The organism is Pseudomonas sp. NPDC087614, assembly GCF_044743485.1.
GTDB lineage: Bacteria > Pseudomonadota > Gammaproteobacteria > Pseudomonadales > Pseudomonadaceae > Aquipseudomonas > Aquipseudomonas baetica_A.
Map to the genome: position 1 here is coordinate 11,936 of NZ_JBIUWN010000033.1, position 45,452 is coordinate 57,387.

Below are 45,452 nucleotides of genomic sequence, written 5' to 3' on the forward strand. Positions count from 1 at the left end.
CACCTCACCAACGGTTTGACCGTCGGCTCCAATGGCTTCGCCGCGAAAAATGCTGCCATCAGCAAGGGCAAGTATGGCTGGCTTAGTCAAGAAGACCTCCCGTAAATAACGCATGAAAGGGCGATCGCAGGTTGTAAAAAAGCGGAGTGACGTATGGACACGTCACCCCGCTTCTTCACTGAATTATTCTGCTCGCTTTTAGTGGACACACTAAAGCTGTAGCTTACAGAAAAAGGCTTTTTGGGTCCACCGCTAATGAGCCTAAAAGGCCGGAGAATGCGACAGGACGTCGCTCGGCGGAGAAAATCCAGCGCAAACAGGGCGTTTGCGCCGGGTTCAAACGGTCAATCAACGCAGGTCGAGCACGTCTTGCATGTCGTACAGGCCCGGCTCGCGACCGTCCAGCCACAACGCCGCACGCACCGCGCCCTTGGCGAACGTCATGCGGCTCGATGCCTTATGGGTGATCTCCAGACGCTCACCCTCACAGGCGAACAGCACCGTGTGATCACCCACCACATCCCCACCACGAACCGTGGCAAAACCGATGGTTTCGCGCTCGCGGGCACCGGTATGGCCTTCACGACCGTAGACCGCAACTTTCTGCAGATCACGATCCAGCGCACCGGCAATCACCTCACCCATGCGCAACGCCGTACCCGACGGCGCATCGATCTTGTGGCGGTGGTGAGCCTCGATGATTTCGATGTCGGCATCATCACCCAACACGCGCGCCGCCATGTCCAGCAGCTTCAGCGAAAGGTTGACGCCTACACTGAAGTTGGCGGCAAAGACGATGGGAATATCCTTACCCGCCTCGGCCAGCAATTGCTTTTGCGCCGCATCCAGCCCGGTGGTGCCGATGACCATGGCCTTGCCTGCCTTGCGGCAGAACGCCAAATTTTTCAGCATCACTTCCGGCAGCGTGAAGTCGATCAATACATCGAATTCATCAGCGACCGCTTCCACATGACCGGAGAGCGGCACGCCAATTCGCCCCAGCGAAGCCAACTCACCGGCATCCACCCCGATCAGCGTGCTGCCAGGACGGACGACAGCGGCAGTCAACCCGGTCAGTGGCGCGCGCTGCTGCACGGCCTCCACCAGAATTTTACCCATGCGCCCGGCGGCGCCCATCACTGCAATACGTCGCATGCCCACTCCTTACAAGTCGCCGAAGAAGCGCTTCACACCGTCAAACCAACCCGTGGTTTTCGGCGAGTGGCTGTTGTCATCGGCCAGGGAGCTGCGGAACTCTTCCAGCAATTCGCGCTGACGACGATTCAGGTTGACCGGCGTCTCGACCGCTACACGGCACATCAAGTCGCCCGCACCACCGCCACGCACAGGAGCCACACCCTTGCCGCGCACGCGGAACTGCTTGCCGGTCTGGGTACCTTCAGGGATTTTCAGTTTGACGCGACCGTCGAGGGTCGGAATTTCCAGCTCGCCGCCCAGCGCTGCATCGACAAAGCTGATCGGCACTTCGCAGAACAGATGTTTGCCGTCACGCTGAAAGATGTCGTGCTCTCGCACGTTGATGACGACATACAGGTCACCAGTCGGACCACCTTGAGTACCCGCCTCGCCTTCGCCAGACAGACGAATGCGGTCGCCAGTATCGACGCCGGCCGGCACTTTGACCGACAGGGTTTTGTACTCTTCAACGCGGCCGTCACCGTGGCAGGAGTCGCACGGATCGGAAATGATCTTGCCCTGGCCATGGCAACGCGGGCAGGTTTGCTGCACCGAGAAGAAGCCCTGCTGCATGCGCACCTGACCGATGCCGCCACACGTCGGGCAAGTCGAAGGTGACGAGCCTTTTTTGGCACCTGAACCATCGCACGGCTTGCAATTGACCAGTGTCGGAACGCGGATATTCACGGTTGTGCCGCGCACCGCTTCTTCCAGATTCAGTTCCAGGGTGTAGCGCAAGTCGCTGCCACGCTGAGCCCCGCCACGGGAACCACCGCGACCGCCACCGAAGAAGTCACTGAAGACATCGCCAAAGATGTCGGAGAAGTTCTGACCACCGAAACCGGCACCGCCCCCCCCCATGCTTGGGTCGACACCGGCATGACCATACTGGTCGAACGCCGCGCGCTTGCTCGAGTCGGACAATACTTCGTAGGCCTCATTGGCCTCTTTGAACAGTTCTTCCGATGCTTTGTCATCGGGATTACGGTCCGGGTGATGCTTCATCGCCAAACGGCGATAGGCCTTTTTCAGGTCTGCGTCGCTCGCGCCACGCTCAACACCCAACACCTCGTAATAGTCACGCTTTGCCATAAGTCTTTGCACTCTTAAGGACGTTCGGCAAACCCCTCCTGAGCCTCGCCAAACTCGTTGAGCCCCAATACAGGCCCGGACCCAACTCACGTCAATTCAACGATCCTGGTCTGTGATTCATGCGGTACTTTCGACGTGAAAAGCAGGAGCATTTTCAGCCATACCGCCAGCATCCGAACGCTGTCGCATGCTGTAAAAATTCGCGTATTCCAGATACACCAACGCGGGAGCAAGCTCCCGCGCGGCGACATCCTACCAGTCACCGCCGAAAGGCAGTCAACCGGCCGACCAACAACTTACTTGTGGTCTTTGACTTCTTCGAACTCTGCATCGACCACGTCTTCAGGTTTCTCAGCCGATTCGCCTTGCGGGGCTGCACCATCAGCTGGCTGAGCCTGGTCGGCGTACATCTTCTGAGCAACCGGAGCGGAGAGTTTCGACAGCTCTTCAACCCTGGCTTCGATGGCAGCCTTGTCGTCGCCTTTAACAGCGGCTTCCAGAGCGACCACAGCGGCTTCGATCGCAGTCTTCTCTTCGGCGCTGACCTTGTCGCCAGCTTCGGAGACCATTTTGCGAGTCGAGTGAACCAGTGCATCACCTTGGTTACGGGCGACGGCCAGTTCTTCGAACTTGCGATCTTCGTCAGCGTTCGCTTCGGCGTCACGCACCATGCGCTCGATTTCTTCGTCGGACAGACCGGAGTTGGCCTTGATCACGATCGACTGAGTCTTGCCGGTGGCCTTGTCTTTCGCACCAACGTGCAGGATGCCGTTGGCATCGATGTCGAAAGTCACTTCAATCTGCGGCACGCCACGTGGAGCGGGTGGAATGTCGGCCAGGTCGAACTTGCCCAGGGATTTGTTTTGTGTGGCTTGCTTACGCTCACCTTGCAGAACATGAATGGTCACAGCGCCCTGGTTGTCGTCGGCAGTCGAGAACACTTGCGATTTCTTGGTAGGAATCGTGGTGTTTTTCTCGATCAGCGCGGTCATCACGCCACCCATGGTTTCGATACCCAGGGTCAGCGGGCTGACGTCGAGCAGCAGAACGTCTTTCACGTCGCCAGCCAGAACAGCGCCCTGAATCGCAGCACCCATGGCAACCGCTTCGTCCGGGTTAACGTCTTTACGTGCTTCTTTACCGAAGAAATCGGTTACCAGCTTCTGTACCAGCGGCATACGAGTCTGACCGCCGACCAGGATCACGTCGTTGATCGCGCCAACGTCCAGACCAGCGTCTTTCATGGCGATGCGGCAAGGTTCGATGGTGCGCTGAACCAAGTCTTCAACCAGAGCTTCGAGCTTGGCACGCGAGATCTTGACGTTCAGGTGCTTAGGACCGGTGGCGTCTGCAGTGATGTACGGCAGGTTCACGTCGGTCGACTGAGCGGACGACAGCTCGATCTTGGCTTTCTCAGCGGCTTCTTTCAGGCGCTGCATGGCCAGCGGATCACCTTTGAGGTTCATGCCGCTTTCTTTCTTGAATTCGTCCACGAGGTAGTCGATCAGACGAATGTCGAAGTCTTCACCGCCCAGGAACGTGTCACCGTTGGTGGCCAACACTTCGAACTGGTGCTCGCCGTCAACTTCAGCGATCTCGATCACCGAAACGTCGAAAGTACCGCCACCCAGGTCGTAAACGATCACGGTGTGATCGCCCTTGGCCTTGTCCATACCGTAAGCCAGAGCGGCGGCGGTTGGTTCGTTGATGATACGTTTTACGTCCAGACCGGCGATGCGGCCGGCGTCTTTGGTCGCCTGACGCTGGCTGTCGTTGAAGTAAGCCGGAACGGTGATTACCGCCTCAGTCACTGGCTCGCCGAGGTAATCTTCGGCGGTCTTCTTCATTTTCTTCAGAATTTCAGCCGAGATTTGTGGCGGGGCCATTTTCTGGCCGTTTACTTCAACCCAAGCGTCGTTGTTGTCAGCCTTGACGATCTTGTAAGGGACCATCTGAATGTCTTTCTGCACAACTTCTTCGTCGAAACGACGACCGATCAGACGCTTTACGGCGTACAGAGTGTTGTGCGGGTTGGTAACAGCCTGACGCTTGGCCGACTGACCTACCAGAATTTCGCCATCGTTGGCGTAAGCGATGATCGACGGCGTGGTACGCGCGCCTTCAGCGTTTTCAATAACTTTTGCTTTGCCGTTTTCCAGCACGGAGACGCAGGAGTTGGTAGTCCCCAGGTCGATACCGATAATTTTGCCCATGTTAACTCTCCCGAAACTTTGGATTTGGATGCCGCAGCAGTGGTGGCTAACTGCGGTAGCACTTAAACGCTTGACTTCTAAATGGGGGCCTTGCGGCTAATTTCAAGCCTGCTCATCAATAGAAGGCGAAACTGGCGCAGGCGCCTTGCTGACCACGACCATGGCCGGGCGCAACAAGCGGCCGTTGAGCTGGTAGCCCTTCTGGAACACCTTCAGAACGCTGTTCGGCTCTACGTCGGCGCTTTCCTGCATGGCCATCGCCTGATGGTGAACGGCATTGAACGGTTCGCCATGCGGATCGATCGCTTCAAGCTGATAACGCTTGAGGGTGTCGTGGAACATTTTCAGCGTCAGCTCGATCCCCTCGCGCATCGGACGAATACTTTCGTCGTCCGGGTTCGACAGCTCGAGGCCGCGCTCCAGGCTGTCGACAATCGGCAACAGATCGCTGGCGAATTTTTCAAGCGCAAACTTGTGCGCTTTCTCGACGTCTTGCTCGGCACGACGACGGACGTTCTGCAGATCAGCGGCAACACGCAGAGACTGATCCTGCGCGGCGGCCAATTGCTCTTCGAGCACTTGTACACGGGTCGCCAGGTCGTCACCCGAACCCTCGGGCGTTGGATTGGCTTCTGGGTTTTGCTTATCTACTGTCTGTTCGTCAGCCATAGAATTCTCCTTTCAATATCGTCCGCGAGTTCGACTCGCGCTTCTGTCCCGATATATGGGGACGCAAAATCAGGCTTCAAGGGGCTTCAATGATTAACCCTACAAAAAAGTGCCGCTTTCTCATTCCTCAATGCACTAAGAAATTTTTCCGATCAAGCGAATCGAGCTAAGAGGGGGCATTGTCAGCCCGAAACAAAACACTGTATAAATAACCAGACCTAAAGCCTGGGAGCGGCCTTTATGCTGGTGCACCTGTCTGTACACAACTACGCCATCGTTGAACATCTCGATCTCGAACTCGATCGCGGGATGAGCGTGATCACAGGGGAAACCGGCGCAGGCAAATCGATCATGCTCGACGCCCTGGGCCTGACCCTTGGCGATCGTGCCGACAGTGGCGTAGTGCGCCCGGGCGCCGACAAGGCCGATATTCTGGCGACTTTCGACCTGATCGATATCCCCGAAGCCCGCGCCTGGCTAGCCGAACGCGACCTGGACATCGACGGCCCCTGCATCCTGCGCCGGGTCATCACCTGCGAAGGTCGTTCGCGCGGCTATATCAACGGCACGCCCTGCCCGCTGGGTGATCTCAAGGCTCTCGGCGAATTGCTGATCGATATCCATAGCCAGCATGAACACCAGTCCCTGCTGAAAACCGACACCCATCGCCGACTGCTGGACGAATACGCCGGCGCTACCGACCTGGCGCGCCAAGTGCATCTGGCCGCGCAGCGTTGGCGCCAGACACGCCAGGAGCTGGAGCGCCTCTCCAATTCCGGCGACGAACAACGCGCGCGCCATCAACTGCTCAGCTACCAGCTCGAAGAACTGGAAAATCTCGGCCTCGGCGATAACGAACTCGAGCAGTTGGAGCAGGAACACAAAAACCTGACCAACGCCGAAACCTTGCTGGGTATTTGTCGACAAGTGGTCGAGCAATGCAGCGAAAGTGATTCCGGCAACGTGCTGAATGCGCTGACCGCCAGCCTCAATCGCTTATCGAGTGTGAACAATTCGGTCGGCGCACTGGGCGAAGCAAGCAGCTTGCTGACCAGCGCGCAGATCCAGGTTGAAGAAGCCGTTGGTGAACTCAACCGCTTCCTTGATAACTTCGATGCCGACCCGGCTCGCCTGCAATATCTGGAAGAGCGACTGGATGCCATTTACACGCTGGCGCGCAAGCACAGGATTCAACCAACCGAAGTCAGTGAAATGCAGCAGAAACTGCTGGATGAAATCGAAACGCTCAATGCCAACGACGAATCCATCGAGCGCTTGAGCGAAGAGCTAGCCTCCTATGCTCGCCATTATCAGGAGAAGGCCCGCGAGCTGAGTGATTTGCGCCATCAGGCCGCCGGCAGCCTCGCCAGCGCGGTAGAGCAGGAAATTCAACGCCTGGGCATGCCGGGCGGGCGGTTCACCATTGAGCTGCGCGCCAATAGCAGCGAAGAACTTCTGCCCAACGGGCTGGAGCAAGTCGAACTGCTGGTCAGCGCCAACCCCGGCCAACCCCTGAAGGCACTGGCGAAAGTGGCGTCCGGTGGCGAACTGTCACGTATCAGCTTGGCAATTCAAGTGATTACCGCGCAAACCTCCCGCGTACCCACACTGGTATTCGACGAGGTGGACGTAGGCATTGGCGGTCCGACCGCTGAAATTGTCGGCCAATTGCTTCGCCGTCTGGGTGAACGCGGACAGGTTCTGACGGTGACGCACTTGCCACAAGTGGCGGCGCAAGGTCACCAACACCTGTTTGTACACAAGGTACGGGGCGAACAGGCAACCCATACTGCTGTCTCCAAGCTGAGCAAGAACGACCGAATAGAAGAAGTGGCACGCATGCTGGGCGGCATCGACCTGACCAAGGAATCCTTGGCGCATGCGAAAAAGATGGTCGTCACTGCCAAAGTTTAAAGATGACAGAAAGCACGAAGGCGACCCTTGGGTCGCCTTCGCTCGTTTCGCGAACCTGAAATTCGCGCGACATGCTTACTTTTTCTTGCGTACGTACAGCACCAGGTTGTGATCCACCAACTCGACACCGTGCTCCTCGGCAATTGCATTCTGGAGTTTTTCGATTTCCACGCTGATGAACTCGACGACTTCACCGGTTTCAACGTCAACCATATGGTCGTGGTGCCCACCGTCGGCCAATTCGAATACCGCGTGGCCACCGTCGAAGTTGTGACGGACCACGAGACCAGCCGCTTCAAACTGGGTCAGAACACGGTAAACCGTGGCCAGACCGACGTCCTCGCCAGCTTCCATCAACGCCTTGTAGACGTCCTCGGCACTCATGTGACGCTGCTCGGTAGAGTCGAGCATTTGCAGGATCTTGACCCGTGGCAGGGTCACTTTCAGACCGGCTTAGCGTAGTTCGCTATTAACAACCATGGATAGCTTTCTCGCGATGCTGCTTCGCAGCTTCTCTTAATGCGGGTATGATCGGCGTTTACGTTGTCCCAGCCAAGATAGTGGAAGTCGCCCACCGATGCAAAACACCAAGCTCTTGCTAACCAGTTTCACCTTTGTGGGACTGCTCGCACTCGCCGGTTGTTCATTCCCCGGGGTATACAAAAACTACATCCAGCAGTGAAATGTCGTCACGCAGGACATGATAGACCAGTTACGCCCGGGAATGACCCGGCCGCAAGTACGGTTTATCATGGGTAACCCCCTGCTTACCGACACGTTCCATGCCAATCGCTGGGATTATCTGTACAGCCTGCAACCGGGTGGCGGTGAACGCCAACAGGAACGCATCAGCGTTATTTTTAACTCAAACGACCAGCTTGTCAGCCTGTCTGGTGACTTCATGCCGGGCGTAAGCCGTGACGAAGCCATTCTCGGCAAGGACAGTGGCACTACCGTGACCGCTCCTGCTGAAAACGCCGAGAAGCCAAAACCGGAAAAACCGGTCAAGCCAGGTTCCATGCTGGATCAGATCCAGAAGGAAGTCGATGGTGTAGAAACCGTTCCGGTTCCGACACCAGAGCCGCTGGACACCTCGCCGCAATAATTGGCGAGGCAATAAAAAACCCGGGAGTTCCGGGTTTTTTATTGCCTGCAGATTGGCTTGCTTACTGATTTCGAGCTTTGGCTTCAGCTGCTTTAGCCGCACGCAAACGCCGAACCTCTTTGGGGTCGGCGAGCAGCGGCCGGTAAATCTCGATTCGATCCCCCGCCTGAACGAGCCTTGCATCCGGATCAGAAACCACTTTGCCAAAAATCCCCAGAGGACACTCAGACAGATTCAACTCGGGAAACTCGATATCGATACCCGAGGCAAACACCGCCGATCGCACGGTCGCCCCCTCAACCAAGCTGACCGTACGCAGCACCTGACGATCAACGGCCGCAAATACGACCTCTATCTCGATCATCGATTCAACCATGCATCTGCTTGGCACGCTGGCAGAACGCATCCACCAGGGTATTCGCAGCCTGATTGAACAGCGGCCCCAGCGTGGCGCGCACTAGCGGCCCCGCGTAGTCGAAGGACAGATCCAAACTGATCTTGCAGGCCTTCTCGTTCAACACCTTGAACACCCATACGCCGTGCAACTGATTGAAAGGGCCCTCTTCGAGATTCATTTCGATCGATTGCCCAGGTACCAGCGTGTTGCGCGTCACGAAATGCTGACTGAGGCCACCCTTGGCCACGCCCACGCTGGCACGCATATGCTCGGGCGAGCTTTCCAGCACTTCAGCCGACGAGCACCACGGTAAAAACTCCGGATAACGCGCCACGTCGTTGACCAGGTCGTAAAGAAATTGCGCCGGGTACGGCAGCAGCGCCGATCGTTGAATATGTGTCGTCATGTAAGCGTCACTTCCAGAGCTGGGTGGCAAACACTACAAGAATGCCGATGGGCGCCACATAGCGCATCAAGAACAAAGACAGGGCAAACAGCGCCGGGTTACGAGTCGACAACTCGTCACGCACCGCATCACGCCCCATCACCCACCCGGCAAACAGCACGAAACACAACCCACCCAGCGGCAACATGATCCGCGAGGTGAAGAAATCGATCACACCGAAGAAATCAAGGCCACTCTGCGCGCCCCATTGGTAGAGATGGAACATCCCGCCTTCGCTCACGAAAAACTTGGCTTCCTTCCAGATATTGAAGGAGAACACCGTGCCCAAACCGACGAACCAGCAGGTGAATGCCAGCCAGAATGTCACCCAGGCACGCCTGACTTTCGTGCGTTCCACCAGGTAGGCAACCATGGGCTCAAGTAACGAAATTGCCGAACTCCAAGCCGCAACCGCCACCAGAACAAAGAACACAACGCCCATCAACTGACCGAAAGCCACATTACCAAAAGCGAATGGCAGACTGACGAACATCAGGCCTGGCCCCTCGCTAGGGTTCAGTCCGCCGGCGAACACAATAGGAAACAAGGCCAGACCGGCCACCAGCGAAACAAACGTGTCGAGCAATGCCACGCCGACAACCGTGCCGGACAATGACGCACTCTTGGGCATGTAGGCGCCGTAGATCATGATCGAGCCAACGCCCACGCTCAAAGAGAAGAACGCGTGGCCCATGGCGGGCAGCAAACCGTCGAGGACTTTTTCCGGGTGAAAGTCGAACATGAAATGCACGCCTTCCATGAAATGCCCAGTGGTCATGCTGTACCCCAGCAGCACCAGAATCATCACGAACAGCAGCGGCATCATGATCCGCAGGCTGCGCTCAAGCCCTGCAACCACGCCCTTGGCGATGACGAGCGCGGACAGCAGCATAAAAATCGTGTGCCAAAGTGTCAGACGCCAAGGATCGGCAATGACATTGCCAAAATAGGCACCGACCTGATCAGCCGTAGCGCCCTGAAAGTCGCCGCGCCCCATGTCGATGATGTAATCCAGCGACCAGCCACCGACCACACTGTAGAAAGACAGAATCAGCAATGCCGTGATCATCCCGGCAAACGCCCCCCACGACCACTTGGGCGAGTGCCCAGCCTCAAGCGCCAGCACCTTCAGGGCATTCGCCGGACTTTGCCGGGCGCGCCGGCCTATCAGGGTTTCAGCGAGCATGACAGGGATGCCGATCAGTGCGATGCACACCAGAAACATCAATACGAACGCGCCGCCGCCGTACATCCCGACCATGTAGGGGAATTTCCAGATACTACCCAGTCCCACGGCCGAACCGGTCGCGGCGAGTATGAATACCCAGCGGCTAGCCCAACTGCCGTGGACAGAAACCTTGTCTGTCGACATCGTTTATCACGCCCAAGCGTTAGAAATAGAGGCCGCATTGTCCGGCATTCACTCACCCTGCTCAAGCACGCAGCATCACCGTAGCCGACGGCCATTTATCTCCATATAATGCCGCCCCTATGGCTAAACAGAAGAAACACCCAACAGGGACCATCGCGCAGAACAAAAAAGCGCGACACGATTACTTCATCGAGCATAAGTTCGAGGCCGGTCTGGTCCTGGCCGGCTGGGAAGTAAAAAGTCTGCGGGCAAGCAAGCTGCAACTGGTCGACAGTTATGTGCTGCTCAAGGATGGCGAGGCGTGGCTGCTCGGCAGTCACATCACGCCTCTGATGACCGCCAGCACCCACGTCATCGCTGACCCGGTGCGCACTCGCAAATTGCTGCTCAATCGCCGCGAGCTTGAAAAACTCGCCGCCGCTGTGCAGCAAAAGGGTTACGCCTGCGTATGCCTGTCCTGGTACTGGAGCAAGCACATGGTCAAGTGTGAGATCGCTCTGGGTAAGGGCAAGAAGGAATACGACAAGCGTGACACCGAGCGTGAACGCGATGCAGGTCGTGAGTTGCAGCGTGCCGTGCGCAACAAGGGCAAGGAAGACTGAGTCTTTCTGCCTGAAAAGATCGCAGCCGGCGGCAATTCCTACAGGGAAATACATCTCCCACACGCAGGAACTGCCGCCGGTGCGATCTTTTGCTTTTAAAAAAGCTACTTCCCCTTACGCCGCTCCGCTCGCGCCATGCGCTGAACCTCTTGCCGCACCTCTTCCAGCACTTCCTGCACATACAGAATGTGTCGGCTGGAAACTTCCCGCGCCTGCTCCGCGCGCCCCTCAATAATCGCCAGATACAATTCCCGATGCTGAGTGATCAGCATGTCGCGGGTTTCCGTGCGCTGCTTGTACATGCCGCCAATATTAGTCACGACGTTGCGCTTGAGCAGATCGAACAGCCCGCGAATGGTGTGCAGCAACACGGCGTTGTGACTGGCCTCGGCAATCGCCAGGTGAAATTTCGCGTCCGCAGCGCCCTCCTCCGCACGACTGATTTCGTCGTGTCGCGAATAGCAGTCCTGCAGCTCATCGAACGCAGCGGTCAATCGTTCACGATCAACGTCGGTAGCACGTAATGCAGCGTAATAGGCACACGATGCCTCCAGAGTGTGGCGAAATTCCAGCAGATCGCGCTGCGCCTCAGGGTTGCTTTCAAGCAATTGCAACAGCGGATCGCTGAACGTTGAACCCAGACTCTCAACCACATAGTTGCCGCCGCCCTGGCGACTGACCAGCAGACCTTTGGCCGCCAGTTTCTGAATCGCCTCGCGCAGCGACGGGCGTGATACGCCAAATTGTTCGGCCAGCGTGCGCTCCGCCGGAAGCCGTTCACCGGACTTCAACGTGCCCTCGAGAATCATCCCCTCAAGTCGCTCGACAATATCGTCAGACAAACGGCGCTGACGTATCTGATCAAACCCCATAACTCATTTCTCCACGACCCCGGCCGCTCGCCGGGCTCTCTATTCTGGCCTATCGGCGCCTTGCCGACACCTATCAGACGACATTGGCCCGAACCGGATCAGATGCGATCTGCACCGCTTGTTCGACAAAAGTTTCAGGGCGACAAATTGACACACCGATATAAAGGCTTTTACCCTAGCCAACAGCGATTGTAAATTGGTCTTACCAATTATCCAAGAACGCTGACAGTGCCTGACCAACAACAATTAGGGGCCACCCCATATGCAAACCTGGCAACAGCTCTACAGCCCGCTCGGCAGTCTCGGCGTGTCCGCACTCGCGGCCGTCATTCCCATCGTTTTCTTTTTCCTCGCCTTGGCGGTATTCCGCCTCAAAGGTCATATAGCCGGCAGCATCACGCTCGCCCTGTCGATTGCCGTGGCGATCTTCGCGTTCCAGATGCCGGTCGACATGGCCTTCGCCGCTGCCGGGTATGGCTTCGCCTACGGTCTATGGCCGATTGCCTGGATCATTGTCGCGGCGGTATTCCTCTACAAACTGACCGTCAAAAGTGGTCAGTTCGAGGTTATTCGCAGCTCGGTGCTGTCGATCACTGACGACCAGCGCTTGCAGGTGCTGCTGATCGGTTTCTGCTTCGGTGCATTCCTCGAAGGGGCCGCCGGTTTCGGCGCGCCGGTGGCGATTACCGCCGCCCTCCTCGTCGGACTGGGTTTCAACCCGCTGTATGCCGCAGGTTTGTGCCTGATCGCCAACACAGCCCCCGTCGCGTTCGGCGCACTGGGGATTCCGATCATCGTGGCCGGCCAGGTCACGGGGATCGACGCATTCAAGATCGGCGCCATGGCCGGTCGCCAACTGCCATTGCTGTCGTTATTTGTACCGTTCTGGCTGGTGTTCATGATGGATGGCCTGCGCGGCGTCCGTGAGACCTGGCCAGCTGCGCTGGTTGCGGGCTTGAGCTTTGCCGTCACCCAGTACTTCACCTCCAACTTCATTGGCCCGGAACTGCCGGACATCACGTCGGCCCTGGTCAGCCTGATTTCCCTGACCTTGTTCCTGAAAGTCTGGCAGCCGAAACGCAGCGCCGACGCGCAAATCGCCGGCGCCACGTCGAGCGCAACCATCACCGCCAGCGTCGGCGGTTTCGGCCAGAAGCGCACCACCGTAGCTTCGCCCTACAGCCTGGGGGAAATATTCAAAGCCTGGTCGCCGTTCCTGATCCTCACCGTGCTGGTGACCATCTGGACCCTCAAGCCATTCAAGGCGATGTTCGCCGCCGGCGGCTCGATGTACAGCTGGGTATTCAACTTCGCAATTGCGCACCTCGATCAACTGGTGATCAAAACCGCACCGATCGTGGCAACGCCCACGGCGATTGCGGCGGTGTTCAAATTCGACCCGATTTCCGCGACCGGCACGGCGATCTTCTTCTCCGCACTGATCTCGATGCTGGTACTTAAGATCAACGTTAAAACTGGTCTTACCACTTTTAAAGAGACACTGTTCGAGCTGCGCTGGCCCATTCTGTCGATTGGCATGGTGTTGGCGTTTGCTTTCGTCACCAATTACTCCGGCATGTCTTCCACCATGGCGCTGGTATTGGCCGCGACCGGCGCTGCATTCCCGTTCTTCTCGCCGTTCCTCGGCTGGCTTGGTGTGTTCCTCACCGGCTCCGATACCTCGTCCAACGCCCTGTTCAGCTCGTTGCAGGCCACCACCGCCCACCAGATCGGTGTCAGCGATGTGTTGCTGGTAGCCGCAAACACCAGCGGCGGCGTGACCGGCAAGATGATCTCGCCACAATCGATCGCCGTGGCCTGCGCCGCGACGGGCCTGGTGGGCAAGGAGTCGGATCTGTTCCGCTTCACCCTCAAGCACAGCCTATTCTTTGCAACGATTGTCGGCCTGATCACTTTGGCTCAGGCCTACTGGTTCACTGGCATGCTGGTGCACTAAAACCAGCAAGAAGCCTACAAGCGACATGGAAATAACCGACGCCGGTTCGTGATTCCGGCGTCAGCAATTCACAACCCGGTCTGTAAGGCTGCTGAAAGCAACGCGCTCTATATTCAGCAGCCTCAGCGGACGGATAACCGGGATCACCCGGAGACACGCCTGATGAGCGAGCTTTTTTACAACGCGGTGCCGAACGCAACCCGCGTTGCACCGCCACTGCCCGAACCTCGGCAATACCCCAGCGAGAAACCCTCGCAGGTCTACCTGTTCGGGACGTGTGTAGTCGACCTCTTCTACCCGGAAGCCGGGATGGACGCGATCCATTTGCTGGAGCGCGAAGGGATCCGGGTCGAGTACCCGCAAGGGCAGAGCTGCTGCGGACAACCGGCCTACACCTCGGGTTACACCGAGCAGGCACGGACGGTGGCGCGCTCACAACTGGCGCTGTTTGCCGGGGATTATCCGGTGGTCGTGCCGTCGGGCTCCTGCGCCGGCATGCTGCGAGAACATTACGCCGACTTGTTCAAGGACGAGCCGGACACACTCAAACAGGTTCAGGCCCTCGCGGCCCGTACCTATGAGTTAGCGGAGTTTCTGCTGTTCGTCTGCAAGGTGCAGCTCAAGGACAGCGGCGCACCGGTGAAAGTCGCGCTGCACACCTCGTGCTCAGCGCGCCGCGAGATGAACACTCACCTGCATGGCCGAGAGTTGTTGGCGCAGTTGAGCAACGTGGAACGGGTCAATCACGACCACGAAAGCGAATGCTGTGGCTTCGGTGGGACATTCAGCGTCCGTATGCCAGACATTTCCGGCGCGATGGTGGCTGACAAGACCCGAGCGCTGAAGGAATCCGGCGCACACAAGGTGTTGAGTGCGGACTGCGGCTGTTTGATGAACATCAACGGTTCGCTGGAAAAACAGAAAGAAGCGCTGCGCGGCCAACACCTGGCGAGTTTCCTCTGGCAACGAACCGGGGGTGCGCAATGAGTACCTCGGCGATTATTCCTACGATCACCGTAGAAGAAGATTTCCGCACCCGGGCGCACAACGCCTTGGGTGATCCGCAGCTACGGAACAACTTCCGTACGGCGATGGATTCACTGATGACCAAACGGGCAGCGGCTTTCAGCGATGCCCACGAAAGAGAACACTTGCGTGCTCTGGGCAACTCGATCAGAGCCCGCGCGCTCTCCAAGTTGCCCGACCTGCTCGAGCAACTGGAACAAAACCTGACCCGCAACGGTGTGACAGTGCACTGGGCGGAAACGGTGGACGAAGCCAATGGCATCGTCTTGTCGATCATCCGCGCTCACGAGGCGCGGCAAGTGATCAAGGGCAAATCGATGGTCAGCGAAGAGATGGAGATGAACCATTTCCTCGAGGCTCAAGACATTGAATGTCTGGAGTCCGACATGGGGGAATACATCGTCCAGCTCGACCACGAGAAGCCTTCACACATCATTATGCCGGCGATCCACAAGAATGCCGGTCAGGTCGCGTCCTTGTTCCACGACAAACTTGGCGTGGAATACACCAAGGACGTTGACCAACTCATTCAGATCGGTCGCAGAGTCCTGCGGCAGAAATTCTTCGAAGCGGACATCGGTGTCTCCGGCGTCAACTTCGCCGTGGCCGAAACCGGCACCTTGCTGCTGGTGGAAAACGAAGGCAACGGGCGCATGACCACCACCGTGCCCCCCGTCCACATCGCCGTCACCGGTATCGAAAAAGTCGTGGAAAACCTGCGCGACGTGGTCCCGCTGCTATCGCTGCTGACCCGCTCGGCGCTGGGCATTCCAATCACCACTTACGTCAACATGATCTCCGGTCCACGCAAGGAACATGAACTCGACGGCCCGCAGGACGTGCATCTGGTGTTGCTCGACAACGGTCGCAGCCAAGCCTTCGCCGACAGTGAACTGCGCCAGACCTTGAACTGCATCCGCTGCGGCGCGTGCATGAACCATTGCCCGGTCTACACCCGGGTCGGCGGTCACACCTATGGTGAGGTGTATCCGGGGCCAATCGGCAAAATCATCACCCCGCACATGGTCGGTCTGGCGAAGGTTCCAGACCACCCGAGCGCCTCGTCGTTGTGCGGCGCGTGCGGCGAAGTGTGCCCGGTAAAAATTCCTATCCCGGCATTGCTGCGTCGCCTACGCGAAGAGAACGTCAAAGCCCCCGACAGCCCTCATCAAGTGATGCGCGGTCAGGGCAGCAAGTACTCGCGCAAGGAACGTTTCATCTGGAACGCCTGGGCGAAACTCAACAGCTCGCCGACCCTGTATCGGTTATTCGGTTTCTTCGCCACGCGCCTGCGCGCCCTGGCGCCGAGCAATGTCGGCCCATGGACGCAGAACCACAGTGCACCGAAACCCGCCGCCCGCTCATTGCATGACATGGCCCGCGAGCATCTGGCCAAACAGGGAGATCGCTGATGAGTGCCAAGCAAAATATCCTCGGCAAACTGCGCAAAAGTCTGACCGGCACCACGCCGATTGCTGACGACTTCGACGTCGATCTGGTGACTCAGCCTTACACCTACAGCGCCGAACAACGCATCCCGCAACTGCGCAAGCTGATGGAAGCGGTGCACACCGAAATCCATCTGACCTCAGACGCAGAGTGGCCGGCACTGCTCCAGCAATTGCTGCGCGACCGTCAATTGCCCAGCCTGTTGATCGCACCGACGACAGCGCACGGGCAACGAGTCACACAGCACTGGGCGAACAATCCTGACCTGCCAACGCTGAAATCCTACAACCGGCCGATGGAAGAATGGAAAGCCGAGTTGTTCAACGACACCCCGGCCAGCCTCACCGGCACCCTCGGCGCCATTGCGGCAACAGGTAGCCTGATTCTCTGGCCGACCCGCGAAGAACCGCGCCTGATGAGCCTGGTGCCGCCGGTGCATTTCGCTCTGCTCAAGGCCAGCGAAATCCGCGACAACTTCTATCAGGTGCAGCAAGAATTTGAATGGGCTCAGGGCATGCCGACCAACGCGCTGCTGGTGTCCGGCCCATCGAAAACCGCTGACATCGAACAAGTGCTGGCCTATGGCGCCCACGGCCCGAAAGACCTGGTGGTATTGATTCTGGAGGACCGATGAGTCTACCGGCGGCTTTCCTGCGCGATGCGCAGCAACTGATTCCGGCTGATCGACGCTTTGACGATCCGCTATCGACCCTGGCTTTTGGCACCGACGCGAGTTTCTATCGGCTGATCCCCAAACTGGTGATCCGCGTCGAGTCCGAAGACGAAGTGGTGACCCTGCTGAAACTGGCCCAACGCGACCGTGTCCCGGTCACGTTCCGCGCCGCCGGCACCAGCCTGTCGGGGCAGGCGATCAGCGATTCGGTTTTGATCGTGCTTGGGGATAACTGGAACGCTCGCGAAATTCGTGGCCAGGGCACGCAAATCCGTCTGCAACCGGGCGTGATCGGTGCCCAGGCCAACGCCTGGCTGGCGCCATTCGGACGCAAGATCGGCCCCGATCCCGCCTCGATCAATGCCTGCAAAATTGGCGGTATCGTGGCCAACAATGCCAGCGGCATGTGCTGCGGCACCGCGCAAAACACCTATCACACGCTGGCCGGCCTGCGCCTTGTTCTGGCCGACGGCACGCGCCTTGATACTGAAGATGCCCACAGTGTGGCGGCGTTTCGCGCGAGCCACGGCGATCTGCTCGAACGTTTGGCGACGCTCGGTCGCGAGACTCGCGCCAATGCCGAACTGGCCGCGAGAATCCGCCACAAATATCGTCTGAAAAATACCACTGGCCTGTCGCTCAACGCCTTGGTGGACTTCGATGAGCCTGTGGATATCCTGAGCCACTTGCTGGTCGGTTCCGAAGGCACTCTCGGCTTTATCAGCGCGGTGACTTACGACACCGTTATCGATCATCCGAACAAGGCCTCGGCGCTGATCGTGTTCCCGGATGTGGAAACCTGCTGCAACGCGGTCACCGTACTGAAAAGCCAACCGGTGTCGGCGGTGGAACTGCTGGATCGGCGCAGCCTGCGTTCGGTGCAGAGCAAACCGGGCATGCCTGCTTTCGTACAGCAACTGTCGAACAATGCCTGTGCGTTATTGATCGAATCCCGCGCGGCTTCTTCCTCATTACTGCAGGAACAACTGGCGCAGATCATGGCGTCACTCAGTGGTTTCCCGGTGGAGAAACAGGTCGATTTCACTGAAGACCCGGTCGAGAACGCCCGCCTCTGGGCAATCCGCAAAGACACCTTCCCCGCCGTCGGCGCCGTGCGCAAAACCGGTACCACGGTGATCATCGAAGACGTGACATTCCCGGTCGAGCAACTGGCAATCGGTGTGAACCGCTTGATCGAACTGTTCGACAAACATGCCTACGACGAAGCGATCCTTTTCGGACACGCACTGGAAGGCAATCTGCACTTCGTTTTCACCCAAGGCTTCAACAGCGCGGAAGAAGTCGCACGCTACCAAGCGTTCATGGACGACGTCGCGCAATTGGTGGCCGTGGAGTTCGGCGGCTCGCTCAAGGCCGAACACGGCACCGGGCGCAACATGGCGCCGTTCGTTGAGCTGGAATGGGGCAGCGACGCGTATCAACTGATGTGGCTGCTCAAACGCCTGCTCGACCCCAACGGCATCCTCAACCCGGATGTGGTGCTCAGCGAAGACCCGCAGATCCACCTCAAACACCTGAAACCGCTGCCGGCGGCCGACGAGATTGTGGACAAGTGCATTGAGTGCGGCTTCTGCGAACCGGTCTGCCCGTCGAAAGGCCTGACCCTCAGCCCACGCCAGCGCATCGTGATCTGGCGCGACATTCAGGCGAAAAAACGTGCCGGCATCGACACCACCGAACTGGAAGAAGCCTACGAATACCAAGGCATCGAGACCTGCGCCGCGACGGGTTTGTGTGCGCAACGATGCCCTGTAGGCATCAACACCGGCGAACTGGTGAAAAAGCTTCGCGGTCGACACGCAACGCATCAGAAAACTGCCGACTGGATCGAAGGAAATTTCGCCAAGACCCTGCAAGGGGCACGCTTCACCCTGCACGTAGCCAACGGCGCGCGAATGCTGCTCGGTGCGCCGCGTCTGACCAAGCTTTCGGCAACGCTGACGCGCCTGTCCAAGGGCCAAGTGCCTCTGTGGACGAGCGCGATGCCGCAACCGGAGAAAGCCATCCGTTTCAGCCCGAGCGTGTCGGACGAACGCCCACGCGTGGTGTATCTGGCGGCGTGTGTGTCGAGGGTCATGGGCCCGGCGGCGGGCGATAAAGAGCAGATGTCGCTGTACGACAAAACCCGTGGCTTGCTGGAAAAGGCCGGTTACCAGGTCGTCTTCCCGGACAATCAGGACAACCTCTGCTGCGGTCAGCCCTTCGCTTCAAAGGGCTATGCGGAGCAGGCCGAACACAAGCGGCAAGAACTCATCAGCGCCTTGCTCCACGCCAGTCGCGGCGGGCTTGATCCGATCTATTGCGATACCAGTCCGTGTACGTTGCGACTGGTGCAGGACGTCGCCGATGTGCGTCTGGATCTGTACGACCCGGTGCGTTTCATCCGTACGCACCTGCTTGATCGGCTGGACTTCACGCCTCAGGACGCACCGATTGCAGTGCATGTGACGTGCAGCACTCAGCACCTGGGCGAAAGCCAGGCGCTGATCGATCTGGCGCGCAAGTGCAGCAAAACCGTGGTGATTCCGGAGGGTATTCATTGCTGTGGCTTTGCCGGCGACAAGGGCTTCACCACACCGGAACTGAACAGCCACTCGCTGCGCACACTCAAGGACGCAGTGCAGCATTGCAGTGAAGGGATTTCCACCAGCCGCACGTGCGAAATCGGCCTGATGCAGCATGGCGGGATCGACTATCACGGCTTGGTTTATCTGGTCGATCGAGTCACACGAGCCAAATCTGCCTGATCCATTTGTATTGAAAAGGGGCTATTTCGCCCCTTTTCAAGGCGAGCAGAGAGGTGTTTCGGCTTTTTCATACCGAACGTAAAAAAAAACGAATTCCTCTGCGCAGCCGCAGTCGATTAATCAAGCCCTAAACGAACGTGGCTTGTTCCGACCTCGGCAGAGCCGCCAGATCGTCCGGCAGCACCGAGACCAACTGTTCAAGGAGATACCCATGAAACGCACTGCTTTTGCTGGTTTGTTTATTTCCGCCGCACTGCTGGCCTCCCCCGTGTTTGCTGCGGACAACGATCTGTGCACCTCAAAACTGCAAGAACTCAAAGACAAGGTCACGTCCCTCCCGGCCACGTCGGAAAACACCACCATGGACATCAAGCGCATGCAGGGCGACGCGGAGATGGCGCAAAAAGCGGGTGATGACAAGAAATGCATCGCCTCGGCCACGCAAGCGCTGCAACGCGTAGACAATCTGGCCAACGAACCCGCCAACTAATGACAGCGTGGCCAACCTTCGGGTTGGCCTTCCCCTGTCGTTTGGCGTACACTGCGCAGGCTTGTTGCTCATCAAGATGTACAGAGCAATGAGTTCGGGGCCGTTTAGGATTCGACGCCGGTTGCGAAACTTTAGGTGCATGCCGAGTTGGTAACAGAACTCGTAAATCCACTGTTGCAACTTCTTATAGTTGCCAATGACGAAACCTACGGGGAATACGCTCTCGCTGCGTAAGCAGCCTTAGCCTTCCCTTCTGGTACCTTCGGGTCCAGCAATCATCAGGGGATGTCTGTAAACCCAAAATGATTGTCATATAGAACAGAATCGCCGTGCAGTACGTTGTGGACGAAGCGGCTAAAACTTACACAACTCGCCCAAAGCACCCTGCCCGTCGGGTCGCTGAGGGTTAACTTAATAGACACGGCTACGCATGTAGTACCGACAGCGGAGTACTGGCGGACGGGGGTTCAAATCCCCCCGGCTCCACCAACTCTCAACGACAAAGCCCGCCCCGTGCGGGCTTTGTCGTATCTGGGCATCTGATTCAAGCCAGTTTTTACGGTTTCCCAGCAACGCTTGCGCGGTGTTCTGCCGATCACACCTCAGCACCGTTTCAATAGCTCATCACCGACTCACTAGTGCAGCTTAGGTGCCAGGTTGGACGGGTATGCGGCGCCGGATCTATGCTTCGGGGCACAGAGGCAATTACCCGAAGGACGCTCATGAATATCTGGCTCGGCGCCGTACTGGCGGCCCTCGTTTCACTGACTGCCCACGCTGCCACCACCGACAGCGCGCCTAGGATCCAGCAGGTCGTCTACAAAAGCGGCCATGGCAGCGTGCAGTTCAAACAATCGATCAAGGGCTACAAGACGGCGCAGTACAGGCTCAATGCCAAGGCCGGGCAGCTCCTGACGGTGGACTTCAAGCCCTCCAACACCTCCGCCTACTTCAACATCACCGCCAAAGGCGCCGATTACGCGCTGTTCAACGGCTCGATGATGGGCAATCACTTTCTCGGCTCGTTACCCGCCGATGGCGAATACACGGTGCAGGTCTATCTCATGCGCAATGCCGCTCGGCGCAATGAAGCGGCCGACTACAACCTCTCGCTGATTCTCGCCAACGGCGACGCTGTGGATAACCACGCGCCCTTTGACCAGAACCTGGCGTTGCAGGGCATCCACTTTCATGTGCAGGCGACTACTGTCGACGGCAAACCCACGTTGCGCATCGAACCCAAGGGGCTGGAAATCGATAACTCGGCGATGACCCGACCGCTTAACGGCGAGATCGTCCGTGCCGAAGTCGCCGACCTCAATAACGACGGCTCACCTGAGATCTACGTTTTTACGCGCGCCTCCGGTCGTGGCATGCCGGGAGAATTGATTGCCTACTCGGCCAACCATAAAAAATCCCTGAGCGATATTTACCTGCCGCCAGTCAGCGACAATCCGAATACCGCCGAGGGGTATCAGGGAGAGGATTCATTTTCTGTGGTGGAGAACTGGCTGGTACGGCGGTTTCCGCTCTACGACAGCGCCGACGCCAACGCGGGCCGGACAGGAAAAATGCGCCAGGTTCAGTACACGTTGGACGCTGGCGAGGCGGGCTGGATTTTACGGGAAGATAAAGTTACCGAGCGCTGACAGGCATACGGGAAGGTTCTTACACGCAACCTCGCTTCCTACATTTCGCATCCTAGGAAATTTCCCTCAATACGCGTCGACTTTCATGAACTGGTGAACAGGTTTTCAGGGGATTACCCTCCACGATTGCTGCCATCCAGCGGACGGTTTGACAGCCGCAACCGCAGAGATTGTTCATTCCACGGAGCTACGTCATGAAAAAAATCACCCGACTTACGCTTGTTGGACCGGTATCTGCCGAGGCGCAAACAGCCGGCCTGAAACCGCAACCCAACGCCACCAGCTCGAACCGATGCAATCCCCGCCGCACCATCCCCCTCAAGCAGATGCTCAGCGTACGTGACGACGTCGACACGACAACCCTGCTGGCGCATGCCAGTGACCTCCTTGAGTCCCTTGCGGTCATCAGCGCCAACTTTGCTGATGAGTTCGACGGTTCCCAGCGCCATGTTGCGGTGGCTATAAAGCAACTGAGTGCATTGGCCGAAATCGTGATCTGTCGGGTGCGGGACAATCTTGATCCCCATCGATCGTGCGCCACCCCCGACCCTGAAGTTCGCCACTGACGGGCAAAACCTGCACCGGCCTCGTTGTCGACCTGTGTTTTATCGACCGGTGGAACGACATCGAGACAGCGCCTCGAGATGAATTTTTCTTCACTGCTGCCGCTGCGCCAAACCGGTACAGTCCACTCGCTCATTCAAGAAACTACGGTTCGCCCGCACTCTCCCGCGGGCTTTTTTTTGCCTGGCGTTTACGCTCCCTTTGCCACCATCGCTTGCCGTACTCCAGGTTATTGCGCGAACCTGCCAGCAGACTTCTCGCCAACCGGAGCTCCCGATGTCGCTGCTGACCTTGCCCTGCCAACGCCTGACGCTGGCCATCCTTGCCCCGGATCAGGCGGCATTGGAAAGTGATTTCTACCAGCGCAATCAACGCCATCTCGCGGCGTGGTCGCCGATCCGGACCACCGATTACTTCTCCACCGAACAGATTCGCCGCCGCCTCGACATTCAGGCCAGCGCGTTTGAAGCGGGACTGGCGATGCATTTCGCCCTGCTGACACCCGATGACCAGCAGATGATCGGTGCCTGCAATTTCAGCGGGATTATTCGCGGTGCGTTTCAGGCGTGTTATCTGGGTTATCACATCGACGAAGCGCATCAGGGCCAGGGCTTGATGCAGGAAGCGCTGGAGGCGGCCATCGCTTACATGTTCGAGACGCAGAACCTGCACCGGATCATGGCCAACTACATTCCTGGCAACGATCGCAGTGCACGCTTGCTGGAGCGACTGGGGTTTGAGCGTGAAGGCTACGCCAAGGCGTACCTGAACATTGCCGGACGCTGGCAGGATCATGTGCTGACGGCGTTGGTCAATCCGGCCTTCGAAGCGCCGGATCAGCGCTGGTCACGACGCCTGGCGTGAAATAAACGCTGACGTTCACAATTTGTTAAGCATTGGCGACGTATGCTCAGGTTTCCCGCCCCTTCCGGTTGCCTGAAACCCATGTCGCGTGCCGCCACTTCGCTGTTTCTGCTTGCCGCCCTGCTGTTTTTCTTCGCGCTGGGTAACCATCAATTGCAAGGCTCCACCGAGGCTCGCGTCGCGGGGATCGCCATGGAGATGCACCTGGACAATGACTGGGTAACCCCACGTCTGTTCGGCGAACCGTTTCTGGAAAAACCGCCCCTGAGTTTGTGGCTGGACGCTGGCGCCATGCGCGTGTTCGGTGTTTCGCCGTGGGCGGTGCGATTGGCGTCAGCGGTTGCCGGGTTGCTCAGCGTGATGTTGCTGTACGGCATGTTGCGTCGCTTCGAACGGCCAAAAATGGTCGCCTGGACAGCAGGAATTCTCCTGGCAACCATGGCCAGTTACTGGAGCAACGTGCGCGGCGTTGGCGAAGATGCCCTGCTCGCGCTCGGCGTGACCACGGCGTTGCTGGCGTTTTTCCAGGGGCAACGCGCATCGAGCGTAGGCAATGCGTTGCTGTTTATCGTCGGGATTGCCATCGCCACATTGAGTAAAGGCGTGCTCGGGCTGGCGATGCCGGGGGTAGTGATTTTCGCTTATCTGCTGGCCGACAACCTGATGGACAAGCGCTTGAAGGTCGGCGACTGGCTAAGGCCCGGGTTGCTCACGGTAATCGGGCTGATTCCGCTGCTGATCTGGCTGGCCGTACTCTATCAGCACAGCGGCGTGCAAGCGCTCAAGGAAGTGCTGCTGACCAACAGTGTCGGACGCTTCAGCGGATCGTTCGTCGAGGCCGGGCACTACGAACCGTTCTATTACTACCTGGCCAAACTGCCCGAAGCCTTCCTGCCGTGGAACATTCTGGTGTACCTGGGGCTGTGGCATGTGCGTAAAGAGCTGAAGGCCAATCGTTACCTGCTGTTTTTCAGCCTGTGGATCATCGTGCAATTCATCATGCTGAGCCTGGCATCGAGCAAGCGCACGGTGTACCTGATGTCGATGACACCGGCTGCTGCGGTGATTGCTGCGGAATACGCAGGCGTGCTGTTTGAGCGATTGAAACGGCACGAAACTGCCACCGGGTTCGTCGGAAAAATCGCCCGTCATCGTCAGACACTGGCAATGAGCATCCTCACGCTGGTGATCGTCAGTTACCTGGGCGCAGCGCAATGGGCGCTGCCCCACGCTGATAAAAAACTCTCTTTCCTGCCGCTGACCGCACACATTCAGACGCTGCAGGCCGAAGGGCATCAGATCGCCCTGTTTCAGGCCAATGAACGTCTGGGTGGCGCTACCGTGTTCTACACCCAACGCGTGCTCAAGGGGTTGGATACCGATGCACAGTTGAGAGACTTCCTCGCCGCCTCTTCCTCCCACGTCGCCATAATGGCGGCAGACCGCGAACCCGCTGCGCCGTTGAAAGTGCTCAAGACGTTGATGGTTGCAAAGCAGGCGTACTACTTCGTCGGGTATTGAACTAGCGGGAGTACAAACAAGAAACCCGCCAGTAAAAGGCGGGTTTTCTGTAGCGATCGCAAAAACTCAGACAGACGCTTCTGGCTGCGTGCTGAAGGCCTGAGACTGCTTGTCCAGCACCGGCAACGCCAGCCGTGCCCACCCATAAAACGCCAGCGCCGTCAGCAAACACGCCAACCACACGAAGATTCCAGCCCAGAACGTGTGGGACATGTAGTGCCAGCCCTGCAGAACCCGCGTCGTGCCGTAGACGAAACCGAGCAACAATGAACCCCACAGCAAGGCACTGGAAAAACGCCACTGATAGCGACGCGCTACGAAATACAACGCCAGCATGGTGAAACCACCGGACGCATGACCGCCCGGCCAGCAACGCCCACTACCCGCTTCATGGAACAGCTGGAAATTGCTGTACCACTCGATATGGGCCATTTTTCCGCCATACAACGTCGTCTCGATCGGGCAGTAAACACTGGTGTGCGACTTGAGGAAATGGATCACGCCCGTACACACCGCGAACGCCACCACCACAAACAGAAAGTCCCGACGGTGATCAGCGGTGAATCGCAGCACGGGAGCGACTTTGCTGCGCTCCAGAAACGCGCCAAGTCGAGGACGCTTCTGTGCATTGACCAACGGCCAGACCACCGACAGCAGCGCACCGATCAGGGCGATTTCCGCCGTCCAGTTGGGAATGATCCGCGCCCATTTGTGCGTGAGCTTTTCAAAGAAGTGGATTTTGTCGAGCGGGAAGGTCTGGGTCAGTGGATCGAACAACAGATTGCTGAAGGCGATGTCGATTTTGGTCATGTCGAACATCAGGAACACCAGCGCCGCGCAGGCAAGCGGAATGCCGAAGTTATAAACGTAGAAGCGGGATTTCATCGGGTATTCACCGTGCGCCAGTCGGAAGCCTCAATAAAGCCGAGCATTTTCGGAGCCGCCGGGCTGGCAGCGGAAACAAACAGTGAAGCGCCGTAACCCAAGTTGGATGTCGGCACTTTCAGATCTTTTTCCAATTGCCCCATGCACTCGCTGTGGGTCACCAGAATCAGGTTACGACCGGGGATCTTGTGGGAAAGCGCGTCCTGCAACATGTGCCCCTTGCAGTTCATCAACCAGTCTTCGCCACTGGCGGCCCGATTGAACATGTAACCGGCCGTCTGCACGGTGCGCAGCGACGGGCTGTTGTAGATGTCGGCGTTGTTCAGGCCCAGTTGTTCGAACTGTGCACCGACACTGACGGCGGCACTGCGCGAACGGTCGGTGATGCCGTCATGGCCGATCAGGCACGGCGCACTGGAGTGATCGCAGCGCTCGACGTGGCGCACCAGCACGATCATGTCGCCCTTGGCCCACCCCGCCGCCAACGCCTTCGCACCGGCCACGTTGCCGTGGGCCAGATCCGGCACCGACGCCGGTGCCAGCAACCAAAGGGTCAGTGGAATCACCAACACCGAGGCCGCCAATACTACCCAAGTGTTTCGAAAACGCGCCAAACCGCTCAGATCAATCGAGCGCTTGGCGCCGAACAGACTCAGTCTCAGTTCCACAAAAACCGCCTCGCCAGCCAGCATCACTTGTCATTCGATGCGGCGAAGCTACAGACGCCCGTGTGGGCAGCCAGTGAAACCCATGTGAAAAAAGTCTTGGGATCGGCTTGTTACAAATTCTGTCGGACAAAATCCTTTCAGCTCTCGGATTTACGGCCGATACACACCTGCTACACCCTTGCTGGCTCAAAAAAACAACAATCTTCCAGCCTAACCGACGATCAAGAAACCCAACGTTTCTGGAGGAATTGTGATGAATAGCTGGTTCGGTAACATCAGCGTGAACCTGAAATTGGGATTGGGCTTCGGCCTTGTCCTGGCACTGACCTGCGTACTGGCCCTGACCGGCTGGACCAGCCTGGGCAGCCTGATTGACCGCAGTAACTGGATGAGCGACATCACCCAGCTCAACGCCGGCCTGACCAAACTGCGCGTGGTGCGCCTGCAATACATGCTGACCAACGGCGACGAGACCGCCGCGCAGAATGTGCAGACCACCCTCGACGGTTTCGCCGCACAACAGCAACAACTGCTCAACAGCTTCAAAAGCCCGGAAAACGTCAAACTGCTCAAGGAGCAGGCCGCGACCATCGCCGAGTACCAGACGTCGCTCAACAAGATGCGCAACGCCTACCGCACCGGTAACACCGCGCGCGAGACCATGGGCGCGAACGCCCAGACCGCTTACAGCCTGATTGAAGCGATCAGCACCCGCGTCCACCAGATGGCGATGAGCGAACAGCGTTTCGACCAGTTCCAGGCCATCACTGGCGCCAAGGAAGCGTTCATCCTCGCGCGCTACGAAGTGCGCGGCTACACCGCCACCACCAATGCCGAAACCGAGCAGAAAGCCATCGGCCAACTCGACGCGGCCATCGCCAGCCTCAAGCCACTGAATGTGCATTTCGGCGATACCCAGCAAGATGCCCTGCGTCAGCTGGAAACGGCGCTGATCAACTATCGCAGCGCGCTGATGGCCTACAAGTCCGCCAACAGCGAAGCCGTGCAGGCACGCAAGGAAATGACCGATCAGGGCAGCACTATCGTGAACCTGAGCGAGCAGTTGTATCAGATCCAGCTTGATCGCCGCGACGCCGAAAGCGCCCAGGCCCGCACCCTGCAACTGATCAGCACCCTGCTGGCTCTGCTGGTGGGCATCATTGCCGCCGTGATCATCACCCGTCAGATCACCCGCCCGCTGCAAGACACCCTTGCCGTGGTCGAGCGCATCGCCAGCGGCGACCTGACCCAGAACGTCACCGTCACCCGCCGCGATGAACTCGGTGTGCTGCAACAAGGCATCGCGCGCATGGGCGTGACCCTGCGCGACTTGATCAGCGGTATCCGTGACGGCGTCACCCAGATCGCCAGCGCCGCCGAAGAACTCTCGGCCGTGACCGAACAGACCAGCGCCGGTGTCAACAGCCAGAAAGTGGAGACCGATCAGGTCGCCACCGCCATGCACGAGATGACCGCCACTGTGCAGGAAGTCGCGCGCAACGCCGAAGAAGCCTCACAAGCGGCCGCCGCTGCTGACGGCGAAGCCCGTGAAGGCGACAAGGTTGTGAATGAAGCCATCGCCCAGATCGAGCGTCTGGCCAGCGAAGTGGCGCGCTCCACCGAGGCCATGAGCGTGCTGCAACAGGAAAGCGACAAGATCGGCAGCGTCATGGACGTGATCAAAGCCGTGGCCGAACAGACCAACCTGCTGGCGCTCAACGCTGCCATCGAAGCGGCACGCGCCGGTGAAGCCGGTCGCGGTTTTGCCGTGGTGGCCGACGAAGTCCGTGGTTTGGCTCAGCGCACACAGAAATCCACCGAAGAAATCGAAGGCTTGGTCGCCGGCCTGCAGAACGGCACACAGCAAGTGTCCACCGTAATGAACAACAGCCGCGCGCTGACCGACAGCAGTGTTGCCCTGACCCGCAAGGCCGGCTCGTCCCTGGAAAACATCACCCGCACGGTGTCGAACATCCAGTCGATGAACCAGCAGATCGCCGCCGCTGCCGAGCAGCAAAGCGCCGTGGCCGAAGAGATCAGCCGTAGCATCATCAACGTGCGCGACGTGTCCGAACAGACCGCCGCCGCGAGTGATGAGACCGCCGCCTCCAGCGTTGAACTGGCGCGCTTGGGTGGTCAGTTGCAGCAGATGGTCAGCCACTTCCGCGTCTGATTGACCAACTGAGGAAGAAGCCCGCAACCCCATCAAATCGATGTGATAGCGGGCTTTTTTGTGGGCGCTGTTGAACAGCAACAGAAGCCGTCAGCTCACCCACGGATCAATGATTTCAACACCACTTGACTCAAAATCCTTCACGTTACGAGTGGCAATCGATGCGCCATGTGCGCGGCAGATCGCGGCTATTTGCGCGTCAGCCATCGACACCGCGCGGCCCTTTGCTTCGCAATCAGCAACCAATGTTGCGCACTCAATGGCGGCATGAGCATCGAACGGCAAAATGCGCCCGGCAAAGTCCTCTTCGAACATGGCCATGGCATGCGCCTCAAGTTTTTGTTTGCGCTTGCCAGAGGGCAAGCGCGCGATGCCGTGAAGTATTTCGGCCACGGTGACAGCGCTGATTGCCAGATCCATCGCCGGCTGCGCATCCACCCAGGCAAGCACCCGGGTTGCAGGCTCGAGGCGCATAAACTCTGAAAGCACGTTGGTATCGAGCACTATCATTCAGAAAAATCCACGCCGGTGGCTTTATCTGAACGCGCGGGTAGATCCAGCTCCACGGCCCCCACATCGCTGAACCTGTTGCGAATCCGACTGCCAAGCCCACCCGCGCGATCAACCGTCGCCAAGGCTCTGCCCAGAATCAGGCGTGCCTCTTCTTCCATGGAATGTCCGTTATGCGCCGCAGTAATGCGCAACTGCTCCTTGAGCTTCTCATCAAGGTTTCGGATTGTGATGCTGGCCATGACGCCTCCTGCAATCAATGAAATCATTGATTGCAGGCTAACACATCCCGCCTTGCTGAGATTTGGCAATCTTCCCAGTGGCAATTACACCCTCAGCGCATTCCACGTCTGCAATTTACTTCAGCCATGCTTTCAAACTACCTTTCAGGGCATTCATTCGCTCATGCAGGCTTTGATCATGCCATCGCTCGGCTTCACCTCCGTTCCGCCCCTGCTCAAATACCTGCGCCATGCCGAGCGACTGGGCATGGCCATTGAGCCGGCATTGACAGCGGCCGGGTTGCAGGCGCAGCAGTTGAGCGACAACAGCCTGCGCCTGCCGGGTGAGGCGCATGAAAAACTGCTCGATTATTTCTGCGAACACTCGGGCGATCCGTTGTTTGGGCTCAACGCGGCAACGTTCGTGCTACCCAACTCGTGGAGCGTGCTGGGTTACATCACCATGAACTGTGCGACGCTGGGCGATGCCATGAGCCGCATCATGCCGTTCGAGAAACTGGTCGGCGACATGGGTGTGAGCCGCACCGAAGTGCAGGACGGCCATGTGCACCTGATCTGGACTTGCCGCTATCAGCGCCCGCAGATTCGCCGGCATCTGGTGGAAAACGTGCTCGGTTCGTGGCTGCACTATGCGCGCTGGATTGCTGATACGCCGATGTCGCCCGCCGCTGTCTGGCTGGAACATTCGCGCCCTGCCGAGACCACGTTGGCGCAGTACGAAGCGTTTTTCGGTTGCCCGGTTTTGTTCGATCAGGCTTATTCAGCGTTGATCGTGCCGTTGGCGTATCTGCAATTGCCGTTGCGCCAGGCCGATGCGCAATTGCTGCGCACGCTGGAAGAACATGCGATGGGGTTGATGGCGACGCTGGAGGATGCGTCGCTGGCGCTACGCGTGAAAACCATCCTGCGCCAATTGCTCAAGCAAGGTCTGCCGCGCAAGGAGCAAGTGGCCGAGCAGTTGGCCGTGTCGGCGCGTACGCTGCAACGTCAACTGCAACAGGCCGGCACCTCGTATCAGCAGATTCTCGATGACCTGCGTCAGGAACTGGCTGAGCATTACTTGCTCAACAGCAACCTGCCGATTCAGGACATTGCGCAGTATTTGGGTTTTACCGAACCGCGTTCGTTTCACCGCACGTTCAAGCGTCGACGGGGGATGCCGCCGGGGGAGTTTCGGCAGATGCATCGGGGCTGACTGTGCGGGCCTCTTCGCGAGCAAGCCCGCTCCCACAGGGGCTCTATGTCGTACACAAAATCTGTGTCCACTGACGATCCAGTGTGGGAGCGGGCTTGCTCGCGAAGGCGTCAGTCGCAGCACCGAAATCCGACAGGCAAATCCTTGATCTCTGTAGTGCAATAAACCCTTCGCAGCGCACCTGTTTAAAGACATCCGGTGTTACGTCCGACAGCCTACAAATCCTTGCGCCGCTGCCTACGCCTGCGCCAGAATCCGCCGGCTTGTGCGCCCCGGAGCCCATCGGTAACTTGAGTCCGTCACTGATTTCCAGTGATCGGGTTTAGTAGCCCGTGGTAATTCTGCTGGTCGTACATTCATCACAGGTGCTCCCGTACCTGAGCTTGATGGTGGCTGTACGTAGGGCGCTTCGGCGCGCCGGCTTAAGCTGAGTTCCCCGGTCTACTAACCTGCGTACAGCTGCCTCCCTTTCGTTTAGTAGCAAAAGGGTTGACGCTCAATGAAGGGAACACAGCTCATGTTCAAAGTAACGCCCAACCCGCCGGTCACCGACACGGTCTCCCCCTACGAATCGCCCGATTCAAAGAAATTCCACGAAGCCGCCGAGCGCGCCCTCGACCATTACCTCAAACCCGCCGACCAAATCATGGCCGCGCCGTACAAACCCAACGCGCTGTACATGGCGCACCCCGAGGCCGACACCGAATCCCTGCTGGCCGATGCCAGTGAAACCCTCGGTTCGGCCACGGTCATGATCAACAACCATGTGGCGCTGGTTGAAGGCACGCACCGCAAGACACTGCAAGGTATTGCTCAAGTGGTGATGCTGGCCGAATTGGCCGTCAATCGCGTGTTGGACACGTTAGTGCCGACTGAGTAACGAAAAAGCCCGCAGTCAAACCCTCACGGTTTGGCTGCGGGCTTTTCTGTGCAGCTTAAAACGGTTTCAAACACTGATCGCGTTGGTAAACACCAGCCGATTGCCAAACGGGTCGGCAATGGTCATGTCCTGACTGCCCCACGGCATGGCCTGGATCTGAGGGTGCGAGAATTTGTAATCCCTGGCCAGCAGTTGCTGCTGAAACGCCTCCAGCTCATCCGTTTCAATCCGCAGCGCCGAACCCGGCGTCGCATCACCATGATGCTCGGACAGATGCAGCACGCACTCCCCCCGCGACACTTGCAGATACAACGGGAAATTCGCTTCGAAACGATGCTGCCAGTCGATCTTGAAACCGAGAAAGTCGACGTAGAACTCTATGGCTTTGGCTTCATCGAAAATACGCAGGATCGGAGTGGTTTTGCCGAAGCTCATGGGGGGCTCCCTGACTGATTGGCCCAAAAGTGTAGCGGGGCTGAATGTCAGCACTTCGGCTTGTGGATGGCTTTCTTTAGTCGCAATGTGCCACTGCTGTGACGCACTGCGCGAAACGTCAACGAAAGCCGTCACGCAAATCGCCCTCGCGGGCAAGAAAGCGCCCTGCCCTTCGCCCATTCGCCTGCCCATCGCCATAACTCAAAACACCGTTGATCCACACCCCGTCAATGCCTTGCGCCGGCCGTTGCGGGTCGGTGAAATCCGCCACGTCACGCACCGTTGCCGGATCGAACAACACCAGATCGGCCCAGTAACCTTGCCGAATCTCGCCCCTGCCCTTCAAGCCGAACCGGGCCGCCGACAGACCGGTCATTTTGTGCACCGCTGTGTGTAAGGGAAACAACCCGACGTCACGACTGAAATGTCCCAACACCCGTGGGAAAGCGCCCCACAAACGCGGATGCGGGAACGGGTCTTCCGGCAGTCCGTCAGACCCCACCATCGACAACGGATGCGCGAGGATTCTTCGTACATCGGCCTCGTCCATGCCGTAGTACACCGCCCCCGCCGGTTGCAGGCGTTTGGCGGCGTCGAGCAGCGGCACGTTCCATTGCGCGGCGATGTCGATCAGGTCGCGGCCGCTGACCTCCGGATGCGGCGTCGACCAGGTGATGGTGATGCGGTGGGCGTCGGTGACCTGTTTGAGATCCAGCGTCGATGAACTCGCCGCATACGGATAACAATCGCAGCCGACCGGGTGAGTGTTTGCCGCGTCTTCAAGAGCGGCCAACAACTGCGGACTGCGCCCCCAGTTACCGACACCGGCGCACTTGAGGTGGGAAATGATCACCGGCGAGCGGGCATGACGACCGATTTGAAACGCCTCGTCCATCGCCTCCAGCACTGGGGCGAATTCGCTGCGCAGGTGGGTGGTGTAAACGGCGCCGAATGCCGTGAGTTCTTCGCTCAGTTGCATCACTTCATCGGTGCAGGCGTTGTAGGCGCTGGCGTACGCCAGGCCTGTGGATAAACCCAGCGCACCGGCCTCGAGACTTTCGCGCAACTGCTCGCGCATGGCGCTGATTTCGTCAGCCGTTGCGGTGCGGAACAAGTCATCAAGATGATTGCTGCGCAGCGCTGTGTGGCCGATCAGTGCGGCGACATTGAGCGTGGTGTTGGCCGCTTCGACCGCTGCGCGATAGTCGCGAAAACGTGGATAAACGAACGCCGCTGCCGTGCCGAGCAGGTTCATCGGATCGGGTGGATTGCCTTTCAACGTCACCGGCGAGGCGCTGATCCCGCAGTTACCGACAATCACCGTAGTCACGCCTTGGCTGAGCTTGGGCAGCATTTCTGGCTGGCGGATGACCACGGTGTCGTCGTGGGTGTGCACGTCGATAAACCCCGGTGCCAGCACGCGGCCGGCAGCGTCGACTTGTTCGTTCGCGGTGGCGTCGTGCAAGTCGCCGATCTGCTCGATGCGACCATTGACAATCGCCACGTCGGCACTGTAACCGGGGCGGTTGCTGCCATCGATGATCAGGGCGTTACGAATCAACGTGTCGTACAGCATGTCAGTCTCCCAGCGGCAGGTGATCATCGCCGCCACGGTATTCGTCGAGGGCGAGTTTGATCCGCCGCAGACGTTCTTGATTGTCTTGAGGATTGGCCAGCGCCAACTCGGTGGCAAGCACGTCGATGGCCAGCAACATGCCGTAGCGCGCTGCCGTCGGTTTGTAGATGAACGAGGTTTCCGCGCTTTGCAGCGGCAGAACGAGGTCGGCCCGTTCGGCCAGCGGCGAATCGGCGCGGGTGATGGCCAGAATGCGTGCGCCGTAGTTGCGCGCCAGTTCGACGGTTTCCAGTAGTTCCGGGGTAATTCCGGTCAATGAGCAGACGATGACGACTTGCTCGGCGCTCAGGCTGGCGGCGGTCAAACGCATCATCACTGCGTCATGACACACCGCAATCGGATAGCCGAGGCGCACCAGGCGCACCTGCAATTCATCGCTGCACAGGGTCGAGCAGCCGCCCATGCCGAACGCGTGAATCATGCGTGCCTGGCTGAGCATTTTCACCGCGTCGGCAAATCGCGATTCGTCGAAGGCCGCCAGATGCTGGCGCAGCGTGGTTTCGATATCGCCAACAATCTGCCCGTAGAACGCCGACTGCTCAGGCGTGCCGGCCGGGTCGAGAAAACGGCTGCCAACGCCGCTGGCCTGGGCCAGTTGCAGGCGCAGATCACGCAAATCGCGACAGCCGACCGTGCGCGCAAACCGCGACAGTGTGGCGGTGCTGACGTCGGCCCGTTGCGCCAGCTCTTCGAGGCTGGCGGAGGCGGCAAAGCCGACGTCGTCGAGCATCAGCCGGGCAATGCGCCCTTCACCGGCGCTGAAGGAATCCTGACGGGCGCGGATCTGGTAGAGGATGTCCATGACGGCGGGCTCCGGTTACAGCACGTAAGAAAGGCCGACGGTCAGACCGAAAGCAACCAGCGAGATCAAGGTCTCAAGCACGGTCCAGGTCTTGAACGTCTGCGCGACCGTCATGTTGAAGTATTCCTTGATCAACCAGAAGCCACCGTCGTTGACGTGGGAAAAGATCACCGACCCGGCACCGGTCGCCAGCACCAACAGTTCAGGGTGTGGATAACCCAGACCGATGGCGACTGGCGCAACCACGCCCGAAGCGGTGGTCATCGCCACCGTGGCCGATCCTGTTGCCACGCGCATCAACGCCGCAAACAGCCAGCCCATCATCAGCGGCGACAGATGAAATTCGTGAGCGAGGCCAACGATCTGATCGGTCACACCGGCATCGACCAGAATCCGGTTCAAGCCACCGCCCGCACCGACCAGCAAGGTGATACTGGCCGTCGGCGCCAAACATTCATTGGTGAACTTGAGGATCGATTCGCGGTTGAAACCCTGGGCGATGCCCAACGTCCAGAAACTCAGCAAGGTCGCCAGCAGCAGCGCAATCACCGAGTTGCCGATGAACAACAAGAACTGATTGAAGCCGCTGCCCGGTGTGGAAATCAGGTTGGCCCAACCGCCGATCAGCATCAGCACCACGGGCAACAGGATGGTCGCCAGGGTAATGCCGAACCCTGGCAGGTTGTCGCGCGGTTCGCGGTCGAGGAATTGTTTTTCCAGCGGGTTATTCGCCGGTAATTGAATGCGCGGCACGATGAATTTGGCGTAGAGCGGCCCTGCGATGATTGCCGTCGGTATGCCGATCGCAATCGCATACAGCAGCGTCTGCCCGACCGACGCTTGATAGGCCTGCACCGCCAGCATCGCTGCCGGGTGCGGCGGTACCAGCGCGTGCACAACCGACAGACCGGCGACCATTGGCAGGCCGACCATCAAAATCGACACACCGACGCGCCGCGCCACGGTGAACGCAATTGGCACCAGCAAGACAAAACCGACCTCAAAGAACAGCGGTAAGCCGACCAGAAACGCGATGCACACCATGGCCCAGTGCGCGTTCTTTTCACCAAATTTGTCGATCAACGTGCGCGCCATCTGCTCGGCGCCGCCGGACTCGGCCATCATTTTGCCGAGCATCGTCCCCAACGCCACCACCAGCGCAATATGCCCCAGCGTCTTGCCCACCCCGGCCTCATACGCGCCCACCACGCCGGACGGCGGCATACCCGCGACCAGCGCCAGGCCGATGGAAATCAGGGTGATGACAATGAACGGGTTGAGCCGGTAACGGGCGATCAGCACGATCAGAGCAATGATGGCGACGGCGGCGTAGACCAGCAGCCAATAGCCGAAGGAAGGCGTCATGCGGTACTCCTCGAAAGGGTCACGTTCGAATGGGTTGTGAAACTCATAAATCATTTCGAGATCGAGTTTTCAAACGCCATGAAAGTTATTTTCGTGGAGAGGTAAGACCTGTCGCGGATGAACAGGCCGTGTCGCGATTATTGAAAATCGCGGGGTGGGATTTACATCGTTACGGGGTTAACACAAAACCCTGTGGGAGTGGGCTTGCTCACGAAGGCGGTGTGTCAGGCGACAGCAACGGTGGGGGCCGGGCTTGCTTGTCGCGCACCTCATTCAGCCTTTGAAATCGGCGCTGGCGTAGGCGGCGAGTTTGCTCTGGATGAAGTCGAGGAAGCACTGAATGCGCAGCGCCAGTTGCGAGTTACGGTAATACACGGCGTTGATCGGCTGGCGATAACCGCTGTTGAACTCGGCCAGCACCACGTTCAGGCGCCCGGCGCGAATGTCATCGATGGTCATGAAGTGCGACAGGCACGCGATGCCCTGCCCTTCCAGCGCCAGTTGCCGCACGGTCTCGCCACTGGAGGCGCTGATCGCCGGGGTGATCGGCCAGCGGTCGCCGTGCACATACCGCAACGGCCACTGATTGAGGCCCTCGTTCTGAGTAAATCCGAGCAAGGTGTGTTCGCTCAGATCGGCCACTTGCAGCGGCGTGCCGTGCTTTTCGAGATAGGCGGGACTGGCGACGATCAACAGCGGACTGCATCCGAGCGAACGCGCATGCAGCGTCGAGTCGGCCAGGGTGCCGATGCGGATGGCGATGTCGGTGCTCTGTTCCAGCAGGTCAATGATCAGGTCATTGCTGTTGAGTTCGAGCTGGATGTCGGGGTAGAGCCGGCGGAATTCGTCGATGTACGGTACGACGGCGTGGAGCATGAACGGCGACGCGGCGTTGATCCGCAGGCGTCCGGACGGCGTTTGCTGGCGAGAGGACAGACGTTCTTCGAGCGCGTCCATCTGATCGAGAATCAGCTTGGCGTGCTCGAAGAAATACTTGCCCTCTTCGGTCAGGTCCATGCGCCGCGTGGTGCGGTTGATCAGCGTGGTGTCGAGCTTGGCTTCCAGCCGCGACAGGGTGCGGCTGACCGCCGACGGCGTTTGCCCGACCTGCTCGGCGGCGGCGGAAATCGAGCCGCATTCGATCACGCAGACGAAAATCTGCAACTCATCGGATCTGGCTTTCACGGGTGTCCTCGGATCGATTGGCCTGCACCGCAGGTTCAGGCCTTCGATAGTAGCCGAGCATCAAGCCTTGAGGCCAAACACCTCGGTCAAATGCTGCTCATAACGCGCCACATCGCTTTCGATGTTCGGGCGTTTCATCACGTCAACGCAGAGGAAGGTCGGCAGGCCGGTCATGCCCAAAAACTCGTTGGCCTTGTGGAACGGGAAGTACACCGCGTCCACGCCTTTGGCTTCAAAGAAGTCGTTCGGATCATCGAAGGCTTGCTGTGGCGCGTTCCAGGTCAGCGACAACATGTATTGCTTGCCCTGAATCAGCCCACCGCTGCCGTACTTCTGCGACGCGTCGGAACGGGTGCGGCCATCACTGGCGTACAGGCTGCCGTGGCCTTCGGTGAAGACTTCGTCGAGGTACTTTTTCACCGTCCACGGCGCGCCCATCCACCAACCCGGCATCTGATAAATGATCACGTCGGCCCAAAGGAATTTGGCCACTTCTGCGGCAACGTCGTAACCCTCGTCGATGAAGGTGGTTTTGACATCCATACCGCCACGATCCAGCACGCTCAGCGCCGTTTCATGCAGGGTGGTGTTGTAGCGACCGTCGGAGTGGGCGAATTTTTTACCGCCATTGAGCAACAGAACTTTTTTCATGAGAAAGCCTCGGCGCAGCCATTGGGCTGGATGGAGAAGGAAAATTGAATGGCGGCAGATTAACCATCCCTCTTGCGCGGAATAAGCCGGGGTGGCGCAAAATACATTTGAGTAAAACGCACGAATCGATATCTGATTGTTGCCGTAGCATTCACAGCCATCTGAATTGGAGGAGTCGTTTCTGATGAGTGAACGCCGGGGTTTCATCCTGCACGCCAAGACCCGCCCAGAGAAAGCCGAGGCTTTCGAAACGCTGTTTCGCGCCTACGTCGAGCCAAGCCGCGCTGAGCCGGGCTGCATCGAATACCACATGCTGCGCGACATAGAAGATCCGACGCTGTTCATCTTTTACGAGGTCTGGGAGTCCCAGGCGCATCTCGATGTGCATTCGACGCTGCCGCACATGAAGACGTTTTACGCCGAGCGCATGGACTATCTGGAGCGCGATTTCGATATCCGTCTGATCGACATGCTCAGCGAAGCATCGGCTAACCGCTGATCAGCAAGTGGGCGCGGCGCCGCTTGATGGTGCGCGCCCGGGAGTTCAGCGCCCGGCCCAATTACGCCAACGCCTTGCTGCGCGCCTTGACTCTCCCCTAAGGGGCAGACTTCATCCTTGGCTTTTTCATCAGCAAGGACGATGACGATGGGCAAACGTATTCTGTTGATTCTCGGGCATCCTTCGGCGAACAGCTTGTGCGCCGCACTCGCCGAAAGTTATGCACAATCGGCACTCGATGCCGGACACGAAGTTCGCCAGTTGCGACTTGGTGAAATGAACTTCGATCCGGTGTTACGCCAGGGCTATCAACAGATTCAAGCGCTGGAAGATGACTTGAGTGCGGCACAGTCCGACATCCTCTGGGCCGAGCATCTGACGCTGGTTTACCCGATCTGGTGGGGCGGCATACCGGCGCTGCTCAAAGGTTTTTTTGATCGGGTGTTGTTGCCGGGTTTCGCCTTCAAATACCGCAAAGGCAAAGCGTTCCCCGACAAATTGCTGAAAGGCCGCACCGCGGATTTGCTGGTGACCATGGACACGCCGCCCTGGTATTACCGCTGGGTCTATCGCATGCCCGCCTCGCATGAAGTACGCAAGAGCACCCTAGCGTTCTGCGGAATAAAACCACTGCGCACGCTCACGTTCGGCCCGGTGCTGGGCTCAAGCGCTCAGCAGCGACAGGCGTGGTTGCTACAGGCGCAGGCTATCGTCAGTCGTTGAGTCTGGCGATAATCACTGAGGCAAAGCCAAGGTAAAAAGGACTGTTCATGTACATCAGCGAAGCCGCTCAACGCGCCAGCTCCACGGTCAAAACCATCCGCCATTACGAGGCTATTGGATTGCTGCCCCCACCTCGACGACAGGGCAAATATCGCGTCTACGACCAGCAAAGCGTCGAACTGCTGGGTTTTATAAAGTGTGCGAAGGAGATGGGCTTCAAACTTATGGAGCTGCAGAAAATTTTCGCAGGCCATCACGGTGAGTCGATGCCTTGGGCTTTGGCACAGCAGGCCATCGAAGACAAAAAACGCGAGATCAGCGACCAGATCGCCAAACTTTCTCGACAGCACGCGCAGTTGGTGGCATTTGACGCGAACCTGCAACAGGCCCGAGAGCAATGCCCGCTGGAAAATCTGTAAGTGTTGGCGCGTTTCTGAGCAGCTCGATGTCGAGCACAGACAACTGAGCGGCGAGCCGGCGCTATAGGGTGCGACTTCATTCCTCATGTCCACCGCCCGGAGTCCTCATGACCGCGACCGCCCCTATCACCGTTCTGCGCGACACCCACCCGCTGCCGGTACTCGACGCCTGCAAATGGGAAAAACTCGAAGGCGACCCGCACACCGTCAACCTCAATGCTTACACCAGCGAAGACGGCAGCAAGATCATGGGCACCTGGATCTGCACGCCGGGCAAGTGGCGCGTTGAATACGTGAAGTGGGAGTACTGCCATTTTCAGGAAGGCTACTGCGTGATCACCCCGGACGGCATGGCGCCGATTCATCTGCGCGCCGGCGATATTTTCGTGGTTGAACCGGGCATGAAAGGCACTTGGGAAGTGGTCGAGACCGTGCGCAAATATTTCGTGTTCGCCTGATGAAAAAAAACCGGGAAATCACCCGACGTGATTTCCCGGCAACACTGACTGCACGTTGATTGCCCCTACATCGGCGGCGATTGCTATTGCGGTTTGCGATAGCTGTTGATGATCGCCGAGAAGTCTTTCCCGCCGTCCCCCCGCTGGCTCATCGCTTGATACAACTGCTGCGCCACCGCGCCGAGCACCACCGGTTGGTGTGCCTGACGCGCCGCTTCAGTCGCCAGCCCCAGATCCTTGAGCATCAGTTCGGCACCGAAGCCGCCGGTATAACCGCGCGAGGCCGGTGCCGTTTCGACGATGCCAGGCCACGGGTTATACATTTCCGAACTCCAGCAGCGACCAGTCGAACTGTTGATGATCCCGGCCAGCACCGAGGTGTCGATCCCCAGTGCATCGCCCAATGCCATGGCTTCACTGACGCCAACCATCGAGATCGCCAGCAGCAGGTTGTTGCAGATCTTGGCGATCTGCCCGGTGCCGACTTCACCGCAATGCACGATGTTGCGGCCCATCTGCGCCAGCACCGGTTGCAAAGTCGCGAACAGCTCCGGCGTTGCACCGACCATGAAAGTCAACGTCCCGGCGGTGGCGCCGCCCGTGCCGCCGGAAACCGGTGCGTCCGCCATGGCCACACCTTGCTTGGCAGCGGCCGCCGCCACATCGCGAGCGGTCTGCGGATCGATGGTGCTGCAATCCACTGCCGGCACGCCTTTGCCGATACCGGCCAACACGCCGTCCTCTCCCAACCAGACACTGCGCACATGCACTGCCGCCGGGAGCATGGTGATCACCAGTTCTGCATCTTCAGCGGCTTCGCGCGCCGAGGCACGAATGGTGCCGCCCAGTTGTTCCAGTTCTGCCAGCACGGTTTTGTTCAGATCGACCAGACTCAGTGAATGGCCGGCCTTGATCAGGTTGCGCGCCATCGGTGCGCCCATGTTGCCCAGACCGATAAATGCGATTTTCATGGCTCGTTCCTCAGCGCAGGTTGATGGTGGTGTTCACGCCGTCATTGACGCTGTCGTCATCGAACCAGCGCGCCGTGACCGTTTTGGTCTGCGTGTAGAACTGCACCACTTGCTTGCCATACGGGCCGAGGTCGCCGAGTTTCGAACCACGGGAACCGGTGAAGCTGAAGAACGGCACCGGCACCGGAATCGGGATGTTGATGCCGACCTGACCGACGTCGATTTCCGTCTGGAACTTGCGCGCCGCCGCACCACTCTGGGTGAACAGGCCCGTGCCGTTGCCGAACGGGTTGGCGTTGACCAGCGCGATGGCCTGGTCGAGGGTATCGACTTCCAGCACCACCAGCACCGGGCCGAAGATTTCCTGGGTGTAGATCTGCATGTCGGTGGTCACCCCGGAGAACAGGGTCGGGCCGACGAAGTTGCCTTGCTCGTAACCCGGCACGCTGATGTCGCGACCGTCCAGCTCAAGCTTGGCGCCCTCCTTGATGCCGCTTTCGATCAGGTCGAGGATCCGCGCCTTGGCTTTCTTCGAGATCACCGGGCCGACATCGGTGCCCGGCTCGCTGCCGGCGTTGACCTTGAGCTTCTGCGCCAAGGCTTTGAGATCCGGCAGCCATTGTTTGGCCGCACCCACCAGCACGACCACCGAAGTCGCCATGCAACGTTGCCCGGCTGCGCCAAAACCGGCACCGACCAGTGCATTGAGGGCCTGCTCGCGATTCGCATCGGGCAACACCACGGCGTGGTTCTTCGCGCCCATCATCGACTGCACGCGTTTGCCATGTTTGCCGGCCAAGTCGTAAACGTGAGTGCCAACAGCGGTCGAACCGACGAAGGACACGGCTTTGATGTCTTTGTGCGTGCACAGGCCATCAACCACGTCTTTACCGCCATGCACCACGTTGAGCACGCCCGCCGGGACACCGGCCTCAATCGCCAATTCCACCAGCAGCAGGGTCGACAGCGGATCCTGCTCCGAAGGCTTGAGCACGAAGGTGTTGCCGCAGGCGATGGCCATCGGGAACATCCACAACGGAATCATCGCCGGAAAGTTGAACGGCGTGATGCCGGCGCAAACGCCGATCGGCTGACGCAGGGTGTAAGTATCAACGCCACCGGCAACGTTCTCGGCGAATTCGCCCATTTGCAGCGTACCGATTGAGCAAGCGTGCTCGACCACTTCCAGGCCACGGAAAATATCGCCCTCGGCGTCGGCAATGGTTTTGCCCTGCTCGGCGCTCAGCACCACGGCAATGCGCTTGGAATGCTCGCGGATCAGCGCTTGCAGCTTGAGCATGATGCGCATACGCGCGCCGATCGGGGTCAGCTTCCAGGTCTGGAAGGCGCGTTGCGCGGCGCTGACAGCGGCGTCGACTTCAGCGGCGGTGGCGAACGGAACTTTGGCCAGCACTTGCTGGGTCGCCGGATTGACGATGTCGTGCCATTCGGTGGACTGCGACTCGACCCACTCGCCGTCAATCAGCAGCTTGACCTTCTGCAGCGTGGTGTCGTTGGGCGTAAGCGATGCGTTCATGCTGGTCTCCAGAACTTGTTCTTATCGTAGGAGCCAAGGCGAAGGGTTCGCCTTGAGATGAGGCGTGTGTCACGAATTGGTTGTCGGACGGTTTTTGGAGTATAGATGTGCAAACTTCTAATAAGAACGCACATATAAGCCCGTCCATCATGCAAAAAAACATCACCTCACTAGGTTCACTGAACTGGGACGACCTCAAGTTTTTCCTCGAAGTCGCCCGCACCCGCAAGGCCAGCACCGCCGCCAAACGGCTCGCCGTCGACTACACCACGGTGTCGCGGCGGATCAGTTCGCTGGAGGCGGCGCTCGGTACGCTGCTGTTCGAAAAGTCACGCACCAGCGGCTTTGTCCTGACCACCGAAGGCCAGCGTTTGCTCGGTTATGCCGAGTCGATTGAAAGCACATTGCACATGGCCTGCGAGCAGGTGTCAGGCTCCGGCGTGGCGCTGTCCGGGCATGTGCGGATGGGCTGCACCGAAGGGTTTGGCAGCTTTTTCATCACGCCGCAGTTGAGCCACTTCGTCGACGCCTACCCGGCGATCTCGGTGGACATCCTGCCCCTGCCGCACTTCATCAGCCTGTCCAAACGCGAAGCCGACATTGTCATTGCCCTGGAACGCCCGGAACACGGGCCATACGTGTGCTGCAAACTCTGCGACTACCGCTTGCAGTTGTACGCAACACAGGACTATCTGGACCAACACCCCCCTATCCGCCGCTCGGCCGATCTGAGCAAGCATCAATTCATCAGTTATGTGGATGATCTGGCGTTCAGCTCGGAGCTGTTGTACCTGGCGAACGTGCTGCCAGGCGCAAGCGCAAACCTGCGCAGCACCAGCGTGATCGCGCAATACGTCGCAGCGCAGCAGGGGCGCTCACTGGCAATTCTGCCGTGCTTCCTCGCCGCACAGGACCCGCGCCTGCTGCCAGTGTTGCCGGAGGAAATCGACATCACCCGACAGTTCTGGATGTACTGCCGTGAGGACTTGCGCAAGTTGAAGCGGATCACCCTGTTGTGGGATTACATCCGTGAGGTGACCGAGCGTAATCAGGCGCTGTTGATGGGGCAGACTCGGGAGATGCGGTTTGCTGACTGACAGGCTTTCAAGGAATCAGGTGACCGGATCGTAGCGAGGTCAGCACGCCCTTTTCAACCGTTTTGTAACAGGGGTTGGTACACGACTTGTAACTTTGAAAGCGCATCGAAGCCCATATCTTGATTGTTCGAATTTAACGCTGTCATGGCGGCTGCATTGTCGAAGATTGCGATGAAAGCGCTACGGCAAACTGCCACCATTCAAAGTCCTTTCCCAACCATTTATCCTCCGCACCTCCAGCAATTGACATGGAACATAGGGAACTTTCAGCACGGCTTTTGGGATTTGTCCTACAGCCATTGCATGAGCTTCCCGCAACGTCGATGCTGCCCAGCTACAGGCTGGAACTCCCCAAGGACGAAAGGAAGCGGCATGTCTGGCTATGTACCCAACCCGCCAAAGGGCTACCGCTACAGCGGTGTTGAGCCTGTCGATATCCATGCCCAGCGTTGGGCGGAATACAAAGACCTATCACCAAAACCAGAAGACAAGCCCGACACAATGGGCTGTGTGTTTGCCAAGAGCTGCAACCTCCCTGATGGTGTGATCGACCACAAGAACCCATCCGGGTTTGTGCCTGTTGAGAAACTGGCCGACTACGGACTGTGGGCTGTGCTTGGAACCGGGGCAGCGATTACCGCCCAAGGCACCCCACTCCAACTGGTGGGCGGGTCTGCTACTGGCAGTGCAATTGCTAAACGTCTTGGCGGGTCGCTATCACTGGGCCTGCTGAAAGGATCAGGTGTTGTTGCTGCTGGCTTTGTAACAGGTACGGTTGGGATGCTGATCCCGAACACCAGCATTTCACCTGATAGCGCCTTCTACAACAACGATCAATACGCAACGCTTGAAACTGGCCGCACCCGTGTACGCGTCAACGTGAAGACTTTGCCGGATGGCTCCGTTAACGCCTACGGCTTCTACACGGGCGGTAAAACGGACTGGGAGAATGTCCCTGTCATCAAGGGCGATAAAGTCGGTGAGACATATGTTGCTGACATCGGCAACGGGATTGGGCTCACTTGGACGCCAGCGGTAAACCCAGATGGCGTACTGGGCATTCCTGCACTGGAAGGTGCTCCGCAATTGCCACCAGTGTGGGTTTATCCGCCGACCGAACAGGCCAATAAGATATTGGTCAATCCGGTGCATCCACCAGACTACCAAGATGCAATCATCACATTTCCTAACGCCGATATTCAGCCGATTTACATTTCGCTGAGCGTATCAGGTGACCATAGCTATCACCCGGCCCCCGCTGACGGGCTGGCAGCATTTCCCGACGCAGTAAGCACGAGAAGCAAAAGCTCTGTTCAAGGCGGTGGCAAAAAACGCGCTCGCTGGAAGGACAGTAAGGGCCGAATTTACGAATGGGACAGCCAGCACGGAGCAGTTGAAATGTACGACAAGCAGGGCAAGCACTTGGGGGAGTTCGACGCGGAAACAGGCGAGCAAACCAAGGCAGCAAAACCCGGAAGAACCACCCCTAAATAGAGAGAAAAAACCATGCATTTATGGATCAGCGGTTTTTTGGACGAAGATAACGAAGACGACTCGTTGAAGTACTCTTTAACAGTTCTGCCTGAATTTGAAAAAGCGGTAATGGGTATTCTCGGATGGCAAAGTCTTGCGGCTGAATGTGATGGCGAGCTTCTACTAACGCCTGAGCAAGTCCGGCAAATTTCAACTGCAATGAATGAGCAATTGCCAACTGAATTAGATCTTTTTATTGGTGTACGAGGCTGAAAATTTTCGATTGCCAGTCCTCTCGTGCGAACAGGCAAGCAAGAACCAAAGGCACGCTATAGGGATAGAGCGGGGAAAGCGTGGATCATTCGAGCTGCACCATGCAGACGAAGTAGCCAAGGGTGGGAAAGTCTACGATGTCGATAAGCTGGAAAACCGCCACTTCGGAGAGGAGCTTCCCATGATCAGCGGGGGTCTGCGTAAACGGTGGAAAACTAGGGATGGCAGTATTCTCGAGTGGGATAGCCAGCATGGTGCTGTTGAGATGTACAACAAACGCGGCAAGCACCTCGGGGAGTTTGATCCAGAGACTGGACAGCAAACTAAAGACGCAAATAAGACTCGCGAAGTCGAACCGTGAAATACACCGTTGAAGCTTTTGACAAAGAAACCGAATTTTTAGCTTTTGAGATCGACCTTCCGAACGGGTGTGATGTTCAGTTAGGGATGGTCTGAAGTAGCCCTGTATTTCCGGCCAACTTCAACCTCATCCAATTTTGAAAGCGGTAGACCGATCAAAAACGATCAGATTGCCC

General features: G+C 58.4%; 44 protein-coding genes, 1 other RNA gene and 4 pseudogenes. 27 read left to right on the forward strand and 22 right to left on the reverse strand.

What is annotated here, in order from left to right:
• The 5 genes from ACIOWA_RS14255 to grpE all read right to left on the reverse strand — a co-directional run.
• The coding region (locus ACIOWA_RS14255; RefSeq protein ID WP_401160390.1) for a hypothetical protein at positions 1 to 90 on the reverse strand (90 nt) is incomplete at its 3' end.
• 258 nt (positions 91 to 348) lie between these two features.
• Positions 349 to 1,155 carry a 4-hydroxy-tetrahydrodipicolinate reductase gene (gene dapB / locus ACIOWA_RS14260; protein ID WP_339494047.1) on the reverse strand — a complete coding sequence of 269 codons (807 nt, stop codon included), beginning with the start codon at positions 1,153 to 1,155 and terminating at the stop codon, positions 349 to 351.
• Between the two features lie 9 nt (positions 1,156 to 1,164).
• A complete protein-coding gene (gene dnaJ / locus ACIOWA_RS14265) occupies positions 1,165 to 2,289 on the reverse strand; it encodes a molecular chaperone DnaJ (protein ID WP_221730603.1) in 1,125 nt (374 codons plus the stop codon).
• Between the two features lie 296 nt (positions 2,290 to 2,585).
• Positions 2,586 to 4,502 carry a molecular chaperone DnaK gene (dnaK, locus tag ACIOWA_RS14270; protein WP_339431689.1) on the reverse strand — a complete coding sequence of 639 codons (1,917 nt, stop codon included), beginning with the start codon at positions 4,500 to 4,502 and terminating at the stop codon, positions 2,586 to 2,588.
• A gap of 102 nt (positions 4,503 to 4,604) precedes the next feature.
• Positions 4,605 to 5,171, reverse strand: coding sequence for a nucleotide exchange factor GrpE (gene grpE, locus ACIOWA_RS14275; RefSeq protein ID WP_339494049.1), 567 nt, complete (start codon positions 5,169 to 5,171; stop codon positions 4,605 to 4,607).
• A 240-nt stretch (positions 5,172 to 5,411) separates the two neighbouring features.
• Between grpE and recN the strand changes: the two genes are divergently transcribed.
• Positions 5,412 to 7,085, forward strand: a complete 1,674-nt coding sequence (gene recN, locus ACIOWA_RS14280) for a DNA repair protein RecN (protein WP_339465471.1) — start codon at positions 5,412 to 5,414, stop codon at positions 7,083 to 7,085.
• A 75-nt stretch (positions 7,086 to 7,160) separates the two neighbouring features.
• On the opposite strand, the gene fur is transcribed toward recN, so the two are convergent.
• Positions 7,161 to 7,532, reverse strand: a complete 372-nt coding sequence (gene fur, locus ACIOWA_RS14285) for a ferric iron uptake transcriptional regulator (protein ID WP_401160392.1) — start codon at positions 7,530 to 7,532, stop codon at positions 7,161 to 7,163.
• Positions 7,533 to 7,662: 130 nt separating this feature from the next.
• On the opposite strand from fur, the pseudogene ACIOWA_RS14290 reads away from it, so the two are divergent.
• Positions 7,663 to 8,190, forward strand: a pseudogene (locus ACIOWA_RS14290) (outer membrane protein assembly factor BamE).
• Between the two features lie 61 nt (positions 8,191 to 8,251).
• On the opposite strand, the gene ACIOWA_RS14295 reads toward ACIOWA_RS14290, so the two are convergent.
• From ACIOWA_RS14295 to ACIOWA_RS14305, 3 genes are read right to left on the reverse strand one after another with little or no spacing between them, the layout of a single operon-like run.
• The gene (locus ACIOWA_RS14295) at positions 8,252 to 8,566 is read right to left on the reverse strand and encodes an RnfH family protein (RefSeq protein WP_339431684.1); all 315 of its coding nucleotides are present in this window, start codon (positions 8,564 to 8,566) and stop codon (positions 8,252 to 8,254) included.
• Positions 8,559 to 8,993 carry a type II toxin-antitoxin system RatA family toxin gene (locus tag ACIOWA_RS14300; protein ID WP_016986510.1) on the reverse strand — a complete coding sequence of 145 codons (435 nt, stop codon included), beginning with the start codon at positions 8,991 to 8,993 and terminating at the stop codon, positions 8,559 to 8,561. The genes ACIOWA_RS14295 and ACIOWA_RS14300 overlap by 8 nt, the downstream gene beginning before the upstream one ends.
• A gap of 7 nt (positions 8,994 to 9,000) precedes the next feature.
• Positions 9,001 to 10,404 (reverse strand): sodium-dependent transporter, encoded by a 1,404-nt coding sequence (locus tag ACIOWA_RS14305; RefSeq protein ID WP_339431683.1) that lies wholly within the window; start codon positions 10,402 to 10,404, stop codon positions 9,001 to 9,003.
• Positions 10,405 to 10,523: 119 nt separating this feature from the next.
• Between ACIOWA_RS14305 and smpB the strand changes: the two genes are divergently transcribed.
• Positions 10,524 to 11,006, forward strand: coding sequence for an SsrA-binding protein SmpB (gene smpB, locus ACIOWA_RS14310; protein WP_007915208.1), 483 nt, complete (start codon positions 10,524 to 10,526; stop codon positions 11,004 to 11,006).
• Between the two features lie 104 nt (positions 11,007 to 11,110).
• Here the strand turns inward: smpB and ACIOWA_RS14315 are convergent, their stop codons facing one another.
• Positions 11,111 to 11,878, reverse strand: coding sequence for an FCD domain-containing protein (locus tag ACIOWA_RS14315; RefSeq protein WP_339431682.1), 768 nt, complete (start codon positions 11,876 to 11,878; stop codon positions 11,111 to 11,113).
• A 262-nt stretch (positions 11,879 to 12,140) separates the two neighbouring features.
• On the opposite strand from ACIOWA_RS14315, the gene ACIOWA_RS14320 reads away from it, so the two are divergent.
• The 11 genes from ACIOWA_RS14320 to ACIOWA_RS14370 all read left to right on the forward strand — a co-directional run bounded on the left by ACIOWA_RS14320 (position 12,141) and on the right by ACIOWA_RS14370 (position 24,839).
• Positions 12,141 to 13,835 (forward strand): lactate permease LctP family transporter, encoded by a 1,695-nt coding sequence (locus ACIOWA_RS14320; RefSeq protein WP_339465470.1) that lies wholly within the window; start codon positions 12,141 to 12,143, stop codon positions 13,833 to 13,835.
• A 162-nt stretch (positions 13,836 to 13,997) separates the two neighbouring features.
• Entirely contained in the window at positions 13,998 to 14,822 is an 825-nt protein-coding gene (locus ACIOWA_RS14325) for a (Fe-S)-binding protein (RefSeq protein WP_339465469.1), read from the forward strand.
• Positions 14,819 to 16,273, forward strand: a complete 1,455-nt coding sequence (locus ACIOWA_RS14330; RefSeq protein ID WP_339465468.1) for a LutB/LldF family L-lactate oxidation iron-sulfur protein — start codon at positions 14,819 to 14,821, stop codon at positions 16,271 to 16,273. The genes ACIOWA_RS14325 and ACIOWA_RS14330 overlap by 4 nt, the downstream gene beginning before the upstream one ends.
• Positions 16,273 to 16,944 (forward strand): lactate utilization protein, encoded by a 672-nt coding sequence (locus tag ACIOWA_RS14335; protein ID WP_339431678.1) that lies wholly within the window; start codon positions 16,273 to 16,275, stop codon positions 16,942 to 16,944. Before ACIOWA_RS14330 ends, ACIOWA_RS14335 begins: the two co-directional genes overlap by 1 nt.
• Positions 16,941 to 19,751 (forward strand): FAD-binding and (Fe-S)-binding domain-containing protein, encoded by a 2,811-nt coding sequence (locus ACIOWA_RS14340; protein WP_401160366.1) that lies wholly within the window; start codon positions 16,941 to 16,943, stop codon positions 19,749 to 19,751. Before ACIOWA_RS14335 ends, ACIOWA_RS14340 begins: the two co-directional genes overlap by 4 nt.
• 211 nt (positions 19,752 to 19,962) lie before the next feature.
• A complete protein-coding gene (locus tag ACIOWA_RS14345; protein ID WP_221730590.1) occupies positions 19,963 to 20,241 on the forward strand; it encodes a hypothetical protein in 279 nt (92 codons plus the stop codon).
• A gap of 96 nt (positions 20,242 to 20,337) precedes the next feature.
• Positions 20,338 to 20,730: a transfer-messenger RNA gene (gene ssrA, locus ACIOWA_RS14350) on the forward strand.
• 233 nt (positions 20,731 to 20,963) lie between these two features.
• Positions 20,964 to 21,890, forward strand: a complete 927-nt coding sequence (locus tag ACIOWA_RS14355; protein ID WP_401160368.1) for a hypothetical protein — start codon at positions 20,964 to 20,966, stop codon at positions 21,888 to 21,890.
• 194 nt (positions 21,891 to 22,084) lie between these two features.
• Complete coding sequence (locus ACIOWA_RS14360; RefSeq protein WP_339465462.1) at positions 22,085 to 22,456, forward strand: DUF6124 family protein; 372 nt, start codon at positions 22,085 to 22,087, stop codon at positions 22,454 to 22,456.
• 274 nt (positions 22,457 to 22,730) lie between these two features.
• Positions 22,731 to 23,318 (forward strand): ribosomal protein S5-alanine N-acetyltransferase, encoded by a 588-nt coding sequence (rimJ, locus tag ACIOWA_RS14365; RefSeq protein WP_339434255.1) that lies wholly within the window; start codon positions 22,731 to 22,733, stop codon positions 23,316 to 23,318.
• A gap of 81 nt (positions 23,319 to 23,399) precedes the next feature.
• Positions 23,400 to 24,839 carry a glycosyltransferase family 39 protein gene (locus ACIOWA_RS14370; RefSeq protein ID WP_339434256.1) on the forward strand — a complete coding sequence of 480 codons (1,440 nt, stop codon included), beginning with the start codon at positions 23,400 to 23,402 and terminating at the stop codon, positions 24,837 to 24,839.
• A gap of 66 nt (positions 24,840 to 24,905) precedes the next feature.
• Here the strand turns inward: ACIOWA_RS14370 and ACIOWA_RS14375 are convergent, their stop codons facing one another.
• Positions 24,906 to 25,724 (reverse strand): phosphatase PAP2 family protein, encoded by an 819-nt coding sequence (locus ACIOWA_RS14375; RefSeq protein ID WP_401160371.1) that lies wholly within the window; start codon positions 25,722 to 25,724, stop codon positions 24,906 to 24,908.
• Entirely contained in the window at positions 25,721 to 26,392 is a 672-nt protein-coding gene (locus ACIOWA_RS14380) for a histidine phosphatase family protein (protein ID WP_339434258.1), read from the reverse strand. The genes ACIOWA_RS14375 and ACIOWA_RS14380 overlap by 4 nt, the downstream gene beginning before the upstream one ends.
• A 388-nt stretch (positions 26,393 to 26,780) precedes the next feature.
• Between ACIOWA_RS14380 and ACIOWA_RS14385 the strand changes: the two are divergent.
• Positions 26,781 to 27,707: pseudogene (locus tag ACIOWA_RS14385) on the forward strand (methyl-accepting chemotaxis protein); the annotation flags it as partial.
• A 144-nt stretch (positions 27,708 to 27,851) separates the two neighbouring features.
• A complete protein-coding gene (locus tag ACIOWA_RS14390; protein ID WP_401160394.1) occupies positions 27,852 to 28,565 on the forward strand; it encodes a methyl-accepting chemotaxis protein in 714 nt (237 codons plus the stop codon).
• A gap of 90 nt (positions 28,566 to 28,655) precedes the next feature.
• Here the strand turns inward: ACIOWA_RS14390 and ACIOWA_RS14395 are convergent, their stop codons facing one another.
• Positions 28,656 to 29,075, reverse strand: a complete 420-nt coding sequence (locus ACIOWA_RS14395) for a type II toxin-antitoxin system VapC family toxin (protein ID WP_339465454.1) — start codon at positions 29,073 to 29,075, stop codon at positions 28,656 to 28,658.
• On the reverse strand, positions 29,072 to 29,317 hold the full coding sequence (locus ACIOWA_RS14400; protein ID WP_221730516.1) for a FitA-like ribbon-helix-helix domain-containing protein: 246 nt from the start codon (positions 29,315 to 29,317) through the stop codon (positions 29,072 to 29,074). Before ACIOWA_RS14400 ends, ACIOWA_RS14395 begins: the two co-directional genes overlap by 4 nt.
• Before the next feature lie 178 nt (positions 29,318 to 29,495).
• Here ACIOWA_RS14400 and ACIOWA_RS14405 point away from each other — a divergent pair, with 178 nt between their 5' ends.
• Positions 29,496 to 30,512, forward strand: a complete 1,017-nt coding sequence (locus ACIOWA_RS14405; protein WP_401160373.1) for an AraC family transcriptional regulator — start codon at positions 29,496 to 29,498, stop codon at positions 30,510 to 30,512.
• A gap of 517 nt (positions 30,513 to 31,029) precedes the next feature.
• Entirely contained in the window at positions 31,030 to 31,392 is a 363-nt protein-coding gene (locus tag ACIOWA_RS14410; protein WP_339434146.1) for a DUF6124 family protein, read from the forward strand.
• Positions 31,393 to 31,458: 66 nt separating this feature from the next.
• On the opposite strand, the gene ACIOWA_RS14415 is transcribed toward ACIOWA_RS14410, so the two are convergent.
• The 6 genes from ACIOWA_RS14415 to ACIOWA_RS14440 all read right to left on the reverse strand — a co-directional run bounded on the left by ACIOWA_RS14415 (position 31,459) and on the right by ACIOWA_RS14440 (position 37,466).
• Positions 31,459 to 31,827: a glyoxalase superfamily protein gene (locus ACIOWA_RS14415; protein WP_339465451.1), complete on the reverse strand. Its 369-nt coding sequence runs from the start codon at positions 31,825 to 31,827 to the stop codon at positions 31,459 to 31,461.
• A gap of 118 nt (positions 31,828 to 31,945) precedes the next feature.
• Positions 31,946 to 33,403 carry an amidohydrolase family protein gene (locus ACIOWA_RS14420; protein ID WP_401160376.1) on the reverse strand — a complete coding sequence of 486 codons (1,458 nt, stop codon included), beginning with the start codon at positions 33,401 to 33,403 and terminating at the stop codon, positions 31,946 to 31,948.
• A 1-nt stretch (position 33,404) separates the two neighbouring features.
• Positions 33,405 to 34,265 carry a MurR/RpiR family transcriptional regulator gene (locus ACIOWA_RS14425; protein ID WP_339434143.1) on the reverse strand — a complete coding sequence of 287 codons (861 nt, stop codon included), beginning with the start codon at positions 34,263 to 34,265 and terminating at the stop codon, positions 33,405 to 33,407.
• A gap of 15 nt (positions 34,266 to 34,280) precedes the next feature.
• Complete coding sequence (locus ACIOWA_RS14430) at positions 34,281 to 35,630, reverse strand: GntP family permease (protein WP_339465449.1); 1,350 nt, start codon at positions 35,628 to 35,630, stop codon at positions 34,281 to 34,283.
• A 273-nt stretch (positions 35,631 to 35,903) separates the two neighbouring features.
• On the reverse strand, positions 35,904 to 36,815 hold the full coding sequence (locus ACIOWA_RS14435) for a LysR family transcriptional regulator (RefSeq protein WP_339434141.1): 912 nt from the start codon (positions 36,813 to 36,815) through the stop codon (positions 35,904 to 35,906).
• A 60-nt stretch (positions 36,816 to 36,875) separates the two neighbouring features.
• Positions 36,876 to 37,466, reverse strand: coding sequence for an NAD(P)H-dependent oxidoreductase (locus ACIOWA_RS14440; RefSeq protein ID WP_401160379.1), 591 nt, complete (start codon positions 37,464 to 37,466; stop codon positions 36,876 to 36,878).
• Positions 37,467 to 37,650: 184 nt separating this feature from the next.
• Between ACIOWA_RS14440 and ACIOWA_RS14445 the strand changes: the two genes are divergently transcribed.
• From ACIOWA_RS14445 to ACIOWA_RS14460, 4 genes are all read left to right on the forward strand, one after another.
• Entirely contained in the window at positions 37,651 to 37,965 is a 315-nt protein-coding gene (locus ACIOWA_RS14445; protein WP_401160381.1) for a putative quinol monooxygenase, read from the forward strand.
• A gap of 147 nt (positions 37,966 to 38,112) precedes the next feature.
• Positions 38,113 to 38,688 (forward strand): NAD(P)H-dependent oxidoreductase, encoded by a 576-nt coding sequence (locus tag ACIOWA_RS14450; protein WP_401160383.1) that lies wholly within the window; start codon positions 38,113 to 38,115, stop codon positions 38,686 to 38,688.
• Between the two features lie 47 nt (positions 38,689 to 38,735).
• On the forward strand, positions 38,736 to 39,107 hold the full coding sequence (locus tag ACIOWA_RS14455) for a MerR family transcriptional regulator (RefSeq protein WP_221730505.1): 372 nt from the start codon (positions 38,736 to 38,738) through the stop codon (positions 39,105 to 39,107).
• A 107-nt stretch (positions 39,108 to 39,214) separates the two neighbouring features.
• Positions 39,215 to 39,565: a cupin domain-containing protein gene (locus tag ACIOWA_RS14460; RefSeq protein ID WP_122589396.1), complete on the forward strand. Its 351-nt coding sequence runs from the start codon at positions 39,215 to 39,217 to the stop codon at positions 39,563 to 39,565.
• A gap of 83 nt (positions 39,566 to 39,648) precedes the next feature.
• On the opposite strand, the gene mmsB is transcribed toward ACIOWA_RS14460, so the two are convergent.
• Both mmsB and ACIOWA_RS14470 read right to left on the reverse strand, forming a co-directional pair.
• Positions 39,649 to 40,536 carry a 3-hydroxyisobutyrate dehydrogenase gene (mmsB, locus tag ACIOWA_RS14465; protein WP_339434137.1) on the reverse strand — a complete coding sequence of 296 codons (888 nt, stop codon included), beginning with the start codon at positions 40,534 to 40,536 and terminating at the stop codon, positions 39,649 to 39,651.
• A 10-nt stretch (positions 40,537 to 40,546) separates the two neighbouring features.
• A complete protein-coding gene (locus tag ACIOWA_RS14470; protein WP_221730503.1) occupies positions 40,547 to 42,073 on the reverse strand; it encodes a CoA-acylating methylmalonate-semialdehyde dehydrogenase in 1,527 nt (508 codons plus the stop codon).
• A 149-nt stretch (positions 42,074 to 42,222) separates the two neighbouring features.
• On the opposite strand from ACIOWA_RS14470, the gene ACIOWA_RS14475 reads away from it, so the two are divergent.
• The 5 genes and pseudogenes from ACIOWA_RS14475 to ACIOWA_RS14495 form a co-directional block, all read left to right on the forward strand.
• Positions 42,223 to 43,170 carry a LysR family transcriptional regulator gene (locus ACIOWA_RS14475; protein WP_401160385.1) on the forward strand — a complete coding sequence of 316 codons (948 nt, stop codon included), beginning with the start codon at positions 42,223 to 42,225 and terminating at the stop codon, positions 43,168 to 43,170.
• A 372-nt stretch (positions 43,171 to 43,542) separates the two neighbouring features.
• A complete protein-coding gene (locus ACIOWA_RS14480) occupies positions 43,543 to 44,664 on the forward strand; it encodes a colicin E3/pyocin S6 family cytotoxin (protein ID WP_339434134.1) in 1,122 nt (373 codons plus the stop codon).
• A gap of 12 nt (positions 44,665 to 44,676) precedes the next feature.
• Complete coding sequence (locus tag ACIOWA_RS14485; RefSeq protein ID WP_339434133.1) at positions 44,677 to 44,916, forward strand: pyocin S6 family toxin immunity protein; 240 nt, start codon at positions 44,677 to 44,679, stop codon at positions 44,914 to 44,916.
• Positions 44,903 to 45,031 (forward strand): annotated as a pseudogene (locus ACIOWA_RS14490) (hypothetical protein); the annotation flags it as partial. The gene ACIOWA_RS14485 and the pseudogene ACIOWA_RS14490, both read left to right, overlap by 14 nt.
• A gap of 75 nt (positions 45,032 to 45,106) precedes the next feature.
• Positions 45,107 to 45,277: pseudogene (locus ACIOWA_RS14495) on the forward strand (colicin E3/pyocin S6 family cytotoxin); the annotation flags it as partial.
• Positions 45,278 to 45,452: the final 175 nt, after the last annotated feature.

What these genes read in the sequence shown, in the direction of transcription:
- ACIOWA_RS14345 (WP_221730590.1), top strand. Translation starts at nt 19,963, where the DNA reads ATGAAACGCACTGCTTTTGCTGGTTTGTTTATTTCCGCCGCACTGCTG.
- ACIOWA_RS14475 (WP_401160385.1), top strand. Translation starts at nt 42,223, where the DNA reads ATGCAAAAAAACATCACCTCACTAGGTTCACTGAACTGGGACGACCTC.
- smpB (WP_007915208.1), top strand. Translation starts at nt 10,524, where the DNA reads ATGGCTAAACAGAAGAAACACCCAACAGGGACCATCGCGCAGAACAAA.
- ACIOWA_RS14450 (WP_401160383.1), top strand. Translation starts at nt 38,113, where the DNA reads ATGGGCAAACGTATTCTGTTGATTCTCGGGCATCCTTCGGCGAACAGC.
- grpE (WP_339494049.1), bottom strand. Translation starts at nt 5,171, where the DNA reads ATGGCTGACGAACAGACAGTAGATAAGCAAAACCCAGAAGCCAATCCA.
- ACIOWA_RS14485 (WP_339434133.1), top strand. Translation starts at nt 44,677, where the DNA reads ATGCATTTATGGATCAGCGGTTTTTTGGACGAAGATAACGAAGACGAC.
- ACIOWA_RS14355 (WP_401160368.1), top strand. Translation starts at nt 20,964, where the DNA reads ATGAATATCTGGCTCGGCGCCGTACTGGCGGCCCTCGTTTCACTGACT.
- ACIOWA_RS14335 (WP_339431678.1), top strand. Translation starts at nt 16,273, where the DNA reads ATGAGTGCCAAGCAAAATATCCTCGGCAAACTGCGCAAAAGTCTGACC.
- rimJ (WP_339434255.1), top strand. Translation starts at nt 22,731, where the DNA reads ATGTCGCTGCTGACCTTGCCCTGCCAACGCCTGACGCTGGCCATCCTT.
- ACIOWA_RS14445 (WP_401160381.1), top strand. Translation starts at nt 37,651, where the DNA reads ATGAGTGAACGCCGGGGTTTCATCCTGCACGCCAAGACCCGCCCAGAG.
- dnaJ (WP_221730603.1), bottom strand. Translation starts at nt 2,289, where the DNA reads ATGGCAAAGCGTGACTATTACGAGGTGTTGGGTGTTGAGCGTGGCGCG.
- ACIOWA_RS14405 (WP_401160373.1), top strand. Translation starts at nt 29,496, where the DNA reads ATGCCATCGCTCGGCTTCACCTCCGTTCCGCCCCTGCTCAAATACCTG.
- ACIOWA_RS14425 (WP_339434143.1), bottom strand. Translation starts at nt 34,265, where the DNA reads ATGGACATCCTCTACCAGATCCGCGCCCGTCAGGATTCCTTCAGCGCC.
- ACIOWA_RS14410 (WP_339434146.1), top strand. Translation starts at nt 31,030, where the DNA reads ATGTTCAAAGTAACGCCCAACCCGCCGGTCACCGACACGGTCTCCCCC.
- ACIOWA_RS14320 (WP_339465470.1), top strand. Translation starts at nt 12,141, where the DNA reads ATGCAAACCTGGCAACAGCTCTACAGCCCGCTCGGCAGTCTCGGCGTG.
- dapB (WP_339494047.1), bottom strand. Translation starts at nt 1,155, where the DNA reads ATGCGACGTATTGCAGTGATGGGCGCCGCCGGGCGCATGGGTAAAATT.
- ACIOWA_RS14370 (WP_339434256.1), top strand. Translation starts at nt 23,400, where the DNA reads ATGTCGCGTGCCGCCACTTCGCTGTTTCTGCTTGCCGCCCTGCTGTTT.
- ACIOWA_RS14340 (WP_401160366.1), top strand. Translation starts at nt 16,941, where the DNA reads ATGAGTCTACCGGCGGCTTTCCTGCGCGATGCGCAGCAACTGATTCCG.
- ACIOWA_RS14420 (WP_401160376.1), bottom strand. Translation starts at nt 33,403, where the DNA reads ATGCTGTACGACACGTTGATTCGTAACGCCCTGATCATCGATGGCAGC.
- recN (WP_339465471.1), top strand. Translation starts at nt 5,412, where the DNA reads ATGCTGGTGCACCTGTCTGTACACAACTACGCCATCGTTGAACATCTC.
- ACIOWA_RS14455 (WP_221730505.1), top strand. Translation starts at nt 38,736, where the DNA reads ATGTACATCAGCGAAGCCGCTCAACGCGCCAGCTCCACGGTCAAAACC.
- ACIOWA_RS14300 (WP_016986510.1), bottom strand. Translation starts at nt 8,993, where the DNA reads ATGACGACACATATTCAACGATCGGCGCTGCTGCCGTACCCGGCGCAA.
- ACIOWA_RS14395 (WP_339465454.1), bottom strand. Translation starts at nt 29,075, where the DNA reads ATGATAGTGCTCGATACCAACGTGCTTTCAGAGTTTATGCGCCTCGAG.
- ACIOWA_RS14305 (WP_339431683.1), bottom strand. Translation starts at nt 10,404, where the DNA reads ATGTCGACAGACAAGGTTTCTGTCCACGGCAGTTGGGCTAGCCGCTGG.
- ACIOWA_RS14295 (WP_339431684.1), bottom strand. Translation starts at nt 8,566, where the DNA reads ATGGTTGAATCGATGATCGAGATAGAGGTCGTATTTGCGGCCGTTGAT.
- ACIOWA_RS14415 (WP_339465451.1), bottom strand. Translation starts at nt 31,827, where the DNA reads ATGAGCTTCGGCAAAACCACTCCGATCCTGCGTATTTTCGATGAAGCC.
- ACIOWA_RS14440 (WP_401160379.1), bottom strand. Translation starts at nt 37,466, where the DNA reads ATGAAAAAAGTTCTGTTGCTCAATGGCGGTAAAAAATTCGCCCACTCC.
- ACIOWA_RS14480 (WP_339434134.1), top strand. Translation starts at nt 43,543, where the DNA reads ATGTCTGGCTATGTACCCAACCCGCCAAAGGGCTACCGCTACAGCGGT.
- ACIOWA_RS14400 (WP_221730516.1), bottom strand. Translation starts at nt 29,317, where the DNA reads ATGGCCAGCATCACAATCCGAAACCTTGATGAGAAGCTCAAGGAGCAG.
- ACIOWA_RS14330 (WP_339465468.1), top strand. Translation starts at nt 14,819, where the DNA reads ATGAGTACCTCGGCGATTATTCCTACGATCACCGTAGAAGAAGATTTC.
- ACIOWA_RS14360 (WP_339465462.1), top strand. Translation starts at nt 22,085, where the DNA reads ATGAAAAAAATCACCCGACTTACGCTTGTTGGACCGGTATCTGCCGAG.
- ACIOWA_RS14430 (WP_339465449.1), bottom strand. Translation starts at nt 35,630, where the DNA reads ATGACGCCTTCCTTCGGCTATTGGCTGCTGGTCTACGCCGCCGTCGCC.
- ACIOWA_RS14470 (WP_221730503.1), bottom strand. Translation starts at nt 42,073, where the DNA reads ATGAACGCATCGCTTACGCCCAACGACACCACGCTGCAGAAGGTCAAG.
- ACIOWA_RS14315 (WP_339431682.1), bottom strand. Translation starts at nt 11,878, where the DNA reads ATGGGGTTTGATCAGATACGTCAGCGCCGTTTGTCTGACGATATTGTC.
- ACIOWA_RS14375 (WP_401160371.1), bottom strand. Translation starts at nt 25,724, where the DNA reads ATGAAATCCCGCTTCTACGTTTATAACTTCGGCATTCCGCTTGCCTGC.
- ACIOWA_RS14390 (WP_401160394.1), top strand. Translation starts at nt 27,852, where the DNA reads ATGCACGAGATGACCGCCACTGTGCAGGAAGTCGCGCGCAACGCCGAA.
- ACIOWA_RS14325 (WP_339465469.1), top strand. Translation starts at nt 13,998, where the DNA reads ATGAGCGAGCTTTTTTACAACGCGGTGCCGAACGCAACCCGCGTTGCA.
- dnaK (WP_339431689.1), bottom strand. Translation starts at nt 4,502, where the DNA reads ATGGGCAAAATTATCGGTATCGACCTGGGGACTACCAACTCCTGCGTC.
- mmsB (WP_339434137.1), bottom strand. Translation starts at nt 40,536, where the DNA reads ATGAAAATCGCATTTATCGGTCTGGGCAACATGGGCGCACCGATGGCG.
- ACIOWA_RS14460 (WP_122589396.1), top strand. Translation starts at nt 39,215, where the DNA reads ATGACCGCGACCGCCCCTATCACCGTTCTGCGCGACACCCACCCGCTG.